Origin of the sequence: Amycolatopsis sp. NPDC049691 (assembly GCF_040675005.1) — a bacterium.
GTDB lineage: Bacteria > Actinomycetota > Actinomycetes > Mycobacteriales > Pseudonocardiaceae > Amycolatopsis.
Genome location: NZ_JBFANX010000009.1, coordinates 9,845 through 65,937, shown reverse-complemented (window position 1 = coordinate 65,937; position 56,093 = coordinate 9,845). Strand labels below are relative to the sequence as shown.

Sequence of the window (56,093 nt, the reverse complement as noted above, 5' to 3'; positions counted from 1 at the left end):
ACCGACCGGCCGCCGTTCTCCACGACGTTCAGCGCGATCTGCTGCCGAATCCCGGCGAGCAGGGTGGACTGGGCAACCATCGGGTTCCCGTCGTCCACAATAGACCATCCGTGACCGGCCACTTTCTCGGCGAAGATGCCCCGCAACTGCTCTGCACTCAGGTTCGTCTCGACCCGGCGCGGCCGGAATCCATGGGTCTTGAAGGCGTTGTACCCGATGTAGAGGCCGATGAGGACGACCAGTGCGATGATCCCCAGTACGACGTTCCCACCCTCGGCTCCTGTGGCGATTTCCATTTTTGCTCCCAAGTTCTCGGACAACCAACCGGAGCAATCGAGACGCTGGCCAGCAACGTTGCAAGCTGATGGTTCTTGTCCAGGAATTGTCCGTTAACCAGAAACCGATCTCTCAACTTATCGGGGTGGCCGGCACCGAACTACTGGTCAAATTCTTGACATTTCTCTGCGCTCCGCGGAAAGCGGTAGCAAAACCGCGTCGCGTGCCGATCCACCGACCGTACTGCGGCCGAGCACCTTGACCCAACCTCTTGATCACCCATTGAACGACGCCACCGGAGTCCCCCGATGACGGATCCAGATCCCGGTCTGCCCGCCAGCCCCGGACGGCGCGGAGGCGGACCCGGAACCGGGCACCTCGCACCAGCCGAACTCGCGGACGCCAAGGCATAGGCCGCGAAGCGGGTCGTGCGGGCACCCAGACCGTTCGCCCATCCCCTATTCATCGTCGAACGGCTGATCTGGCCGGGCCGCAAGAAAGGCGAATGACCATGGACCGTCCGCTGGCCGACCGCTACCACCTCGGTGCTCTCCTCGGCCGAGGACCACTCGGCGAAGTCGTCGCCGGCACCGGCCCAGGCGGCCGCGAATACGCCATCAAACTCCTCGACCCGGGCTTGACCGGAAACCGGGAAACCCTGGACCGCTTCTTGCGGGCGCAGGCACCGCTGGTGGGACTGACACACGAGCACCTGGTCACTCTGCACGACCTCGTAGTCGATGCCGGCGTGGTCGCACTGGTCGTGGACCGGGTGCCGGGCGGTTCGCTGCGCGACCGGCTCGGCGCTTCGGGCACGCTGCTGCCCGCGGAGATCGCGCGGATCGGCGCCGGTGTCGCTGCGGCCCTGCACGTGGTCCACGAACTCGGGGTGGTGCACGGCGACGTCAAGCCGTCCAACGTGCTGATGGACGACACCGCCTCGGTCCGGGTCCCGAAGCTGACCGACACCGGCCTCGCGCTCCTCGCCCCGCAGCAGACGCACACGTCGCTGGCGACCGCGTCGAAGTACGCGGCGCCCGAGGTCGTGCGCGGGGAGGAAGCGGGCCCGGCAAGCGATCTCTACTCACTGGGGGTCGTCCTCTATGAGCTCTACTGCGGGGTCGCCCCGTTCGCCGGCGGGTTCGTCCGCGACGCCGGCGAAGGCCCGGGACGGCCTGGGGAGATCCCGGGCCCGTTGTGGGACTTGATCCGCCTGCTCCTGGCCGTCGAGCCGGCGTTGCGGCCGCCGGCGGACCGGATCGCGGCCGCGCTCACCGCGATGTTGCCGGACCTCGTCGGGACGCCGGTCGGGCAGCGGCTCGACCGGCCTCCGCCCACCGAACCCGCGCAGCGGCAACGTACTTCGACAATCCCACCCGCATTCCCGATCGGAGACGCGATGTTCGGCGAACAGTTGTACAGTCCACCCCCGAAGAAGCGGAAGAAGTGGATTCCGGTCACCATGGCCGCGACGGTCCTCGCCGCCGCCGGCGTCACGACAGTAGCGCTGGTCAGTTCCGGGAGTTCTCCCGCGGCCGCGCCCGCCACACCGGTGACCGTGACGGCCGCGCCGGGCACCGCCACGGTGACGGCGTCCGCGCCGTCCGGCGCCGCCGCCGCAGCGACCACGGCTCCGACCGCGGCGGGCTCGGACGCGACCGTCGAGCAGTACCTGTCCGAGCTGAAGCCAGTGCAAGGCGCGTTCTCCAACAACCACGAGACCGGCAACGTAGCGGGCAAGGCATATCTGCACACCGTCGCCGCATCGGTCTACGAATGCTCCGAAGCGGACTTCGTCGAGTACAACGTCTCGAAGGGCTATCGGAAGTTCGTCGCCTCCGCGGGGCTGGATGACAACTCGTCGGATTCGGCGCTGAAGGTACAGCTGGAAGTCTTCGGTGACGGCAAGAAGCTGATCTCGACGACGCTCGAGATCAACAAGCTGACTCCGATCGACCTCGACGTGACCCAGGTGCTGCGGCTCAAGATCGGCTGGCAGCCGGTCAAGACCGGGCAGACCTGCGGACCATCCGACAACTACTTGAACCTGGGCGAGGCGATGCTGCTCGGCGTGCCGGGCGAGGTGCCGACGTCACCGATCCCGACCAGCTGATTCCCGGCCGCGGACGAATCGCGGAGCCGGCTGCACCGGTGCTGCGGCACGCGGACGTGACGTCCGGCTGTGTAACAGGGATCCGCGACTCACCGACTCTGGTGTCGCCCACGATTGGACGGAGGAAAACCGGTGTCGAGCCGCCCTCGGGTCTTCATTTCGTACTCCCACGACGACGAAGACCACAAGACACTCGTGCGCCGATTCGCCGAGTTCCTCCACAAACACGTCGGCCTCGAAGTGCACCTCGACCAATGGGCCGATGGCGCCCGGATCGACTGGTCGAAATGGGCGCTGCGGCAACTCAAGGCCGCCGACTACACCCTCGCGATCGCGTCGCCGGTGTACCGGCGGCGCACCGACGGCGAAGAACCACCGCACATCGGCCGGGGTTCGCAGTTCGAGGGCGCGGTGTTGCGAGACCAGCTGACCGGGAACGTCGACGAGTACACGGCGCGGATACTGCCGGTCGTACTCCCCGGGCGTTCCATCGAGGAAATCCCGCAGTTCCTCAACCCGCATTCGACGACGCACTACGTGGTCCGCCGATTTTCGGTCACCGACGACGGGGTGCAGAGTCTCGTCCGCGCCATCGCCCAGCGGCCCGAGAACCCCGGCCCCGCCGAGGAACCCGGTGTCTTCATCGGCGGGGCGTTCACGCCCTTCCCGGCCCACCGGAAACTCCTGCTCACCACCGAACTCAAGCCAGTGTCGAAAGGGCCGGACGTCCAGCTCTCGGCGGTCCGGATCGATGGCGTCCACTACGGAAACGGCATCGCCTACCGCTGCTCGATGTTCTGCAGCGAACCTCGAGGCGTCGTCGAATACGACCTCGGGCGGCGGTATCGCGCGTTCGAAACCACGGTGGGCGTGCTCGACGACGCGACGGACGCCGGCCAGACAGGCCACTTCGAGGTGTTCCTCGACAGCGTTGCGCAGCCGGGAGCCGCGGTGAAACTTGGCTCACCGGCCACGCTCACGCTCGACGTCTCCGAAGTGCTCCGGCTCCGGCTCGTCGCCTACCGGACCGACACCACGGCGCACCCGATGCTCGCAGGCGCCCGCATCGCCGGCGGGCTTTCGAATGGTCTGCCCGAACTCGGCTGGGGCAACCCGGCGCTGTACACCTGAGCACTGCGCTGGTGGACGAACGTGACCGGGCTCAGGCGGCGGGTTCGTCCATGACCGTGCGCAGGATGCGCATCGCGGCGTGCAGGCGGGACTTCACGGTGCCGACCGGGACGCCCGGCCGAGACGCTGCCTCCGGGGCGGTACGACCGTGCAGGAACACTTCGGCAATCGCGGCCCGGTACTTCGGGCTCAGGCCGGCGACCGCTTCACGGACCAGGATGGCCGATACCGTCGCATCCGCGTGGTCAGGGACGCCGATGAACTGCAACGGCGTGTCGGGGGTCTCCCGGCGCCGCGCCTGGCGGCTGCGCCAGCGGTCCACAGCGATGCGGCGGGCCACGGCCAACAGCCACGCACGTGGCGAGGTCGCGGACCGGACCGTGTCCGCGCTGTGCCACGCGCGAAGCATGGTCTCCTGCACGATGTCCTCCGCCGCGCACCTGTCGCCGTCGACGAGTGCCATCGCGAACCTCACCAGGGCTGTCTCGTGCTCTTCGTAGAGCGCGTCGAGGAATTCTCGGTTCCGGGGTTGGGGTCGTTTGCCGGTCATGGTCACCACCGCAAGGGCCGGTTGACCCGTTCTCTGTCGGCGTGAACGGTCTGACCTGGGGGTTGTTGTCCGGTTGTTGCGTGGTGCGCAGCCGGTTGACGGGCCGGGCAGACCCGGATTTCAGGGACAGAGCTGCTGTCGGGCCGTGTCGGGGAGGTGGTGCTCCCACTCCTGAGCAGCCATCGGTGCGCTGTCGGTCGCACAGATTAGGTGGGCGACCTGGTCGGGATCCACGTCGCCGACCACGGTGGCGTTGGCCGTGCCGACCGCCACGGTGTGGCCGTCGGGTCCGACGGCCAGGGTCGAGAGCCCGGTGAGCGTGGTGCTGCTGAACATCGCCGCTTGCTGTCGTGCGTAGGGCGGGTCGTGCAGGTCCCACAGCATGAGGCTGCCGTCCTGACCGGCGCTCAGCAGTGTCGAGCCGCCGGTGAACCGGATGGCTTGCACGGTGGCCGAGTGTCCCGTGATCGGCGGCCCGATCGCCGTCGGCTGACCGGTGCGGGTGACTTCCCAGAGCCGGATGGTCTTGTCCGCGCCGGCGGTGGCGAGCAGCCTGCTCTGCTCGGTCGCGAACGGGACACCGGTTCGGAATTGATTCGCAAACGGCGTGGTGACCGAACTCGCCACACTCGCCGTCCGTCGTGAGACGCGGGAGGTGTGCGTTATGGAAAGCCACTGAAACCCGTCTGCGAACAGGAAAGAGACGATGAGACCGCGGCAGCCGATCGGGGCGGGCCGCTACCCCCGGACGATGCTCACGACTGGCGTGACCTACGCCCCTCCTTCACGGTTCGCCCTTGCGCCGCCGCACAGCCGCAGTAAGGTGCACGCCGGGCACGTTCTGTCATATCGACAGGACCTGGAGTAGGGGGAACCATGCTTGACGTCGTGGCTCTGTCATGAGCGCACCACACCGCGACCTGCGGCTCATGCAAGAGCAAGCCGGCGAACTCGACGCACGACTGGCCGCCACCCGGCACACTGCGCGCTCCGGCGACCAGCTGGTCAAAGCGACGGTCACCGGCCAGGAAAAGCTCCTCGAACTGCGGATCGATGACCGAGCCCTGCACGGCGCTCACGTCCAGAATCTCGGGTTGAGCATCGTCGAAGCCGTCCGCAACGCCCGCGGCGCCGCGCGGGCGTCGTCGCTGCCGCACCTCAACGCCCTCTTCGGCAAACAACCGCCGCCGATCGCCGCACCGGAACCGGCCCGGCGCGAAGCCGCGCGAGACGACGAAGAGAACTTCGAGGAACTCGACTTCCTCACCGACGACGAACCGGAAACCGGAGGTGGTCGCTGGTGAACAGCGAAGAACGGCTCTACCACCTCGCGAAAGAGATCGACGCACGCGTGGCTGCCGTCGAGCAGGCCGCGAAGACCGGGGAAAGCCTGCCGCTGGTCCTGGACATCGGTGCCGGCCTCGGCACGGTCACCGTCGACGGACTGGGCGGCCTCGTTTCCGTCGACCTCGCCCGGGACGCCGTCGCCGCACAGACCGGCGCCAGCCTCGCCGGACACGTCCTGCGCGCGATCACCGACGCCGAATCCGCGGCTGCGACACGGCGCACGAGCATGCTCGACGACGCGGCACGGGAGACTCGATGAGCAGCGGCAACTTCAACCCCTACGGCAACGCCGCCGCCGGCTCAGGCTTCGAGGTCTACCCCGAAGCGTTGCGCAAAGCCACCGATGACGTCTACGCCGCCCGCGACAAGGTCGCCACCTTCGGCAGTCAGGACCTGGCCCACATCGTCCTGCGCGACGACGACGTCGGCATGCTCGGTGTCATGGCGAACATCGTGCACACCTTCAACCAGACTGTTGCGCAGATGCGGGACAAAACCGACAAGGGCGCGATGCAGCTCGAGCGCCTCGCGGAAGCTCTCGACAAGGCCGCCGACTACTACGAGACCCAGGACGAAGCGGACTTCAAGCGGCTGCGCGATCAGGAAAAGGGGCTGAACTGACCATGATGGCACCACCTGTCGCCCCGCCCGATCCTCGAGCGCAACCGCAGCCCTACCCCGAGGACGCCGACGCGAAGATCCGGCAGATCGCCCAGCTCTTCGGCCAGGACAACGTCCTGCGGCTGCTGAGCGACGTCCGCAACCGCCTGCTCGGCAACGCGCTGCAAGTCCAGTCCATGGCGATGGACTTCGCGCAGAAGAAAAACCTCGGCGACGCCGGCGACGACATCGCCCAAGCTGTCCTGGCCGTGGCCGGCACGTGGAGCGGACGCGGTGCGGCGCAGTTCACCGGCTACGCCGAGCTGGTCGGCAAGGCGCTCGAGGGCCAGCAGGAAGTCGTGGCGAGCATGTCCGGGATCCTCGCCGAGATCGCCGGCTGCGTCATCGACACCTACGCCAAAGCGATCGAGTTCATCGGCAACTGCGCCGTCGAACTGGGCAAGGTCGGCTACAAGACGATCATCGCGATCGCGACGGCGGAGATCCCCATCCTCGACGTCATCACCTCCAAGGAAGTGGTCGACACCGTCGCCGACGCGCTGTTCGACCTCGTCAAATCGGTCAGCGACCTGTTCGCGGAGGCCCAGAAGACGCTGGGAGGCTTCCAAAAGCAGGCCATCGCCCTGGTGCAGGGCAACACCAACTTCCCGGACATGCCACCGATGCCGGGCAACTCCGGCATCGACGACCAGCGGCAGTGGCGCATCGACCCCTCGGCGGCGCCGGCATGAGGGCATCAGTGATCGCGTGCACGACGCTGCTGGCGGCGAGCCTGCTGGCCGGCTGCGGACCGTCCACACCGGAACGACTGCTCTCCCAGCCGCCGGCGCCGGCGCAGACCGGCGCTCCCCTGCCACTGGACCAGGTCGACGACCCCGTCGACTTGGCTAAGTTCGACTCCGACCCGTGCGGCCTGCTGACCAAGGAACAGGCCGCGGCCGTGGTGTCCGACCCACCGAACGGGATGCAGCCGTCGCGGCGGACCACCCTCCCCGCGTTCGGGTGCGCCTGGCCGAATCCGGCCGGCGCTCTGCTGGTCGCGTTGAAGCCCGTCCAGAGCCCGAAAACGCTCACCGAGCTCTCAACGTCGCCGCTGAAGAAGAACGGCGAACTGGAGCCGTGGACGGAGACGTCGATCAGCGGTCTTCCCGCCGTCGTCTACCACGAACTCAGAGCCCCCGGCGAGTGCTCGGTATCGGTCGAAGTCACCGCGGACCAGATGCTGACCTTCGAGATCGAGGGCAAGGACCTTCGCAACAACTACTGGGACACCGACCGCTGCGGCGGTGTCGCGAAGATGGCCGAGTTCGTGATCGGCAACCTGCGGCAACACTGACCGCGCAGGGGACATCCGCCTGTTTTGGACAGTGGCCTCTGCCGGTCAGACCGGGCCCGGGTGTGCGCGGCTGGGTCAAAATGACCCTTGCCCGTCCGCGGCCGTGCGGGCGGAGACCGTGCGGATTCGGAGGCTCTCATGACGAAGGGGACCTCTCGACGGCTCGCGCCGAGGAGGCCCCCTCCGGGTGGTGGTGCTAGTCGCGGATGTCGTTCCACTGGCCGCCGCAGCCGTACTCGCCGCCCGTGCCCATTACGCAGACCTGGGTTCTGATGCGGTTTATTCCGCCCACCAGGTTCGGGTCGCCGATCGTGAAGCTATCGCCCGGCTCGTACACTATTTCGGAATCCACCTTCGTGGTGCCCGCGAATGCGTCGAAATGCGCCGTCGCGTAGTAGCCGGGCGCCACCAAATTGACGGAAACCACCGCCGTTCGGTTGCCCCACGTGATGTCGCCTTCGGCGTAGACGATGCAAGAACCCCCGTCCCAGCAGACTTTGAAGTGATCGGGCGCCCACGCTGTCGTGGCGCCGGCCGATCCCTGGCCGGCGAACACCGTGCCGGTCAACACCAGCACCATGGCGAGCAGAATTCTTCCCAGAGCGGTCTTCATGAGTTTCTCCCCGAGGACGTCCTGCATTCGGACATTCGGAGAATAACAGAGGATCGCATTTATCGGGACTGTTGATTCCTCGGCTGCCCGAAGCTGTCCGACAGCCAGCTCCTCAGCGTCGAGGCGATCAGCTCCGGCTGCTCCTCCGGCGTGTGGTGACCCGCCGCCACCTGATGGTGGATCACCTCCAAAGACGCGAAGTTCGACGACATCCACTCGATCATCGGTGGCGTCAGCATCGTGTCCGGGCCCGGGTCGAACGTCATCAGCAGCTTCGGGACCTCCGGCGATGACGCCAGCCACGCGTCGAACTCCTCGATGCTCGCCACCACCTCGGGCGGCGAGCCGCCCAGCGGCATCGAACGGGCCCAGCGCAGCAACGGGATCCGGGACTCCGGTGTCGGGTACATGCCTTCGTACTCCGGTGGGAGCGATTTCAGGAACATGTCGATCACCGGGTCGCCCGCTCCGGGGGTCTTGAGCGCGCGGAACACCTCCGCTCCCGCCGGCGGGAACTCCTCCCACGTCATCGGCTTCAGGACCGCCTCCGTGAACGCCAGCCCGCGCACCCTCGAAGGGTGTCGCGACGCCCAGTCCGCCGCCAGCGCCCCTCCCCAGTCGTGGCCCACCAGGACGACGTCGTCGAGGGACAGGGCGTCGAACCACTCGTCCAAGTAGCGCGCGTGGTCGTCGAACGAGTACTCGATCGGCGGCCGCGGTGAGGCGCCCATGCCGATCAGGTCCGGGGCCAGCCTGCGTCCCGGTACCGAGGGAATCACGTTGCGCCACAGCTGCGACGACGTCGGGTTGCCGTGCAGGAACACCACCGGCGCGCCCTCGCCGAGGTCCACATAGGACAATGTGGTCACTTGAACGCCACCACGTTGCGCGCCGCCCACTCCGCGAACGGACGCGGCGGGCGGCCCAGCACCCGTGAGACGTCCGGGCTCACCCGCTGCTCCGCCGGCGTCGGCGTGCCCAGAATGTCCAGCGTTGCCTCCGCCACCTCGGGTGGCATGAACGCCCGGAACGAAGCGAACGCTTCCGCACGCGTCTGCGAGACGAACCGCACCGGCTCCCCCAGCGCCTCGCCGATCGCCGCCGCCTGGTCGCGCGGTGAGATCGGCGCCGGGCCCGTCAGTTCGTACGTGCGGCCTGCGTGGGAGGCGTCCATCAACACCGCCGCTGCCACCGCCGCGATGTCCGACGGGTCGATCACCGGCAGGCCGACGTCGCCGAACGGGGCCGCCAACGAGCGGGAAGCGCGGACGCTTTCCGCCCACTGCAACGCGTTCGACGCGAACCCGCCCGGCCGCAGGATCGTCCACTCCAGACCCGAACCGCGTACCGCCTCCTCGAAGAACGCCGGGTGACGGCCCGTTCCGACGCCCTGCGACGACAACAGCACCACCCGCGCTCCGCCGGCCTGCTCCAGCACCGGCGAAAGGGGTCCCTGGAAACCCGGCGGCAGCAGCAGGAACACCGCCGAAGCCCCCGAGAACGCCGAACGCAACGACGCCGCGTCCGACAAGTCGGCCGAAACCGGCCCACGGCGGGACACCGCCCGCACCTCTTCACCCGCCGCCGTCAGTGCCTCCACCAACGGCCGTCCGACATTGCCCGTAGCTCCTGTAACAACGATCATGCCGACGACGCTACATTCCGGCGTATAGTAGGTACCTAGAGGAAAGTAATGGCTGGAGGCCCGAAAGTGACCGGAACCACACCCGAGCTGGCCTGTCCGATCGCCCCCGTGGTCGACATCGTCTTCAGCCGGTGGACGACGCCGATCCTGTGGACGCTCAACGAATACGGGTGCCAGCGGTTCGTCGAACTCCAGCACCGCATCGGCACGATCACCCCGAAGGTGCTCACCCAGCGGCTGCGGCAGATGGAACGCGACGGACTGATCACCCGGACCTACCACGCCGAGGTGCCGCCGCGCGTGGAGTACGAGATCAGCGAGCTGGGCCGCAGCCTCGGCCCGCTGTTCGCGACCCTGGCCGAGTGGTCACCGAACCTCGACAAGGTCGAGGCGGCCCGGATCGCCTACGACGCCAAGTCCAGGTAGTCCAGGTTCGCCGGGCCGTCGGCCGTCGTCGCCGTCACCCTCACCGTGTGCGAGCCCGCGGTCAGCGCCGAAGACCGAGTCACCGTGCTCCACGTCGTCCACGCGCCCGTCGGCGGGAACTGCACCCCCGTGGCCACCACCGTGCCGTCGATCGTGATGTCCACCGGGCGCGCCGCCGTCGTGCCGTTCGCGTAGCCGAACGTCAGCGCCGACGCCGGCCCCGTCACCTGCCACTCGACGTAGCTGCCGACCGCGTTGGCGCCGTTCGCGAAGCCCGTTCCCGAGAAGCCCGCGTGGTTCGAGTCCACCGTGCCGCCCGCCGACAGCGAAGCCGACTCGGCCTCGTACCGCGTCGAACCACCGGCGCGGGACACGCGGTACAGCACCGTCGCGTGCGAGGGCACCGATGCGCTGATCGTCCCCGACGTCGTGCGGACCGCCTTGCTCCACAAGTCCTTCAGCGTGTACGACGCCGCGCTGCCGATGCCCGTCGCCGAGGCCGAAGTGCTGATCGTCGCCGTCGCCGCCGTCTCGTTGGACAGCGCCACCGCGCGGTCGCCGTTCGCGAGCACCTTGCTGTAGACGACCAGGCCGCCGTTCGCGCTGAGCACCGTCGCCTGCTTGCCCAGCGGGTCCTGGTCGAGCGCGATCACGTCGGTGTTCTTCAGGATCGAAAAGCTGTCGTCGGACACCTTGCGCAGGTCGCTGCCGATCAGCAGCGGCGCGGCCATCATCGCCCAGAGGCTGAAGTGCGTGCGGTACTCGGCCGCGGTCATGCCGCCGTTGCCGACCTCCAGCATGTCCGGGTCGTTCCAGTGGCCGGGGCCGGCGTACTGCGCGAGACCGCGATTCGTCTGAGCTTTGCCGATCATGCTCGACCACTTGTCGGAGATGTCCCCGGTGGTGCGCCACAGGTTCCCCACCGGCGCGGCCCAGGTCCACGGCTTGTTCTGGCCCCATTCGCAGATCGAGTACGCGATCGGGCGGCCGGACTTCGCGAGCGCGTCCCGCATCGCCTTGTACCGCTGCTGCGCGTCGACGCCCTGGTTGTTGCAGTTGTCGTACTTCAGGTAGTCGACCCCCCAGGAGGCGAAGAGGTTCGCGTCCTCCTGCTCGTGCCCGAGCGCGCCGGGGAAGCCCGCCTTGTTGCACGTGTGCGTGCCGGCGCTGGTGTAGATGCCGAACTTCAGGCCCTTCCCGTGCACGTAGTCGGCCAGCGCCTTGATGCCGTGCGGGAAGCGGGCCGGGTCCGGGACGAGGTCGCCCTTCGCGTCGCGGTCCGGCAGCGCCCAGCAGTCGTCGATGTTGACGTAGGTGTAGCCGGCGTCCTTGAGCCCCTTGCTCACGAAGATGTCGGCGATGCCGCGGATCATCGTCTCGTTGAAGTCCGCCTTGCACTGTGTCGAGTTCCAGTTGTTGAACCCCATCGGCGGGGTGCGCAGGAGCCCGTTTTCCAGTGCGGAAGCCGGGGTCTGGCTCAGGACGGTGCCGCTGGCCGCGAGCGCGAACGCGGCCGCCGCGACCGCCGTGCGCCGGAGGAAGGACATGCTTGCTCCCTGGTGGAGACATCGGAGGTCTACACCAGTTAGTAAAGGGTCCTGCCTAACCGAAGGTCAAGAGATCATGTATCAGATATGAAATTCGGGTGCCGCTGGCCGGGACGCTATTCCGCCACCTGCCGGGCGGTCGCCATCGCGCGTTCGGTCTCCCAGAACGCCCGCATCGACGTGATCAGCCCGTCCTCGCCGACGCGGTAGACGAACACCCCGTCGGTGTCGACGCGGTAGCCGCCCGGCAGGTACGTCGTGATCGTGCCGACGTTGGCGCACTCGTCGCCCACCGCGTGCGAGTCGCGGATGGTGAACTGGAAGCGCTCGACGTTGGCGATCGTCTTGTCCCAGAACGCGCTGATCCCGTCGCGGCCGTGGTGCCCCTTGCCCTCTTCGTCGAAGAACGACGGCCCGACGGGGTCCTCGACGACCGCGTCGCCGGCGAAAAGGTCCAGCCAGGCCTCCTTGTCCCCCGCCGTCACCGCGGTCATCGACGCGAACGCCGCGCGCCGCGCCGGCGGCTGTTCCGCCGCCGTGTCCCAGCTGACCTGCACGCCCATGCCCGTCACTCCTCGAACTTCGCGATGATCTCGGCGCCGAACTTGCGGATGGACTCGAGCTTCGGCTCGATCGGGGCGTCGAACCCGACGCCGTCGAACACCCACGGCATCGTGATGACGTCGGTGACGCCCGCCTCGGCCTGCTCGCGGTAGCCGTCGAGGCCGAACTTGTCGATGCAGACGGCCTGGTACTCGAACGGGTCGTCGGCGCGGCCGCGCTCGGCCAGCAGCTCCTTCAGCCGCGCGATGGTGTCGCGCAGCTCTTCCAGCTTCATCATCGCCGAGGACCAGCCGTCGGCGACGCGGGCCGCGCGCTTCAGCGCGACCTCGGTGTGGCCGCCGATGTAGAACGGCACCCGCGACGGCGGCGCCGGGCTCATCTGGATCTTGTCGAAGTCGTAGAACTCGCCGTGGTACTCGACCATCCCGCCGCCGAGGATCAGCCGCAGGACGTCGATGGCCTCGTCGACGCGCTTGCCGCGCCGCTCGAACGGGACGCCGCAGTACTCGAACTCCTGCGGCAGCCAGCCGACGCCGAGCCCGAGGCCGAACCGGCCGCCGGTGAGCACGCTCGCCGAGCCGACCTGGCGCGCCAGCAGCACCGGGTTGCGCGAGCCGAGCTTGAGCACGGACGTGTAGAAGTGGATCCGGCTGGTCACCGCGCCCATCGCCGCCGTCGCGACGAGCGGGTCCACCCAGGGGGTGTCCGCGGTCCAGAACCGGCTGCCGTCCGGGGTGTACGGGTAGTCCGTGTCCACCGTTTCGGCGTAGAAGAGCGAGTCCGGCAGGGCGATGGAGGCGAAGCCGGCCTCTTCGGCGGCCCGGGCGAGCTCGCCCAGCTGATCGAGGGGGTTCATCGCGATCGACAGGGTGAACTTCATGGTGTCGAACTATAACGTGTTCTAGTTTCTTCGGCCAGCTCTCACGGTGTGCCGGGTCACGCGCCGGGAACCCTCCGCGTAGCGTCCGCGTTGTCCGAATCAAAGGTGACTTCCGGTCACCGAGCCCCGAACTTCTGGGAGTGGTCCATGGGCACCGCGATCTTCCTGATCGTGCTCGTCGTCGTGATCGTCGGTGGCGGCCTCTATTTCTCGCGGCAACGCGCCGCCGCCCGGCAGCGGGAGCTCGACGACGCCAAGGCCGACGCCCGGCGCCTGGTCGAGCGGCTCGGCGGCCAGGTCCTCAACCTCAACGGCAACGACACCGCGTCGATGCAGGCGATGGCCGACGCGAGCGAGCGCTACAACGCCGCCGGCTCGCAGCTGGAGCAGGCGCGCACGATCGAGCAGGCCCGGCTGGTCAAGGACACGGCCGTCGAAGGCCTCTACTACGTCCGCGCCGCGCGGGTCGCGATGGGCATGGACCCGGGCCCGCAGCTGCCGGAGGAGGCCGAGCGCGAGCGTGCCGGCAAGGTGACCGAGCGCCGGGACGTCGACGTCGAGGGGCAGCACTACGCCGCCTCGCCGGAGGCCGGGCAGGACACGCCGTACTACTACCCGGGCGGCCGCGTGGCCGGGCGGCCGGTGCCGCAGGGCTGGTACAGCGAGCCGTGGTGGAAGCCCGCGCTCGTCGCCGGTGCCTGGGGTCTCGGGTCGATGTTCCTGTTCAGCGCGATGTTCTCCGGCATGAGCGGCATCGCGAGCGCGTCGGCCTGGGAGTCGGGCTACGACGCGGGCCAGCAGGACGCGCTCGAGTCCGGCGACATGGGCGGCGACGGCGGTGACTTCGGCGGCGACGGCGGAGGCGACTTCGGCGGCGGCGACATGGGCGGCGGCGACTGGGGCGGCGGCGGTTTCGACGGCGGCGGCTTCGATGGTGGCGGCTTCGACGGCGGCGGTTTCGACTTCTGACACCCGGCTTCAAGCGCCCCAATGTGGCCTTCGGTGCGTTGAATCAGCACTGCGGCGCGGAGCGCCTCCGTTGAGGGTGGTGGTGGGGGCATCGGTGGAGCAACCAAGGCCACATTGGGGCGCTTTGGTCGGTCAGGCGGGCTGGCAGGTGGGGCACCAGTACAAGTTGCGGCCCACCAGCTCCGAGTTCGCCACCGGCGTCCCGCACACCAGGCACGGCTCGCCCGCGCGGCGGTAGACGTAGACCTCGCCGCCGTGGCGGTCGACCCGGGCCGCGCGGCCCATCGCCTCCGGCAGGTGCTCGGGCCGGACCGTGTCGATGCGGCCGACGCGGACGCCGTCGCGCATCAGGGCCACCAGGTCGGCCCACATGTCTTCCCACAGCGCCCGGTCCAGCGCGCGGCCCGGCGTCAGCGGGGCGACGCCGTGGCGGAACAGCACCTCGGCGCGGTACACGTTGCCGACGCCGGCCAGCACCGCCTGGTCCATCAGCAGCGCCGCGATCGACGTCTTCGAACGTGAGATGCGCTGCCACGCCAGGTCGGGCTTCGCGTCGCGGCGCAGCGGGTCCGGGCCGAGGCGGGCCTTGATCGCGTCGGCCTGGTCCGGCGAAAGCAGCTCGCACTTCGTGGGCCCGCGCAGGTCCGTCCAGTGCGTCCGGCCGGCCAGCCGCAGCCGGACCTGCCCCACCGGCTCCGGCGCGGGCAGCGGGGACTCGCCGAACGTGCCGTAGAGGCCCAGGTGGATGTGCACGATCCCGGCCGGGCCGTAGTCGTGGAAGAGGTGCTTGCCGTACGCCTCGGCGCCGGCGAACACCCGACCGTCCAAACGGGACGCCTCGGCGGCGAACCGGCCCTGCGGGCTGCTCACCGCGACCGGGGCGCCGGCGTACCGGCGCTTGTGCAGCCGCGCGAGCCGGTGGAGCGTGTGCCCCTCGGGCATCAGGCCTCCGGCAGCGCCGGCGGCGTCCCGGTGCGCTCGTAGTCCAGCAGCTGCTGCACGCGGCGGGCGTGCCGCTCCTCCGGCGAGACCTCGGTCGCCAGGAAGGCTTCGACGATCTCGGTGGCCTCGTCGGCGGTGTGCATCCGGGCGCCGACGCCGATCAGCTGGGCGTGGTTGTGCTCCCGGCACAGCTTCGCCGTCTCGACGCTCCACGCGAGGCCGGCGCGGGCGCCGGGGACCTTGTTGGCGGCGATCTGCTCGCCGTTGCCCGAGCCGCCGACCACGATGCCGCGGCTGCCCTCGTCGGCCACGACGCGCAGCGCCGTCTCGACGCAGAAGGCCGGGTAGTCGTCGGCCGCGTCGTAGACGTGCGGACCGATGTCGGTGACCTCGTGGCCCTGCTTCTCCAGGTGAGCCACCAGGTGGTTCTTCAGCTCGAAGCCGGCATGGTCGGATCCCAAGTAGACACGCACGGCTGGAGTCTGCCATCAGGTCCGGTTTCGGGCATGCTCCGGGGGTGGGGATCTGGGAGCAGACCGGCTACGACGTCCGGCTCGACTGGGGCGGCGAGGGCGTGGCCGCGCTCGGCCGGGAATGCGCCGTGCTGGTCGTCGTCGACGTGCTTTCCTTCAGCACCACCACCGATCTCGTGGTCGGCCGCGGCGGGCGCGTGCTGCCGGTGCGGTGGCGCGACGAACGCGGGGTCGCCCAAGCACGCGCGGCCGGCGCCGTGATCGCCGGCGAGGGCGCGTTCACCCTCCGGCCGACTTCTGTGACGGAAATCCCGCCCGGGACGCTGCTCGCGCTCCCGTCACCCAACGGCGCCACGCTGTGCGACGCCGCCGCCGCGACCGGCGCGCACGTCCTCGCGGGCTGCCTGCGCAACGCGTCCGCCGTCGCCGCGAAGGCCCACGAGCTGGGCGGGCCGGTTGGGCTCGTCGCCGCCGGGGAACGCTGGGGCGTGGACATCTTCGGCGGAGGCGAGACGTTCGGGCCGCTGCGGCCGTGCCTCGAAGACCAGGTGGGCGCCGGCGCGATCGCCGCCGCCCTGGCCCGGCTGGGCTCGAAGCTGTCCCCCGAAGCGGCGCTCGCCGCCCGGTCGGTCGACGTCGAAGCCCTGGCGTCCTGCGTCTCCGGCCGCGAGCTGACCGAGGCGGGCCACGGCGGCGACGTCGCGCTGGCCTCCCGGCTCGACGTGAGCGATGCTGCCCCGATGCGGATCGAAGGAGTACTGGCATGACCGGCCGCTGGATCGAGGTCGCCGACGGCGTGCACGCGCGCCGCTACGAGGAGCTGGACCTGACCGTCGGCCTGGTGATCGGCGCCGAACGCTGCCTGGTCGTCGACACCCGCGGCGACCTGGAGCAGGGCGCCGAGCTGGCGGCGGCGGTCCGCGAGCGGACGCCGCTGCCGTGGTCGGTCGTCTACACGCACGCGCACTTCGACCACACCTGGGGCACCGAAGCGTTCGGCCCGTGTGCCGTCTGGGCCCACGAAGGCTGCCGCGCCGAGCTGACCGAGTACGCCGAGGCCGCCCGCGCCAAGTGGATCGGCTACTACCGCGAACAGGGCAAGGCGGACACCGCCGACGCCATCGCGCGCACCACGTTCGTGGTGCCGGACCACCTGTTCACCGACCGGACCGAGGTCGACCTGGGTGGCCGGACGGCCGTCCTGCTGCACCCCGGACGTGCCCACACCGACCACGACGTCGTCGTGCACGTGCCGGACGTGGACGTGCTCTTCGCCGGCGACGTCGTCGAGAACGCCGAACACGGCTTCAGCGCGTTCTCGTTCAGCGCCGAGTCGGACCTGACGGCGTGGCCGGACACCTTCGACCGGCTCCTCGAGCTGCGGCCGCGGGTGATCGTGCCCGGCCACGGCGACCCGGTCGACGCCGACTTCGTCCGCTACCACCGGCACGGCCTGCACGAGCTGATCGCGCTCAAGGCCGCCATGGGCCGCGGCGAGACGACCGAGGTGGCCGCCGTGGCAGCCTCCCGCTACCCCAGCGACGTCACCTTGGCCGCCCTCGCGACGCCTTAGCCGAAGTTGAGCTCGCCCGTGCGGGTCCGCTTGAGCTCGAAGAAGTCCGGGTAGCTCGACAGCGCGACGGCGCCGTCGAACACCTTCAGGGCGTCTTCGCCGCGTGGGATCGAGGTGAGCACCGGGCCGAAGAACGCGACGCCGTCGATGTGGATCGTCGGGGTGCCGACGTCCATGCCGACCGGGTCCATGCCCTCGTGGTGGCTCTTGCGCAGCGCCTCGTCGTACTCGGTGGAGTTCGCGGCGTCGTACAGCTCGGCCGGCGCGCCGATGGCGGCCAGGGCCTCCTTGATCACGGCGTCGCGGTCCTTGTTGTCCTGGTTGTGGTAGCGGGTGCCGAACTCGGTGTAGTAGTCGCGCAGCACCTCTTCGCCCTTGAGCTGCGAGAGCGCGACGGCCACGCGCACCGGGCCCCAGCCCTGGGCCAGCGACTCCTTGTACTTCTCCGGCAGCTCGTCGCGGCCCTCGTTGAGCACCGACAGGCTCATGATCCGGAAGTGCAGGTCCAGGTTGCGGTGCTTCTCCACCTCCAGGATCCAGCGCGAGGTGATCCAGGCGAAGGGGCAGATCGGGTCGAAGTAGAAGTCGACCTTCGTGGGCTGCTCGGCAGCGGTCATCAGGCACTCCTGTGCGAAGTCAGGTCCGGTCCGGGGGCGCGCGCACCCCCACACAGCGGGCCAACACCGCCGGACCCGGGCTTGTTCCCCGTCGCCCCCCGGCCCGTCCGCATGATTGGATGCGGGGAGTTGAAAACCGATACCAACGACCAGAGGTGCCTGTGCCCGCCCCCAACCTGACCCGCGACCAAGCCAAGCTGCGCGCGGATCTGCTCGACGTCACCGGTTACGACATCGAGCTCGATCTGACCGACGGCCACGGCGGACCCGGGGAGAAGACCTTCGCGTCGACGACGACCGTCCGGTTCTCCAGCGCCCGGGCCGGCGAATCGACGTGGGTCGACATCGTCGCCGATCGCGTGCACTCGGCCACCCTGAACGGCGCGGACGTCGACGTCAGCGCGTACGTCGAGGACAAGGGCATCGCGCTCGCCGGACTGGCCGAGGCGAACGAGCTCACGGTCACCGCCGACTGCCGGTACATGAACACCGGCGAGGGCTTGCACCGCTTCGTCGACCCGGTCGACGACGGCGTCTACCTGTACACGCAGTTCGAGACGGCGGACGCCAAGCGCATGTTCGCCTGCTTCGACCAGCCGGACCTCAAGTCCGTCTACCGGCTCACCGTGATCGCGCCGAAGGACTGGAAGGTCATCTCGAACACGGCGGCCGAGTCGTCGGAGGAAACCCCCGAAGGCGCCGTCCGGACGGTGTTCAAGGAGTCCGAGCGGCTCTCGACGTACCTGGTAGCGCTGATCGCCGGCCCGTACGCCGAGTGGCGCGACGAGTACACCGACGAGCACAAGACCATCCCGCTCGGCCTCTACTGCCGCGCGTCGCTGGCCGAGCACATGGACGCCGAACGGCTCTTCGCCGAAACCAAGCAGGGCTTCGGGTTCTACCACCGGAACTTCGGCACGCCCTACCCGTTCTCCAAGTACGACCAGCTGTTCGTGCCCGAGTTCAACGCGGGCGCGATGGAGAACGCCGGCGCCGTGACCTTCCTGGAGGACTACGTCTTCCGCAGCCGCGTCACCCGCTACGCCTACGAGCGGCGCGCGGAGACGCTGCTGCACGAGATGGCGCACATGTGGTTCGGCGACCTGGTCACCATGCGCTGGTGGGACGACCTGTGGCTGAACGAGTCGTTCGCGACCTTCGCCAGCGTCCTGGCCCAGGCCGAGGCCACCGAGTACAAGAACGCGTGGACCAGCTTCGCGAACATCGAGAAGTCGTGGGCCTACCGCCAGGACCAGCTGCCCTCGACGCACCCGATCGCGGCCGACATCGTCGACCTGCACGCGGTCGAGGTGAACTTCGACGGCATCACCTACGCCAAGGGCGCGAGCGTGCTCAAGCAGCTCGTCGCCTACGTCGGGCTGGAGCACTTCCTCGACGGCCTGAAGGTGTACTTCGGCAAGCACGCCTGGGGCAACGCGACCCTGGCCGACCTGCTGGGCGCGCTGGAAGAGGCGTCCGGGCGCGACCTGTCGTGGTGGAGCGCGCAGTGGCTGGAGACGACCGGGCTCAACTCGCTGAGCCCGCGCTACGAGGTCGGCGCGGACGGGACGTTCACCTCGTTCGCCGTCGTGCAGTCCGGCGCGAAGCCGGGCGCCGGTGAGCTGCGCACGCACCGCGTCGCCGTCGGCATCTACGACGAGGACGGCTCGGGCAAGATCATCCGGACCCAGCGCGTCGAGCTCGACGTCGACGGCGAGCGCACCGAGGTCCCCGCCCTGGTCGGGCGGCCCGCGGGCAAGCTCGTGCTGGTCAACGACGACGACCTGACGTACTGCACGATGCGGCTCGACCCGGCGTCGCTGACGACGCTGATCGACCGCGTCGCCGACATCACCGAGCCGCTGCCGCGGACGCTGTGCTGGTCGGCGGCGTGGGAGATGACCCGCGAGGCCGAGCTGAAGGCCCGCGACTTCGTCACGCTGGTGCAGCGCGGCATCCACACGGAGTCCGAGGTCGGCGTCGTCCAGCGGCTGCTGCTGCAGGCCCAGACGGCGCTGAACTCCTACGCCGAGCAGGAGTGGGCGGCCTCGACCGGCTGGCCGGCGTTCACCGCGCGGCTGCTGGAGCTGGCCCGCGGCGCCGAGCCGGGTTCGGACCACCAGCTGGCGTTCGTCAACTCCCTGGCCGGGTCGGTGCTGGACGACGCCGCGCTGTCGGTGCTGTCCGGCTGGCTCGACGGTTCGGCCCCGCTGCCGGGCCTGTCGGTGGATACGGACCTGCGCTGGCGCCTGCTGCACGCGCTGGTGGCGCACGGCAAGGCGGCGGCTTCCGAGATCGACGCGGAGCTGGCCCGCGACAACACGGCAACGGGCCGCCGCCAGGCCGAGCGCGCGCGGGCGTTGCGCCCGACGGCGGAGGCCAAGGCGGACGCGTGGCAGCGCGCGGTGTACGACGACGAGCTGCCGAACGCGGTCAGCGACTCGCTGATCTCGGGCTTCTCGCACCCGGGCCAGAAGGCGCTGCTGGGCTCGTACGTCGGGCAGTACTTCGAGGTGATCGACGAGGTGTGGCAGCGGCGGTCGAGCGAGCGCGCGCAGCCGATCGCGATCGGGCTGTACCCGTCGTGGGCGGTGGCCCCGGAGACGGTCAAGGCGTCGGACGAGTGGCTGGAGGGCGAGCACTCGCAGGCGCTGCGGCGGTTGGTTTCGGAGGGCCGGGCCGGGATCGTGCGGGCACTGGCCGCGCGGGACTTCGACGCGCAGGTCTGAGTTCGGACGCCCAGACCTGAGTTCGAGGCGCAGGCCTGGCCGCGAGGCGCAGGCTTGAGTTCGAGGCGCAGGCCTGGCCTCGAGGCGCAGGCTTGGGTTCGTGGCGGCGGCGGGTCGTGCTCCGGCGCGGCCCGCCCTCCCTGGAGGCCGGCCGGCGCGGCCCGCCCTCCCTGGGGGCTCCCCCGCTTCCAGCGTATCGGCGGTGGCCGACGAAAAGGCTCGGACGAGCGCGACCGGCGGTCGGTTGTCCACATCACGGCAACGATGTGGACAACCGGCACCAAGACGTGAAAGAGCCCCGCACCTCAGGTGAGGTGCGGGGCTCTCGTCAAGACACGTCAGCGGGGCGCGGGGCCCGCCTGGTCGGACAGCATGCGCAGCGCGTTCACCAGGCCGTTCACCAGCCCGCGGACCAGGTCGCCCTCCTTGAAGGACGCCACCATGCTCGCCACCGCCAGCTTGCAGCCGCGGTCCGGGAGGCGGACGTACGCCGTCCTGCCCGTCACGATCTCGATCAGGCGCTCGCCCGGCGAGACCGCGACCAGGACCGAGTTCGCCGGGTTCGCCGTCGTCGCGTGCAGCTTCTCCGCCGCCGCGCGACTGTCCGAACCCAGTTCGCCGAGGTACAAGCTGAAGTCCAGCCCGGTCTCCCGCGAAGCGAACGTCAGCGCCTCGTCGAGGCGGGCCAGCTGGCGGGTGTTGAACGGGCTCGTCGGCGCCTCGGGCTCGTACATCTTCGCGGCCGACACGCGGCCACTCGACGTCAGAGCCTCGCCGTAGCCCAGTTCGGACTCGTCGACGCGCTTCGTCAGCTCACCAGTTGCCACGAGCGCCTCCCGCCGCGGTCGGGGCGCCCTCGGGCGCGCTGTTCTCGGCGCCGGCGTGCCGGTGCCCCGCGCCGACCCCTTCGGGGTTGGCGCTCCACCACATGGCCGGGTACTCCCAGGCCTGGCCGGACCGGTACCGCGGGGCGCCGGACCTGCGCCGGAGCGTCAGCAGCCCGGCGAGACCGTAGATGGCCAGCGGGATCACGGCGAAGACCACGATCGTCTCGACAACGTTCACGGCGCTGAGCGTATCGGATGACCTCGGCGGCCACCGCGCGTGCCGCACTCGACCGTTCGTCGTAAGCCGAGTGCCGTCCGCCGCTTGGCTCGCGGGCACTGGAACGTTGGGGCGAAGACCGTCGGGCCGAAAGGTTGCAACTCAACGTACAGGCGGCCGCACCCGCCGCTGTCGTCTTGTCGCAGCCTTGAAATCCTCGTAGCTTTTTCACCTGTACGGGCCTTGCGCCCCGCTCCCCAGCCCCAGCAGGTAACGCACCGGTCCCAGGAGGCCTTGCCATGAACAGCGCCCACACCCCCGCACAGGCGATCACCGAGACCTTCTCGTCACCGAGCGACACCGAATTCGTGCCCGGAACGCGTGTGACGGCGGGCACAAGGGTTACCCGGGGTACACGCGTCACTCGCGGTACACGCGTGACGGCGGGAACGCGCGTCACGGCGGGCACCCGGGTGACGGCGGGCACGCGCGTCACCCGCGGTACGCGGGTCACCAGGGGCACCCGGGTCACGATGGGCACGCGCGTCACGGCGGGCACGCGCGTCACCTGCGGCACCCGGGTCACGCGAGGCACCCGCGTGACCCGCGGCACCCGCGTCACCATGGGGACCCGCGTCACCTGCCAGAGCGACTACGCGCTCGCTGCCTGACCCGTACTCCAGGGCCGCACGCACTACCTGAACACGCGCAAGCACCCGGCTCGCCCCGGCCGCCGCACAGGCAGCCGGGGCGCCGGCATGTCAGGGCTCCGTCAGCCGGCCGACCCTGCTTCGTCGGGGCTCCGCCCCGAGCCGGGGGCTCCGCCACCCGGAGCCCCCGCAGGACGAGTCAGGCAGCGGAGCCCAGATACGGACGCCAAAGCGGATCGGCCTCCTTGGAGTGCGCGAGCAGCCGCCAATGCGGGCCGTGGGGCGCCCGCGGGACCACGCGCAGCCGCCAGCCGATCTCCGAGAGCAGCCGGTCCGCCTTGCGGTGGTTGCACTTGGCGCAGCAGGCGACGCAGTTCGTCCAGGCGTGGGGCCCGCCGCGGCTGCGCGGGATGACGTGGTCGATCGTCTCGGCCCGCCCCCCGCAGTAGGCGCAGCGGTACCGGTCGCGGTGCATCAGCCCGGCGCGGGTGAGCGGCACCTGCGCCCGGTAGGGCACGCGCACGTACGTGCTGAGCCGGATCACCGAGGGCACCGGCAGCGACACCTTCGCCGAATGCAGCTCGATGCCGCCGGGATCGCCGTGCACCACCTCGGCCTTGCCGCACATCACCAGCACCACGGCCCGCCGCAGCGGTAGCGCGGTCAGCGGCTCGAAAGTGGCGTTGAGCAGGAGCACCCGGCGTCGGCCCCAGGCCGGAGCCGCCGGATCCCGCCCTCTACTACGCTGTCCGGGCGGGCGGGTAATCCCCCCTGGGCGGTTCCCCGGCCCGGCCGGGACGGCTCCGCCGGATGCGGAACCCCCCGGATAGGCGCGCAGGACCACCTCTGGCGTCTCGTCGGCCATGGCTTGGCCGGAGGCGCCGCGGGGGCTGGGTTGTCGGTCTGGCACTCGACCACCTCCAGGGGCGTAGGCATAGTCGACCACAGAACAGGCCCCCAGCGCACGTGTGTTACAAGACGTGTCACATCCGCGCGACCCAACATCCACTTCAAGTTGGCGTGACCGACCAGATCGGAAGGATGATCGAACCCCCGTGTCCCCCTTGCTCCCCTCAGCCAAGCCGCCGTGCATCGACGACGTGAGCACCTTCTGTCACCAGGTGTATCTGGCGACGAACAACGAGTGGCTGGCGGGTTCGGCGAACTGGCTGCTGACCAAGCCGCTCAAGATCCTGATGATCATCGTGATCGCGTTCGTCGTGCGGTTGCTGATCAGACGGCTGATCAACCGGGTCACCACCCTGCCGCGCGGCAGCGGGAAGCTCCCCGCGATGCTGCGCCCCCTGCGTGAGCGCGCCCCCGAGGTGCTCGGCTCCGCCGTGATCGAACGCCGCCGCCAGCGCGCCCAGACCATCGGCTCGGTGCTCAAGTCGATGGCGACGTTCCTGGTCTACGGCCTCGCGTTCATCCTCGTGCTCGGCGAGCTGGGCCTGGACCTCGGCCCGATCATCGCCTCGGCCGGCATCATCGGCGTCGCGATCGGGTTCGGCGCGCAGAACCTCGTCAAGGACTTCCTGTCCGGCATCTTCATGATGGTCGAGGACCAGTACGGCGTCGGCGACGTCGTGGACATCGGCGAGGCGACCGGCACCGTCGAGGCGGTCGGCCTGCGGATCACCACGCTGCGCGACCTCAAGGGCACGGTCTGGTACGTCCGCAACGGCGAGGTGCTGCGCGTCGGCAACTCGAGCCAGGGCTTCGCGGTCGCGGTCGTCGACGTGCCCCTCGGCTACACCGCCGACGTCGAGCGCGCAACCACCGTGCTCGGCGAAGCGGCCTCGGCGGCCGCGGAGAGCGACCTGCTCAAAGACAACGTCCTCGAACCGCCGGAGATGCTCGGTGTGGAAAGCGTCACGCCGGAGGGCATCCAGCTGCGCCTGACCGTCAAGGTGCGGCCGGGCAAGCAGTGGGCGGTCCAGCGAGCCCTGCGCGCGCAGCTGCTCGCCGCCCTGGAGGAGGCCGGTTTCGAGCCCCCGCTCGGCCGCCTGTTCCCCGGCGTGGCCCCGGCCATCGAGAAGTGACGTCAGGCTGAGAAGTACGCGCGCATCCCGGCGAGCCGGGCGGGCCGCTCGTGCTCGAGGCCGGGGTCGTGCGCGAGGTGGTCGCGCAGGTCGGCGGCCACTTCTTCCCGGTCGGGGTGGTCGCTGCGCTCGACGTACCCGAGCGTCGCGGCCACCCCGCCGGGGAACAGCAGGAAGGCGTCCAGCCCGCACGAGGTGTCGAAGCTCGTGTACTTGGCTTCGCTGAGCTGCCAGACGTCCCCGGCCTCGCCGCACTCGTTCAGCAGCAGCGCCGCCAAGCCGAGGCTGTCGGCGTACCCCTCGTCGTCATCGTGCAGCCGGATCTCCTGGTCCAGCAGGTAGCGGAGGAACCCGGCATCGGTGTCCCGGCGGTCGCGCAGCAGCAGGCGCAGCACCGCCTCCCGGGCCGCGTGGTGGGCGAGCTCGCCCCAGCGTTCCGGGTGGTCGCGCCAGTGGTCCAGGGTGGTCGTCACGATCGGAAACCGTAGCCGGACGCCGTTACGCTGGGAAACGGGTTTGCGACCTACCGGAAGGAACGGGACCGGGCGTCGGGAACCCGTACCGGAAGGGCAAAATGGAAGGCGTGTCTGCAGTGAGCGAACCGGCGAACCTCTACGAAGCGGTGGGCGGCGAACCCACGTTCCGCCGGATCGTCGCGCGGTTCTATGAGGAAGTCGCGCGTGACGAGGTCCTGCGCCCGCTCTACCCCGAGGAGGACCTCGGCCCGGCCGAGGAGCGCTTCCGGCTGTTTCTCATGCAGTACTGGGGCGGCCCGCACACCTACTCCGACCGCCGGGGCCACCCGCGGCTGCGGATGCGGCACGCGCCGTTCAAGATCGGGCCGATCGAACGCGACGCCTGGCTGCGCTGCATCCGGATCGCCGTCGACGAGGAGAACCTGGAAGAGCCGTACCGCGGGCAGCTCTGGGCGTACCTGGAGATGGCCGCGCACAGCATGATGAACAGCTTCGTATGACATCCGGAGCCTGGTGGCGCGATGCCGTCTTCTACCAGGTCTACGTGCGCTCGTTCGCCGATTCGGACGGTGACGGCGTCGGAGACCTGGAAGGCATCCACTCCAGGCTCGGTTACCTTGAGCTGCTGGGCGTGGACGCGCTGTGGCTGACGCCGTTCTACCGCTCCCCGATGGCCGACCACGGCTACGACATCGCCGACCCGCGTGACGTCGACCCGATGTTCGGCACCCTCGGCGACTTCGACGTCCTGCTGACCGAGGCGCACAAGCGGAACATCAAGGTCACCGTCGACGTCGTGCCCAACCACACCAGCAACCAGCACGCCTGGTTCAAGTCCGCGATGGCGGCCAAGCCCGGCAGCCCGGAGCGCGACCGCTACATCTTCCGCGACGGCGTCGGCCCGAAGGGCGAGGACCCGCCCAACAACTGGGTCAGCGCGTTCGGCGGCCCGGCGTGGACGCGCGTGCCCGACGGCCAGTGGTACCTGCACCTGTTCGCGCCGCAGCAGCCGGACCTGAACTGGACCAACCCCGAGGTCGCCGCCGACCTCGAGCGGACGCTGCGGTTCTGGCTCGAACGCGGGGTCGACGGCTTCCGCATCGACGTCGCGCACGGCATGGCCAAGCCGCCGGGCCTGCCGGACATGGACCCGCGCGCCGACGCGCTGGGGCCGAGCCACTACTACGACCCGCGCTGGGACCACGACGGCGTCCACGAGATCCACCAGATGATCCGCAAGGTGCTCGACGAGTTCCCGGACGCGATGGCGGTCGGCGAGATCTGGGTGACCGACGAGGAGCGCCTGTCCCGCTACCTGCGGCCCGACGAGCTGCACCTGGCGTTCAACTTCCGCCTGGTGCTGACGCACTTCGACGCGGACGCGATGCGCACCGCCATCGAGCGGTCCCTGTCGGTCCCGGCCCGCACGGGCGCGCCGGCGACGTGGACGCTGGGCAACCACGACGTCTGGCGGCAGGTCAGCCGCTACGGCGGCGGGGAGGTCGGCGTGCGGCGCGCGCGGGCGATGGCGCTCGTGGAGCTGGCCCTGCCCGGCGCGGTGTACCTGTACAACGGCGAAGAGCTGGGGCTGGCGAACGTCGAGCTGGCGCCGTCCGACATGGCCGACCCGCGCGCGAAGACGAGCGGCGCGGAGTTCGGCCGCGACGTCTCCCGGGTGCCGCTGCCGTGGGAAGGCGACCTGCCGCCGTTCGGGTTCTCGCGCAACCCGCGGACGTGGCTGCCGATGCCGCCCGCGTGGGCCGGGCTGACGGTGGAGAAGCAGATCGAGGACGCGGATTCGACGCTTTCCCTGTACCGGCAGGCGATCGAGCTGCGCAAGACGCACCCGGCGTTCCGCGGTGACGAGCTCGAGTGGTACGGCGCGCCGGCGGGCTGCTTCGCGTTCCGGCGCAAGGGTGGCGGGCTGGTGTGCGCGTTGAACACGTCGGCGTCGCCGATCGCGCTGCCGCCGGGTGAGGTGCTGCTGTCGAGCAGTCCGCTGGTGGAAGGCAAGCTGCCGGCGGATTCGGCCGCCTGGCTGGTCTGAGGCTTCCACAACCGACGCCGGATGTGGACAACTGCCGCGGCAACCCACTTCGCCCGGGAGTTCTGTCGGTCGGCGCCGATACGCTGGAAGCGGGGGCAGCCCCCAGGGAGGGCGGGCCGTGCGCGGCGCGGGACTTCAGCCGGACTGGTTGCCCGAACCCGAACCGTCGTCGAAGGCACCACTGGCCAGCCACGCGACGAGCGCCGCGGCCTGGAGGTAGGGCGCGGCTTGGGCGGCCGCCCGGCCCGCCGCTCGCGTGCGGCCCCACCTCTCAGGACGCTCGGCGCGCTCCGGCGCCTGCTCCCCCGGCGGACGGTCGCGCCGCCACGGCGTCTCCTCGGCGCGGACACCGTCGAGGAACTCCGCGGTCGGGTCGTCATCCGGGGTCATGACTCCAGCGTGCCACCGTTCGAGCGGAACGGTGGCCGCCGTAAGCAATCCGTCAGAACAACAGCGGCAGCAGCGCGTGCCGCCGCCGGACGATCGCGCCGTAGCGCGCGTCCAGCCGCAGCCACGAATCCGTCGCCGACACGCGGACCACGTCCTCGGTCAGGTCCGCGTCCACGAAACCCATCCCGGACATCGCGAACAGGCAGCGCATCTGCACCTTGACCTCGACCGCTTCGCCGGACACGGTCAGCACCGCCTGGTCCATCAGCGACGCCGGCGGGGTGCCGTGCGGGCCGGCGTTCTCCCTGGCCAGCGTCACGCCCCGGTCGGCGAGCTCCGCGACGACCCGCGCCGGCAGCGAGTCGACCAGGGGCCAGCGGCCGGACGGGGGCAGCTCGCCGTGCCACAGCAGGTCCCGGGCCGGGCCCGGGTCCATCCGCGGCCCGCCCGCCACCGTCAGCGCCGCCAGCAGCTCGTTGCCGGACACCGTCACGTCGGCGGGGGTCACGTCGCCCGCCACCGCGCGCGTCGCGAAGCACTCGAACGGTGTCGCCGTCCAGGCCTCGACCACGCCGTCGCCTCGCCGGCGCAGCCGGACCGCGGTGGCGCCGTCCAGCCGGACCGCGCGCGCGACGAACGCGCCCAGGGTCTCCCGGTCGGCCGCGTCCGGCACGAACAACTCAGGCATCCGCGAACCCCTGCTTCAGAAACTCCGACTCGGCCGGGATGAGCCTACGCGGCCGCAACGCGACGGTGTCGTACGGCGCCAGCACCGTCTCCGCCGTCACCGCCACCGGATCCGACTCCGCCGGGCCGGTGTGGACGCGGTAGGCCAGCGTGAAGCTCGCGGCCCGCAGCTCCGTCAGGTCGATGTCCACGCGCAGCCGCTGCCCCGACACCACGATCGGCGCCTTGTAGGCCACCTCCAGCTTGACCACGACGATGCCCTTCGGCAGCTGGTCGAGCCCGGCCTCGACGGCCCCTTCGAACAGCAGCGGGATCCGCGCCTCGTCGAGCAGCGTCACCATCTTCGCGTGGTTGATGTGGCCGTAGACGTCCATGTCCGTCCAGCGCGGGCGGACGTGCGAAACGTAGGTCACCGCACCGTGCTCCGGATCTGCCGGGCCGCCACCGAAAGCGTCGCCAGGTCGAGCCGGCCGGACTTCGTGATCTCGTCCAGCGCGACGCGCGCCCGCTGCAGCCGCGAGGCGTTCGTCTTCTCCCACTGGGCGATCTTCGCGTCGCCCGACGAGCCGGGATCGCTGTGCCGCAACGCGTCCAGCGTGATCGCGCGCAGCGAACCGTAGACGTCGTCGCGCAGCGAAAGCCGGGCGAGCGCGTGCCAGCGGTTGCCGCGTTCGAGCTTGCTGATCTCGGTGAGCATCGAGTCGATGTCCAGGTGCGCCGAAAGCGCGTAGTACAGCTCCGCCGTCTCCGCCGGGCTGTGCGTCGCGTCGACGCCGATCTGCTGCTCGGCGAGCTCGGCGACCTCCGTGACGTCCAGCAGGCCGTAGGTGTGCAGCAGCAGCGAGACCCGGCGGGCCAGGCCCTCCGGCACGTTCGCGGCCATCAGCTCGTCCACGTGCTTCTGCACCGACTCCGCCTCGCGGCCGCGCAGCAGGTCGCCGATCTTCGGGACCAGTTCGCCCAGCACGCGGCCGAAGCGCTTGATCTCCGACAGCGGCGCCAGCGGCTGCGGCCGGTTGGTCAGGAACCAGCGTGCGGCCCGGTCGAGCAGCCGGCGCGTCTCCAGCACCATCGCGTCGGCGACGTCGGTGTGCACGACGTTGTCCAGCGCGTCGATCTCCTTCCACAGCGTGGGCAGGTCGAACACCTGCGTCACCACGGCGTACGCGCGCACCGCGTCCGTCGCCGTCGCGTTCATCTCCTCCATGAGCCGGTAGACGAAGGAGATGCCGCCGCCGTCGACCACCTCGTTGGCGATCAGCGTGGTGATGATCTGGCGGCGCAGCGGGTGTTCGCCGATCGCCGAGCCGAACCGCTCGCGCAGCGGCTTCGGGAAGTACTCGGGCAGCCGGGCCGCAAAGACCTTCGAGTCGGGCAGGTCGCTGGCCAGCAGCTCGTCCTTCAGCTCCAGCTTGACGTGCGCGAGGAGCGTCGCCAGCTCCGGCGAGGTCAAGCCCTTGCCCGCCTTCTCCAGCTCCCGGAACTCCGAGTTGCTCGGCAGCGCTTCGAGCTTGCGGTCGAACGCGCCCGCCGACACCAGCGCCTGCACCTGGCGCGCGTGCACCGACAGCATCGGCGCGGCGTGCGCCCGGCTGACGCCGAGGACGGCGTTCTGCCGGTAGTTGTCCTTGAGCACCAGCGCGCCGACCTCGTCGGTCATCTCTTCCAGCAGCTCGTTGCGCTGTTCGCGCTCGAGCTTGCCCGTCTGCACCAGGTGGTCGAGCAGGATCTTGATGTTGACCTCGTGGTCGGAGCAGTCGACACCGGCCGAGTTGTCCAGCGCGTCGGTGTTGATCTTGCCGCCGTTGCGGGCGAACTCGATCCGCCCCAGCTGCGTGAGGCCGAGGTTGCCGCCCTCGCCGAAGACCTTGACGCGCAGCTGCTTGCCGTCGACGCGGATGGCGTCGTTGGCCTTGTCGCCCGCGGCCGCGTGGCTTTCGGTCTCCGCCTTGACGTACGTGCCGATGCCGCCGTTCCACAACAGCTCGACCGGGGACAGCAGGATGGCCTGGATGAGGTCCATCGGCGCGAGCGCGGTGACGCCGTCGGCGATGCCGAGCGACGCGCGCACCTGCGGGCTGATCGGGATCGACTTCGCCGTGCGCGGGTAGATCCCGCCGCCTTCGCTGATCAGCGAGCGGTCGTAGTCGTCCCAGGAGCTGCGCGGCAGGTCGAACAGGCGGCGGCGCTCGGCGTACGACGTCGCCGCGTCCGGGTGCGGGTCCAGGAAGACGTGCATGTGGTTGAACGCCGCGACGAGCCGGATGTGCTCGCTCAGCAGCATGCCGTTGCCGAAGACGTCGCCCATCATGTCGCCGATGCCGACGACGGTGAAGTCCTCGGTCTGGGTGTCCTTGCCCAGCTCGCGGAAGTGCCGCTTGACGCTCTCCCAGGCACCCTTCGCGGTGATGCCCATGGCCTTGTGGTCGTAGCCGACCGAGCCGCCGGAGGCGAACGCGTCACCCAGCCAGAAGCCGTACTGGGCGGAGACCTCGTTGGCGATGTCGGAGAACTTCGCGGTGCCCTTGTCGGCCGCGACGACCAGGTACGAGTCGTCGCCGTCGTGCCGGACGACGCCCGGCGCGGGCACGGTCTTGCCCTCGATCCGGTTGTCGGTCAGGTCGAGCAGGCCGGAGATGAACATGCGGTAGCAGGCGATGCCCTCGTTCAGCTGGGCGTCGCGGTCGATGCTCGCGTCGCCGGTCGCGGCCGGCGGGCGCTTCACGACGAAGCCGCCCTTCGCGCCGACCGGAACGATCACCGCGTTCTTCACCGCCTGCGCCTTGACCAGGCCGAGGATCTCGGTGCGGAAGTCCTCGCGCCGGTCCGACCAGCGCAGGCCACCGCGCGCGACTTCGCCGAAGCGCAGGTGCACGCCTTCGACGCGCGGCGAGTACACGAAGATCTCGAACCGCGGCCGCGGCTCCGGCAGGTCGGGCACGCCGGCCGGGTCGAGCTTGATCGCCAGGTACTGCCGGGGGTTCCCGTCGTCGTCGCGGACGTGGTAGTTCGTCCGCAGCGTGGCGCGGATGACGGCCATCAGCCGGCGCAGGATGCGGTCCTCGTCGAGGCTGGTGACCTCGTCGATCATCGCGCTCAGCTCGCCGGCGAGCGCTTCGGTGGCCGCCTCGCGGTCGGCGTCCGGCAGCTTCGGGTCGAAGCGGGCCTCGAACAGCCGCAGCAGCTTCGTCGCGACCTGCGTGTGGTTCAGCAGCGTGTTCTGGATGTAGTCCTGGGAGAACGCGCTGCCGGCCTGGCGCAGGTACCGCGAGTACGCGCGCAGCACGGCCACCTGCCGCCAGGTCAGCCCGGCGCGCAGGACCAGGCCGTTGAGCCCGTCCACCTCGGCGTCCCCGCGCCAGGCGGCCTCGAAGGCGTCCTGGAACCGGCCGCGCAGCTGGTCGACCGCGTGCTCGTCGGTCTCGTCGAGCATCTTCTGCGCGACGCGCAGGCCGAAGTCGTAGATCCAGCAGGCGCCGCCGTCTTCGCGGTGCAGCTCGTACGGCCGCTCGTCGACCACCTCGACGCCCATGGCCTGCAGCACCGGCAGCACCTTCGACAGGGTGACGCCTTCGCCGCGCAGGTACAGCTTGAACCGCCGTTCGCCCGGTTCGGCGTCCGACGGCCGGTAGAACGACAGCGCGAGATCGCCTTCGTCGGTCAGCGAGTCGAGCGCGCGGAGATCGGCCAGCGCCTCCCTGGCCGAGAAGTCCTCCTTGTAGCCCTCCGGGAAGACGCTCGCGAACCGCTGGCCCTGCTCGGTCGCCGACTCCTCGCCGAGGACGCCGACGGCCACGCCGCCGTCCGACTGCTCGCGGCGCTCGTCGAGGACCGCCTCGACCATCCGGTCGTCCCAGCTGCGGACGGCGTCGTTCAGCCGCTCCTGGATCCGCTGCGTGTCCGGCTCCAGCCGGCGCGCGGGATCGGTGTGGACCATGAAGTGCACCTGGGCGAGGACGGTCTCGCCGATCCGCGCGCTGTACTCGAGCTGGGTGCCTTCGAGCTCCTCGAGCAGGACCTCCTGCATCGCCAGCCGCGACCGCGTCGTGTAGCGGTCCTGCGGGAGGTAGACGAGGCAGGAGTAGAAGCGGCCGTACGGGTCGCGGCGCAGGAACAGCCGCAGCCGGCGGCGGTCCGACAGCGTGATCGCGCCGGTCGTCGTCGAGTACAGCGAGTCGGTGTCGGCGGAGAACAGGTCCGCGCGCGGCCAGTTCTGCAGCACTTCGAGCATCCGCTGGCCGGAGAAGGACTCCATCGGGAACCCGGCGCGGTGGATGACCTCGCGGACGCGGTTGCACACCACCGGGATGTCGAGGACGTTCTCGTGCAGCGCGGTGGTGGTGAACATGCCGAGGAAGCGGTGTTCGCCGGTGACCTTGCCCTCGGCGTCGAAGGTCTTCACGCCGACGTAGTACGGGTAGACCGGCCGGTGCACGGTCGAGGGCGCGCTCGCCTGGGTCAGCACCAGCAGCGACGGCGCCAGCGCGGACGCGGCGGTGTCCGGGCCCGCGGTGAGGCCGCGGGCGGCGAGGCTGTCCTGGCGCAGCACGCCGAGCCCGGAGGCCAGTACCGCGCGCAAGGCGGGCGCGGTGTGTTCTTGCGTGTCCGCGTGCGGGTTGTCGACCAGCTCGTAGCGGCGGTAGCCGAGGAAGGTGAAGTGGCCGTCGGCCAGCCAGCGCAGCAGCCGGGCGCCTTCGGCGACCTCGGCCTCGGGCAGCTTCGGCGGGTCGGTCTCGAGTTCGCTCGCGAGCTGGCAGGCCGTCTGGGCCATCTTCTCGGCGTCTTCGACGACCTCGCGGACGTCCCCGAGGACGCTGGAGAGGCGGTTGTCGAGCTCGCGGGCGCGGTTCGGGTCGGTGACGAAGTCGATCTCGATGTACATCCACGACTCGGCGGCCGAGTTCGCGGGCGGCTCGGCCGGGTCGGCCTCGGGGTGGACTTCCTGGAGCTCGCCGGTCAGGTCGCGGCTGACGACGACGATCGGGTGGACGATCCGCTGCACCTGCACGCCGTCGCGGGCGAACTCGGCGGCGATCGAGTCGACCAGGTAGGGCATGTCGTCGGTGACGACCTGCACGACCGTGGCTTCGCGCGCCCAGCCGTCCTCGGCGACGGTGGGGTTGAGCAGCCGCACGGCCGGGCGGCCGGGCATCCGGTGCTTGGCGAGCTGCAGGTGCGAGCGCACCGCGCCGACGAGGTTGACGGGCTCGTCGCCGACGATCTCCTCGGCCGGGATGTGCCGGTAGTAGAGCCGGATGAGCTCCCCGATCTCCGGCGCCAGCCCGGCGGCCGCGTCGATCAGGTCGTCCCTGATCTGCTCCGGGCTGGCCGGGGAACGCCGGCCGAATTCCGGTTCGGTTTCGGCTCCGGTTCCGGGTGGGGACGAGACTCCGGTCGAGCTCATTTGAGGCAACTCTCCAGTATGCGTGAGGTGGCACCGTGCCGGTTCGGCGGTGAACCGGACCACCCCACACTAATGCGCCGCGGTCGGGGATCACATGAAGACCCGGGGGTTCCCCAGTTCCGGAAAACCCTTCCCGGCCAGCGGATTTGCGTGATCGGTCAAGCTACTGACGGGTTGCGTTCCGGCGCTCTCCGCGGCGCTGACCAGCCGGGCTCGACGGGCGTTACCTGCTGCGGAGCCAACATGATCGGTTCAGCTGACCCGGGCGGGCACCGCTCGGCGAAGGCTGTCGGCCGGTCGGCGAACCCGGGGTGCGACGGACGCCACTTCGTTCGCGCGGCCGGCGAGTCGGCGACGAATAGGGGTGCTTCGGCGCGGGAGCGCGGGTTCGGCGGAACGGCTCAGTCGCCCGAGCCGTGGCGGCGGGAGTCCGACACCTCGGCTCCGTGGCCGTTGCGGCCGTGCCCGTTGCGGCGGCCGGTGTCCTGCGAACCCAGCTGCTTGACGAGCGCGGCCGCGCTCGCGGTGCCCGCCTGGTGCTCGGCCAGCGCGCGGGCCAGGAGGTCGGCGAGCCCCGCGTCCGGCGGGGGCTCGTCCTCCGAAATCGCGCGCGCGTAGCTCTCCGGGAACGGCGCCGTCGCCGGGGTCCAGTGGCCGAAGTCCTCCATCGGCTCCAGCGACGGTGGCATCCGCAGCCGCGGCAGCCACGGCTCGGCTTCGTCGCGGTAGTCCGGCACCGACGGCGGCTCGTCCTCCGGCCGCGGCGGCGGGGCCAGCTCCGGCTCGGGACGCGGTGGTGGCTCGTCGGCGCGGCTCTCGGCGTCTTCCGCGCGGCGACGTCCGCCGCTCGCTCCGCCCGACGACGAGATCCCCAGCCGGTCCAGCACCGACCGGGCGGCCACGGAACCGTGCTCGGCGTCGTGCCGCGTCGACGGCTGCGGTTCGCGCCGCGGCTCCCGCTCGGCGGCGGGCTCGGGCGCGAGCGGCAGCGCCGGCGTGACGCGCGTGGGCGCCGAGTCGCGTTCGGCGGCGGTCTCCCGCAGCCGCGCTTCGGCGAGGGCGGCCCAGGAGAACTTGGGCTTTTCGCTTTCCACCGGCACCGGCGGCTCGGCGGGAGGTTCCGGCGCGCGCCGGCGTCCGGACGGCTGCGCTTCGGCGGGTTCCGCCGGAACGGGCTGCGCCTTGCCGGGCGACTCACGCCGCCACGGCGGGTCGACGGCGGCCGGCTCACGCCGGCGTCCGGGTTCGCCGGGCTCAGGCCGGCGTTCCGGCTCGACCGGGGCCGACTTCACCTCGATGGGCTCCAGCGCGGGCCGGCGAGCCGGCTCCGAGCGGGCTTCGACGGGCTCCGGCTCGCGCCTGCGTGCCGGCTCGGCCGGTGCCGAGCGGACCTCGATGGGCTCCGGTTCGCGCCTGCGTGCCGGCTCGGCCGGTGCCGAGCGGACTTCGATGGGCTCCGGCTCCCGCCGAACAGGCTCGACCGAAGCCGACCGAGCCTCCATGGGCTCCGGCTCCCGCCGAACGGGCTCGACCGACGCCGAACGGACCTCGATCGGTTCCGGCCGGCGCTCCGGCTCGCGCCGGCGTCCGGCCGGCCGGTCCTCGGCCGGCTCGGGCCGCCGCCGTTCGACGACGACCGGCTCCGGGCGCACGCGCGGCTCCACGGGCTCGTCGCGCACTGCCGGCATCACCGACGTCTCGGCGGCGTCGGCGGTCACCCGCGGCCGCTCGAACGACCACGCGGGCGCCGGCTGCCGCGGTTCGGGCTTCTCTTCGCGGCCGAACGACCAGGCCGGTGCCTTCGCGGCCGGTTCGGCGGCGGGCCGGACGGCCTCGGGCTCGGCGGCCACCACCGGGACCGGCCGCGACGGCACCGCCTTCAGCACCTCGTCGAGGTCGATCGACGCGGGCTCGCCCGTGCCGAACTCGCCGGCCAGCACGCTGCACGCCTGCCGCCGGGACCGCGCGTGCAGCTGCTCGGCGGCCCGCGAGCGGTACAGGCACGCGATGGCCTCCTCGGCCTGCCCGAACCGCTCCTCCAGCTGCGCCAGCTCCAGCCACAACCGCGCGGTGACCGCGGACAGCCCGTGGCGGTCGGTGCTCGCCACGGCTTCGCGGACCAGCTCGGTGGCCGCCTCCCCGGCGCCCGCGGGCAGGTGGATGCGCGTCGCGACGGCCAGCCGCAGCCAGCCCATCGGCGCGACCCCCGCCGCGCGCACCGGCTCCGCCAGCACCGGCTCGGCGATCTCGTACGCCATTTCCGTGTCACCGCGGTCGAGCAGCGTGCTGACCAGCAGCAGCACCAGCCGGATCCGGACGAGGCCGCCGTCGTCGGCCGGGTTGTCCAGCTTCTCCAGGAAGCCCAGCCCGGTGCGGGCGGCGTCGGCCGCCGCCGTCAGGTCGCCGTGGCGCCGCCGGTGCGACGCCGTGCCGACGCGCAGCAAAGCGCGGACCAGCAGCTGGGTGTCGGCACCCAGGGACTCGTCGCCGAGGACGAGCTTGTCCGCCTCGACGAGCACCCGGTCCAGCTCGGCCTTGCGCCCCAGCAAGCCGAGGCAGCCCACCAGGTGCGTCAGCGCGGCGGCGCGGTGCACCGGCGAGACGACCGGGTCGGTGAGCACCGGCCGCAGCGCGGCGAGCCCGGTCAGCGGCACGCCCAGGCTGCGGGCGCACACGGCGAGGTCGATGCGCAGCCGGGCGGCGATGTCGCCGTAGCCGGCGTGCTCGGCCGCGCGCAGGGCCGCGACCGCGCGCCCGACCGTGCCCGGCCGCATGCCCAGCCGGACGCGCGCGGAGACGACCAGGCTCTCGGCCCGGATCCACTGTTCGTCGGCGCCGGCGGCCTCCGAGAGCGCGGCCGCGCGCTCGCCGAGGACCAGCGCGAGCTCGGGCGCGCGCAGGTGCAGCGCGTCCGCGCGTTCGATGAGCCGGCCGACTGCGGAGAGGGTTTCCCCGGCGTGGACGGAACGCCCGCTCCCCTGGGGGAGCGGGCTCGTCCGGTGCTGTTCGCTGGCTTCCACGGGGAAACCCGCCCCCTCAGTCGCGGGTCAGCTTGCGATGGGTGACACGGTGCGGCCGCGCCGCCTCGGCGCCGAGGCGCTCGACCTTGTTCTTCTCGTACCCCTCGAAGTTGCCCTCGAACCAGAACCACTTGGCCGGGTCTTCGTCCGTGCCTTCCCAGGCCAGGATGTGCGTCGCGACCCGGTCGAGGAACCACCGGTCGTGGGAGATCACCACGGCGCAGCCGGGGAACTGCTCCAGCGCGTTCTCCAGCGAGCCCAGCGTCTCGACGTCCAGGTCGTTCGTCGGCTCGTCGAGCAGGATCAGGTTCCCGCCCTGCTTGAGCGTCAGCGCCAGGTTGAGCCGGTTGCGCTCGCCACCGGAGAGCACGCCCGCCGGCTTCTGCTGGTCCGGGCCCTTGAAGCCGAACGCGCTGACGTACGCGCGCGACGGCATTTCGGTCTGCCCGACGTGGATGTAGTCCAGCTCGTCGGAGACGACCTGCCAGACCGTCTTCTTCGGGTCGATCCCGCCGCGGTTCTGGTCCACATAGGACAGTTTGACCGTCTCGCCGATCTTGACTTCGCCGGCGTCCGGCTCCTCGAGCCCGACGATCGTCTTGAACAGCGTGGTCTTGCCGACGCCGTTCGGGCCGATCACGCCGACGATGCCGTTGCGGGGCAGGTTGAACGACAGGCCGTCGATGAGGACGCGGCCGTCGAAGCCCTTCTGCAGCTTCTCGACCTCGACCACGACGTTGCCCAGCCGCGGGCCCGGCGGGATCTGGATCTCTTCGAAGTCGAGCTTGCGGTGCTTGTCCGCCTCCGCCGCCATCTCCTCGTAGCGGTCGAGGCGCGAGCGCGACTTGGTCTGGCGCGCCTTCGCGTTGGACCGGACCCACTCGAGCTCGGTCTTCAGGCGCTTCGCGAGCTTCGCGTCCTTCTTGCCCTGGACCTCGAGGCGCTCGCGCTTCTTCTCCAGGTACGTCGAGTAGTTGCCCTCGTAGCCGACGACGCGGCCGCGGTCCAGCTCCATGATCCACTGGGCCACGTTGTCGAGGAAGTACCGGTCGTGGGTGACGGCGAGGACAGCGCCGGCGTAGCGGGCCAGGAACTGCTCCAGCCACAGGACACTCTCGGCGTCCAGGTGGTTGGTGGGCTCGTCGAGCAGCAGCAGGTCGGGCGCCGACAGCAGCAGCTTGCACAGCGCGACCCGGCGGCGCTCACCACCGGAGAGGTGGGAGACGCCTTCGTCCGGCGGCGGGCAGCGCAGCGCGTCCATGGCCTGCTCGACGGTCGAGTCGAGCTCCCAGGCGTCCGCGTGGTCGAGCTCCTCCTGGAGCTTGCCCATCTCCTCGAGCAGCTCTTCGCTGTAGTCGGTCTCCATCAGCTTGAGGACCTCGTTGTAGCGGTCGAGCTTGACCTTGACCTCGCCCAGGCCCTCTTCGACGTTCTCGCGGACCGTCTTCTCCTCGTTGAGCTCCGGCTCCTGCATGAGGATGCCGACGCTCGCACCGGGCTGGAGGAACGCCTCGCCGTTGCTGGCCTGCTCGATCCCCGCCATGATCTTGAGAACGGTGGACTTACCGGCACCGTTCGGCCCGACCACGCCGATCTTGGCGCCGGGGTAGAACGCGGTGCTGACGTCGTCGAGGATGACCTTGTCCCCGACGGTCTTGCGCACCTTCTTCATGGTGTAGATGAACTCGGCCATACCGACGATCGTAGAGCGCACCTGATCGCGGCTCGACGCCGGTCACCGTCGGACTACCGAAAGTCAGTCCCGGATCACCGGAAGCGCTGTTTTCCGCGCCCTCAACCTCAACTGGAGCCCGAGGGTCGCTTCCCCTCCGCGAGGTTCTTCAGCATGGCGTTGTAGGCGTTCAGCTCTTCGTCGCCGGTGGCCGCTTCGCGCCGGTCACGCCGCTTCGCCTCGCGCTCGTCCTGGCGCGACCACTGCACCAGCAGCGCGATCAGCACGAGCAGCACCGGGAGCTCGCCGGACGCCCACGCGATGCCGCCGCCGAGCCGCTGGTCGGTCAGCAGGTCGGCGACCCACGGCAGGTGCAGCTGGCTGTAGAACGCCTGCCCGATCACCGTCTGCTTGCTCATCAGGATCACGCCGAAGAAGGCGTGGAACGGCATCGCGGCGAACATCATCCCGAGCCGGCCGAGGTACGGGATCCGCCGCGGCGAGGGGTCGACGCCGATCACCGGCCAGTAGAAGACGTACCCGGCGAGCAGGAAGTGCGCGTTCATCGCCAGGTGCGCCCAGTGGTAGTTCAGCGCGGCGTCGAACAGGCCCGAGAAGTACAGCGCGTAGAACGAACCGACGAACAGCAGCAACGCGACGACCGGGTGCGTGAGGAAGCGCGAGACCGGCGAATGCACCGCCGCGACGATCCACTCGCGCGGTCCCGGCGGGGCGTCCTTGCCGGCCGCGGGCAGGGCGCGCAGCGCGAGCGTCACCGGCCCGCCGAGGACGAACAGCACCGGCGCCACCATCGACAGCAGCATGTGGTTGCCCATGTGGACGCTGAACATCGCGGGCGCGTACCGGCCGATGCCCGACGACGTCGCGATCAGCAGCACCACGCAGCCGGCGATCCAGGCGACCGTGCGGCCCACCGGCCAGGTGTCGCCGCGGCGCAGCAGCCGCCGGACCCCGGCCAGGTAGAGGCCGCCGAGGACGAGCGCGAGCGTCCCGTAGACCAGGTCGAAGCGGGTGTCGAGGAGCAGGCGCCACACCGTCGGCGGGCCGTCGAGGTTGTAGCCGATCAGCAGCTCGGTGGTGGACGGCTGGGTGATCGCGTCCGCCGGTGGCGGCGTCCTGGCCAGCCCGGACGCGATCCCGATCGTGACGAACATGATCAGGATCTCGACCGCGGCCAGCCGCAGCAGCTGCGCGCCGCCCCTGCCGTCGACGAGGTCCTTGACGCCCTTCTGCCGCTGCTGGTGGCCGAAGACCCCGAGCAGCAGCAACGCGACCGTCTTGGCGACGACCAGGAGGCCGTAGTCGGTGGTGAAGAGGTCGTTGAGGCCGATCCGGACGAGCGCGTTGACGACACCGGAGACGGCCATCACGATCCAGCACACCAGCGCCAGCCGCGAGAACCGTTGCGCGGCCAGGCTCAGGTGGTTGCCGCGCCGGTACCCGAGCGCCAGCAGGGCGACCAGGCCGCCGACCCAGAAGGACGCGGCGACGAGGTGGAACAGCAGGCTGTTGGTGGCGACGTCGTGCGAGCCGCCGCTGGCCGAGTGGCCGGTGACCGCGACCGGGACCAGCCCGCCCACGGCCAGGAAGAACAGCACCGCCGTCCAGCCCCAGGACAGCGCGAGCCGGCAGCCGAGGGCGACCAGGACGGCGATCAGCGCCGTCCAGAGCCAGGCCTTCGGCTGTTCGATGGCGCCGACGAGGTCGAGCAGCGTCTGCGGGTCCAGGATGTCGCCGAACGGCTTCCCGGCGGTGTCGGCGGCGGTGAACGCGACCGAGAGCAGGGCCGCGGCGAACCACACCCACGCGGCGATCCCCGCCGCGCGCAAGGCGCCGTAGCCCTCCGGGCCGAGCGTGCCGGACTTCTGCGGCGGCACCAGGAACGCGGCCAGCAGCAGCGAGCCGACGCAGATCACCGACGCGGCTTCGCTCAGCACCCGCACGACCGTGATGCCGTACTTGGTGACCAGCCCCGGATCCGGCAGGCCGGCGATGGCGTACCCGGCGCCGCCGGTGAGCGCGATCAGCCCGATCGCGACGACGGCGGCCAGCAGCACGCCGACCGCGAGCAGGGGCAGCACACTGGCCCGGCGCTGCGTGGGGACGTCGGATTTCGTCGCGGACACGCCACTGAGGGTATGCCCAGCCCCGGTCAGGCCCGTGTGACGGGCAGGATGGGAGCGTGAAGATGATCCTGCTGCGGCACGCCGAGTCGCTCGGCAACGTCGACGAGCTCGCCTACACGCGGATCCCCGACCACGCCCTGCCGCTGACGGAGAAGGGCGAGCGGGAGGCGCTCGCCGTGGCGCCCGAGATCACCCGGCTGCTCGACGGCGAGCGGCCCGCCGTCTACGTCAGCCCGTACCTGCGGACGCGGGAGACGTTGCGGCTGCTGGACATCGAGGCCTCGTGCGAGCGGCTCCTGCAGGAGCCCCGGCTGCGCGAACAGGACTGGGGCAATCTCCAGGACCCGGCCGACCAGGAGATCCAGAAGGCGCGGCGCAACGAGTTCGGGCACTTCTTCTACCGGCTGCCGTTCGGCGAGTCGGGCGCGGACGTCGACGACCGCGTCGCGGCGTTCCTGTCGGACCTGCGCCTGCGCGACGAAAGTCACCCCGAGACGGTCCTGATCGTGTCGCACGGGCTCACGCTGCGGCTGCTGTGCCGCCGGCTGTTCGGCTGGAGCATCGAGCTGTTCGAGTCCCTGTCCAACCCGGGGACCTGCGAATACCGCGTCCTTTCCGAGTCCGACGGCAAGTGGTCGCTGGACCGGCCGTTCGCGCAGTGGCGCGCCTCACCCGACGGGGAAACGCAGCTCTAGCGGCGCGGTCAGCACGACGCGGGTGCCCTGGCCGGGCGCCGAGTCGATCCGCGCGGTGCCGCCGATTTCGGCCATCCGGGCGTGGATCGAGTGCTCGATGCCGAAGCCGCCGCGGCGCGCGCCGGCGTCGAACCCCGTTCCGTGGTCGCGCACGGAGACCGTGACGACGCCGTCCTGCTCTTCGAGGCACATGACGGCTTTCGACGTCTTCGCGTGCTTCAACGTGTTTCGCAGCGCTTCGCGAGCGGCGTCGTGCAAGGAGTTGACGACGCTCTCGGGGACGTCGGACGGCTTCGCGAGCGGAACGAGGTCGACGCGCAGGCCTTCCGCCGTCATCTCGACCGCGAGCGCGCCGAGCCGGTGTTCGAGGCCGCCGGGCTCGGCGGGCGCGTCGCCGTCGAGGCTCAGCCGCAGGCGCAGCGCGTGCGCGCGGGCGATGCTGCGGACCTGGTCGAGGCTGCCGACCGGGTCGAGGGCGTCACGGGGCGCCGGCAGCGCGAGCGACTCCATCACCTGCAGGACGGTGTCGTGGACGTCGCGGCGGTGCCGTTCGCGTTCGGCGGCCCGGCCGCGCTGCTCCCCCAGCCGGTGCGCGAACCGCATCGAGCCGGCGACCAGCAGGACGATCGCCAGCGCCGTCGCGGCCGCCGCGACCAGGGCGAGCACGATCCACGTGGCGGGCGCCGAGGTCCCGGACACCACAGCCATCCCGTAGCGCAGGAGCACCGCGCCGGTGATCGCGACGGCCCCGGCGGGTGCGCCGCGCAGCAGCGTCCAGACCATGACCGTGCCCATGATGTTCGGCCAGGTCAGGCCGAGCAGGGCCGGTGCGAACAGCGCCGCGGCGAAGCTCGTGACGAGCGTGTACGCGGTGTCGGCGACGAGCACCGGCCGGATTCCGGTGCGGCGGTGGAAGACCCAGGCCACCTCGGCCAGGTTCGGCACGAGGTACAGCGCGACGGCGAGGCCGAGCACCGGCGCGCCCAGCGGGTCGCCGGCCCAGATCTCCTGCAGGAACAACGCGAGCCGGAACGCGACCGGCACGAGCACGAGCCTCGGCACCGCGCCCTGCACGAGCGGGAGCCCGGCTCCGCCGGCGAGCGCCCCCGCGCCGCCGAGCAGCACAACCCTCACGACGTCCTCCCCGGGTCAAGGCCCCTACCCTGACCAGCCCACCTGAACTCGTAACGTCGGTTCATTCATTTCAGTTTACGACGCGCTCAGCTTGCCCCGCCCGGTTCCGCACTGTCAACGGGCTGCGGCGGCAGGGACCGGCGTCACGATTCGACGGTCACTGCGGCTTCCTCGCGGTTTCGCGCCCGCCGGGCACCGAGGGCGGCCGGCAGGATCAGCGCGGCGACGAGCGCGACGAACCCGAACGCCGTCGCGTAGTCCGTCACCTGCGCGATGCCGCCGACGATCGGCGGGCCGCCGAGGAAGCCGGTGTAGGCGATGGCCGTGACGAAGCCGATCTCGCGTTCGCCGCCGCCTTGTTTCCCGGCGTCGCCCGCCAGGCTCAGCGCCATCGGGAACGAAGCCGCCAGCCCCGCGCCGGCGAGCGCGAAGCCGACGTAGCCGACCGCGGCGACCGGGATCGCGGCCGCGGCGAGCAGGCCGACGGCGGCGAGGACCGACCCCGCGGCCAGGCAGCGGGTCGGGCCGAAGCGGCGTTGGGCGTAGGTTCCGGCGAGCCGGGTCAGGGCCATGACCAGCTGGAAGCCAGCGAACGCGAGTGCCGCGGCACCCTGGCCGACACCGCGTTCGACCGTCATGAGCAGCGCGGACCAGTCCGACGACGCCCCTTCGGCGATCGCGGAGCACAACGCGACGGCGGCGAGCAGCCACAGCACCGGACGGCGGATCGGCGCGCGGCTCGGCGTGGCCGCTTCGTGGTGCTCGGGACGGCTGCCGGGGACCGCGCGGAGGATGGGGAGCAGCACCGCGACGGCGACGACCGCGGCCATGGTCAGGTGCCGCCCCGGCGACCAGCCGTGGCCGGCGGCGAGGCCCGCGGCCAGCGAACCGGCGAGCGCGCCGAAGCTGAACCCCGCGTGGAACTCCGGCATGATCGCGCGGCCGAGCCGGCGTTCGACGGCGACCGCGGCGACGTTCATCGCGACGTCGAGCATCCCGACGCTCGCGCCGATCAGGAGCAGGGCGCCGGCCAGCAGCGGCACGGTGGGCGCGAACCCGACCAGCACCATCGAGCCGGCCGCGCTCACGGTGCTGCCGGCGACGACCACGCGCGCACCGGCCCGTTCGATGATCCGGCCGGACACCGAAGCGGCCGCGAGCATCCCGACGCTGGCGCCGAGCAGCGCCAGCCCGAAGACGCCGGGGGAAGCGTGCACCTGCGTCGCGAGCGCGGGCGTGCGCGACGCCCAGGACCCCAGCGCGAGGCCGTTGAGCGCGAAGACGACGAACACCGCGATCCGATCCCGCATGGTTCCCAGCGTGACTGAAGCGCTTCAGAAAGTCCATGGTTACACTGCGCGGATGACCCGGCGCCGTCGTCCCACGCTCGACGATGTCGCGTCGGCCGTGGGTGTCTCCCGCGCCACGGTCTCCAACGCGTACAACCGGCCTGACCAGCTGTCTTCCCAGCTGCGCGAGCAGGTTCTGCGAGCGGCGGCCGCGCTCGGTTACGCGGGCCCGGACCCGACCGCGCGCAGCCTCGCCACCAGCCGGACCGGGGCGGTCGCGGTGCTGCTGGACACGTCGCTGTCGGCGGCGTTCTCCGACCCCGCGCTGTCGGTGACGCTGGACGCGCTGGCCCGCGTGGTCGATCCGCACGCTTTGCTGCTCCTGCCCGGCGGTGCGTCCGGCGGGCCGCCCGCCGAGCGGGTGCTGACCGCGCAGGCCGACATCGCGGTGGCGTACTCGCTGGCCGACGGCGCCCCGGCGCTGGACTCGGTGCGCGCGCGGGGGTTGCCGCTGGTGGTGATCGACCAGCCGCTGCTGCCCGGGGCGGCGCGGATCGGCTGCGCGGACCGAGAGGGGGCGGCGCTGGCGGCCCGGCACCTGGTGTCGCTGGGCCACCGGCGGTTCGGGATCTTCGCGGCTGGTAGCCGGGTCACGCCGGGCGGGGGCGCTCTGTCGCTCGGGGCCGCTTCTGCTGCTTCGTTCCGCGACACGCGCGAGCGGCTGGCCGGGTACCTGGACGAGGTGGACCCGGCTTCGGTCGTCGTGGAGGAAGCGGCCGGGCTCAGTGTGGAGAGCGCGATGGCGGGGGCGTTCGCGCTGCTCGGGCGGACGCCGCGGCCGACCGCGCTGCTGTGCATGTCCGACCAGCTGGCGTTGGCGGTGCTCGCGGCGGCGGGGCAGCTGGGGCTCCGCGTGCCGGAGGAGCTTTCGGTGGTCGGGTTCGACGACAGCCCGCCGGCGGCGTGGGCGGTCCCGCCGTTGACGACGGTCCGGCAGGACCTGGCGGTGAAGGGCCGGATCGCCGGGGAGCTGGTGCTGCGGCTGCTGGCGGGCGAGCCGGTGCCGCCGCCGGACGAGGTGCCGGTTTCCCTCGTGGTGCGGGCGAGTACCGGCCCGGCTAGCACGTGATCGATGCCCCGGCAAGACCGTTCGCGGATCTGTGGACAACCGGTTCCGGGCCGGGCACCTGTCCACAGATTCGAAATCGCGGGCTGACAAATCTTCCCCCGCCCGCCAATCTGGAATCACCAGTTCACCGCGGCCCGCGAAAGCCGCGATTCCAGAGGGGAATTCCACGATGTCTTCACGCCGTCTCCGCGCTCGCCTGCCGTACCTGCTCGTCCTGGCCACCGTCGGGCTCCTGACCGGCGTCGGGACCGCTCAGGCGGCATCCGGTCCAGGATGCCAGAAGGGGGAATTCTGCCTGTGGTCGACGAACGACTACGGCGGCGAAATCTCGCGAACCGACTTGCGCACGGCGAATCCAGGGGAATGCATTCCCTTGCCCGAGGGATTCGCCGGGGCGTCGTTCGCGAATCTGATGACCCGCGACGTCACGGTGTACCAGGACGACGAATGCTCGACGGAGGGCGATTTCGTCACCTATCCGGGTGGCGGCACGTTCGTCCCGGACGCGCCGTTCCTGGTCCGCGGAATCCAGATCTGGGAGTGACGCCCTGAGCTGGGCTCGTACCCGCCGTCCGCTCCAAGGGGGGAGCCGGCTCGCGGCGGCGGCCGGGCCCGTCCGGGGCCGCTCCCCCGACAGCGGCCCCACCCCGTGGGCGCGCCTCTGCGGCGGGGCGCGCCCACGGGCTTCCCACGGCTGAGACTCGCCGCGCCGAGCGGGGCTGGGCAGCCCTGCGACGGCGTCCAGGCGGCTCGTGGCGCTTGCCGAGGCCCGGCGGCCGCCGAGTGGCGGTGAAGCCGATCAGTGGCCTCTCAGGCCGTCTGGTGGCTGCTTACCCGCAGCCTGGCGGCCCACGACGGGCGGGTCGACCGTTCGCCGGGCATCGGGCAGGCGGTCCAGCCCTCACCGCGGCGGGCCTCCGACCAGCCGGCTCGACCGTCACCAACCACCCCGGCACCCGAGGCCCAGCGGGGCGAACCCCGACCGACCTTCGGGCCTCCGGCCGGCCCGCCCAACTGTCACTGACCACTCGCGCCCGAGCCGACCGGGCGACCTCGCCTGCTCACCCGACGTCACGACACCTGGGCGGTCCGCACCCAACCGACGAGCAGCTCGGCACCTCGCCGAACCACCGGTTCGGCGGTCCGCGGCGCACCCACAACCGACTCGGTCGACCACCAACCAGTGCGAGCGACGCCGGCGCGGCCCTCGTAGCTCGGCTGGACAGAGCAAGAGCCTTCTCATCTCTAGGTCGCAGGTTCGAGTCCTGCTGGGGGCCGGGTCACGCGTACCGGCTTACCGACCAGCCCACCGTCCACGACAGCGGTCAGACCGACTGTCACCACCTCATCGCAAAAGCCGCCGGAGGCACTTCTCCCACCGAACCGCGCCGGCAATTCGGCGATCCCGCCACACCGCGCACTCCGGAGAGGCTCGACCCATCCACCACCATTCGGAGGAGTCCACCGGATCGCCGATACCGCCAGTCCCGGCGGCCATACCCAAACCCACCCGGAACCGCATTCATGCAGGTGAGGAGACCACCGCGCCGCCCGCCGCGGCAGGGAGGCAGCGACGTGCGGACGCTCGCGGCGCTGCCTGCCCGGCCGCAGGGACGTGCGGGCGAGCGTGGTCGGGCTGGACACAGCAAGAGCCTTCTGATCGCCAGGTTACAGGTTCGGGGCCGGTCCGTAAGCCCGTCCGGTCACCCTCAGCACCGCACCCGACACGCAAGGAGGTCTACACCACGCCCTCGACGACGCTTCCCCCGAACTTCCGAATTCCGTCGAACGAGACCTGAAACGATTCGCCGGTGTCGAACGATCGAGAGGATGGCGACGACTAAGCTGCCATTGCCGGGTTGCCGGCAGCAGCCGTCGGCGCGGGCCCTCGTAGCTCAGCTGGATAGAGCAAGAGCCTTCTAATCTCTAGGTCGCAGGTTCGAGTCCTGCCGGGGGCGCCACCAGGGAAGACGTCGTGCGCGGCTGCGCACGGCGCCTCCTGGTCACCGTGCTCGGCCCCACCTCGGAGCCCTTCCCCGACGCCCTCACTGTGGACGGTGGCGGTCACCCTTCCGGTTGCACCCAGGGCCGGACGTCGCACCGCGTGAGCCGCCAGGTGGCGGAACGGTCCCGACCGAGTTCATCCCGAGACAACCTTGTTACCTGATCGGCCGGGCGAGCCAGGACACCGCCAGTACGACTGCGCTCCGACGCCCCCACCCGATCGAGCGAAACAGCACCGACTACCGAGGAGGCGGTCCACCATGGACCACGACCAAGTCCGCGGGCGGCACCGACGGCGCCGGGACAACCGGGTGGCGCGCACGGTCTTCGACGAGGCGCGGCGCGCGGGTCTCGTCCGGCGGCACCTGATCAAGCTGCGGTACCTCGCCGAGCGCGGCGGATCCGCTCCGGCACCGGCGCCGGGCCCGGTGGCCGAACCACCGGCCTCCACATCGGACGCCGCCTGACCCCGCGAACGCGAGACGTACGGACCAAAGCCGCGGCCGGCCCACATGCCCGGGACTCGGTGTCGCGCGGCACGAGATTTCCGGGTGGACGTGGAACGCCGCGGCACCGCCTCGATGACGAGGCGGTGCCGCACCGATCGCCGGCATGCGAAGGATTACCGGTCGCCGCCCTTCAGGTACACCGGGAGGGCCCGGTGGCCGTTCATGATGAAGGTCGAAAGGGGCTCGAGGTCGGCGGGGTCGACGGCCAGGGCCAGGTTGGGGTACCGGTCGAAAAGGGTCGACAGGCCGATGGCCGCCACCAGGCGGGCGATGCCGGCACCGAGGCAGAAGTGCGGGCCGAAACCGAAGGAGAGGTGTTCCTTGTCGGCGCGGGTGATGTCGAATTCGCAGGCCGATTCGCCGTGCAGCGACGGGTCGCGGCCGATGGCGGCGTAGTTGACCAGGATCGGGTCGCCCTGCGGGATCGTGACGCCGTCGCCGAGGTCGATGTCCTCGACCGCGTAGCGCAGCGGGAGCGAGGCGAGCGGAGACTCGACGCGCAGGGTCTCGTCGATCACGTCGTTCCAGGTGGCCGCCCCGGACTTGACGAGCGCCAGCTGGTCGGGGTGGGTGAGCAGCGCGGTGATCGCGTTGTCGAAGAAGTTGATCGTGGTCTCCGAACCGGCGCCGAGGATCGCGAAGATCGTGTCGGCGAGCTCCTGCTCGGTCAGCCGCGAGCCGTCCTCCTCGCGCGCGGCGATCAGGTCGCTGGTGATGTCCTCGGCGGGGTTGGCGCGCTTGTTCGCGATCAACTCGGCCATGGAGGAGCGCCAGCCGGCCAGGACGGACTGGGCCTGCTCGGGGGTGACCGTGGTGTCCACCATCATGTCGATCACCTTGGCGGTGGCCGCGCGGGCCTGCTCGTCCATCCCGATCAGCTCGGCGACCAGCATGGCCGGCAGCGGGTAGGCGAACCGCTCGCGCAGGTCGACCACCTCGTCCGGATCGCCGGCGGCGAGCCCGTCGAGCAGCATGTTGGTCAGCGCCTCGATCTGCGGGCGGACGGCTTCGGTTCGCTTGGGGGTGAAGGCCTTTCCGACCAGGCGGCGCAGCCGGACGTGGTCCTTGCCGTGGGCGGTGACCATGTTGTCCATCGCGACCCAGCTGATCATCTCCCAGTCGGGCGGGATTTCGCCGTTGATGAACTTCGGCCAGTGGTTGCGGGCGCTCTTGGTGACCCTGGCGTCGGTCAGCAGCTTCTTGATCACGTCCGCACGGGTCACCGACCACGCGAGGACCCCACCGGGCAGCTCGACCTGGGTCGCCGGGCCCAGAGCGCGCAGGTGGGCGGCCTCCCCGTGGATGTCATGTCCCGTGGTGTCCAGGATGGGGCAACGGCTTTCCATGGGCTGGCCTTTCGGAGACGGAAGAGAACGGGCGAAGGCTCGGATGTCGTCGATGAGCAGGCGAGGCTGCTCGAGTGCCGGGAAATGGCCGCCGCGGTCGAACTCCGTCCACCGCGCGAGCGTCGGCAGGTCGCGCTCGGCGAAGCTGCGAATCGGCAGGACGAGGTCGCGCGGGAAGACGGCGACCGCGATCGGGACGGCGGGTGCCGGCGGTTTCTCACCGGCGAGGGCACGCATCGCGGCCGCGCCCTCGTAGTAGAAGTTGGCGGACGTGGCGGCCGTGGCGGTCAGCCAGTGGATCGAGACCGCGTCGAGGATCTTGTCGCGGCTGATCGCGTCCTCGGGAACCTCGCCGCAGTCGGTCCATTCCTTGAAGCGCTCCACGATCCAGGCCAGCAGGCCGATCGGCGAGTCCGTGAGCGCGTAGGCCGGTGTCCGCGGGCGGGTCTCCATGAGCTTCACGTAGGGGGAGAGCTCCTGGACGAACTTGCCGAGCAGGTCGAGGCGCTCCCGGTCGCCGTCGTTCAGCGCGGCCACTTCGGCCGGGTCGCCGCTCGGGAAGGTCAGCAGCATGGTGACGTGCGCACCCGCACAGTTCCGCGGGTCGATCGTCGCCACCGCCGTGGAGATCACCGAGCCGATGCCGCCGCCCTGGGCGAGGTAGCCGCGGTAGCCGAGCCGGCGCATCAGCTCGGCCCAGGCCGAGGCGATCCGCGAAACGTCCCACCCGGTCGCGGGCAGCGGTGAGGAGAAGCCGTGGCCGGGCACCGCGGGGATCACGAGGTGGAAGGCGTCGGCCGGGTCGCCGCCGTGCGCGCGCGGGTCGGAGAGCGGGCCGATCAGGTCGAGGAACTCGGCGACGGAGCTGGGCCAGCCGTGGGTGAGCAGCAGCGGCCGGGCGTCGGGCTCCGGCGAGCGCACGTGCACGAAGTGGACGGGTGCGCCGTCGATCTCGGTGACGAACTGCGGGTGACTGTTCAGTGCCGCTTCGGTGGCACGCCAGTCATAGGAGCCGCGCCAGTACTCGGCGAGCTCCTTCAGGTAGGCGGGCGGAACCCCTCGGTCCCAGCCCGCGTCGGGCAGTTCCTCCGGCCAGCGGGTGCGGGCCAGCCGCGCGCGGAGATCGTCGATGGCTGCCTGCGGGATTTCGACTCGGTACGGCTGCATGCTCGCCTCAGATCGGTGCAATCGCGGCTGATACGGAACCGCGACCATCCTCGCGCCACGCCGAATGCGGCACATCTCCCGCATTGCCGCGTCTCGGCCGGCCGGGCCCGGAGTACCGGGGGCGATTCCTAGCGCGTCTCATGGATTGCCGAGCCGGAGCCGGTGCGAACAGACGGTCCACATCGGACCCCAGCCTGCCCAGGCCTGCGGGCTCGCGCATCTTCTCTTTTGCGGGCCGGAAATCCGGCGTCCGAAACCCACCGGCGTCGCTTCGGCGGCCGCCGGAAGCACCGCATTCCCAAGGATGTCAACTCCGGACACCGATGTGATCCTCGAGAGCGGACCACGTTCGCCGAAGGGGATGAGACGACATGACTGCCGCCAGGAGTCTGCCCGCAGACGGCTATCCGCCCCCGCCCGAGCCGGGGCTGACGGCGGAAGAGGTCGTGGCGCGCGCGGAGCGCATCGCGGTCGACCTCGTCGGCCGGCAACAGGAAACGGAAGAGCGCGGCTACTACGGCCTCGACACGCACAACGAGTTCCTCAACGCGGGCTTCTACCGCTTGCTCGTCCCGCGGCGGTACGGCGGCTACGAGTTCGGCCTCGACACCTACCTGCGGGTCGTCGCCGCGCTCGCGCGCGGTTGCGGCTCCACCGCCTGGATGTACACCTTCGGTGCCTCGCACGCCCACGTCGCCGCGACCCTGTTCGGCGAGGCGGCGCAGGACGAGCTGTTCGCCGGCGGCGACTTCATCAGCCCCGGCACCATCGGGCCGGTCGGGTTCGCCGAACGGGCCGAGGACGGCGGCTGGATCGTCGACGGCATCCACCGGTACTGCTCCGGCTCGCCGTACGCCACCCACTTCATCGGCCACACGCTCGTGGCCGGCGCGGAGGGCGAACAGCCGACCCCGATGATGTTCGTCGTGCCCCGCGACCAGTGGACGCGGCTGGAGGATTGGGGCGGGCTGCTGGGCCTGCGGGGCAGCGGTTCGCACAGCATCAAGATCGAGAAGGCGCACATCCCGGGCCACTTCGCGCTGCCCGGCACGCACATCGGCCTGGCCTCCGTCGCGGACGGCACGCCGGGACTGGCGCTGCACGGCAACCCCCTGTACGGCGGTGGCGTCCTGAGCATGATCCAGTTCCAGAACGGCGCACTGGCGACCGGCATGGCCGCCGGCGCCCTCGACGTCTACACCCAGCTGATGCGCGACCGCACGACGATCTACCCGCCGATCACCTCGCGCGCCCAGGACCCCGACTTCCAGTTCCACTTCGGCGAAGCCGCCGGGCGCATCGCCACCGCGCAGGCGGCCCTGGCGGACGGCGCGCGGCAGTGGCACGAAACCGCCGCGCGCGGTTCGGCCGTCTTCACCCGGGAAGTGGACATCAGGCTCTCGTTGATCAGCCGGGAGGCCGTCCGGCTGTCGTGGACCGCGTTGTCCGAACACCTCTTCCCGACCGCCGGGTCGAGCGCCGTGCGGACCGGCGAACGGCTCGAACGCATCTGGCGGGACATGTCCACCCTGCAGAGCCACGCCGGGGTGAGCCTCTTCCTGGCCAAGGTCGCCAATCGGCAGCTGGCCGAGCTGGTCTTCGACCTGGCGGGTGCGCGATGACCGAGCCCACGCGTCCGCTGACCGGCGCGGAATACCTCGAAAGCCTGCGCGACGACCGCGAAATCTACCTCTACGGCGACCGCGTCAAGGACGTCACCACGCATCCCGCGTTCCACAACCCGGCGAGGATGACCGCCCGCCTCTACGACGCGCTCCACGACCCCAAGCACCGCGACGTCCTCACCACCGCCACCGACACCGGCGGGCCCGGCGGCTACACCCATCGCTTCTACACCACGCCGCACAGCGCCGAGGACCTCGTCGCCGACCAGAAAGCCATCGCCGAGTGGGCGCGGATCAGCTACAGCTGGCTGGGCCGCAGCCCGGAGCACAAGGCGGCGTTCCTGGGGACGCTGAACGTGAACGCCGACTTCTACAACCCCTTCGCCGACAACGCCCGGCGCTGGTACCGCGAAGCCCAGGAGAAAGTCCTCTTCTGGAACCACGCGATCGTGCACCCGCCCGTCGACCGCGACCGGCCGCCCCACGAAGTCGCCGACGTCTTCATCCACGTGGAGCGCGAAACCGACGACGGGCTGATCGTCTCCGGTGCCAAGGTCGTCGCCACCGGGTCGGCGCTGACGCACCACAACTTCATCGCCCACACCGGACTGCCCATCAAGGACCGCAAGTTCGCCTTGGTGGCCACCGTCCCGACGGGGGCTCGCGGGCTGAAGCTCATCTGCCGCCAGTCCTACGCGGCGGCGTCCACGCTCACCGGCAGCCCGTTCGACTACCCCCTTTCGTCCCGGTTCGACGAAAACGACACCGTCCTGGTGATGGACAAGGTCCTCGTCCCGTGGGAGAACGTGTTCATCTACGGCGACGTCGTGAAGGTGGGCATGTTCGCCGGGCACTCCGGGTTCAACGCGCGCGCCTGGTTCCACGGCTGCACCCGGCTGGCCGTCAAACTCGAATTCCTCGCCGGCCTGCTCGCCAAAGCCTTGGAGATCACCGGCGTCAGCGACTTCCGCGGTGTGCAGGCCCGGCTCGGCGAAGTTCTCGCCTGGCGCAACCTCTTCTGGGGCCTGTCCGACGCCGCCGCCCGCAACCCGGTGCAGTGGCGCAACGGCGCCGTGCTCCCGAACCCGAACTACGGCATGGCGTTCCGCTGGTTCTCCCAGCTCGGCTACGCCCGGATCCGGGAAATCGTCCTCCAGGACGTCGCCAGCGGGCTGATCTACCTCAACTCCAGCGCGAAAGACTTCCGCAACGAAGAAATCCGCCCCTACCTGGACAAATACCTGCGTGGCTCCCACGGCATCGACGCGATCCAGCGCGTGAAGGTCATGAAACTGCTCTGGGACGCCGTCGGCACCGAATTCGGCGGCCGCCACGAACTCTACGAACGCAACTACACGGGAAACCACGAAAACACCCGGGTGGAACTGCTCCAGAGCCAGCTGGCCGACGGGCAGCTCGACGGATACAAGCACTTCGTCGACCAATGCCTCGCCGAATACGACCTCGACGGCTGGACCGTTCCCGATCTCGCTTCCTTCGACCAGCTCGGCGCGATGGGCCGCGACCTCCTCAGCTGAACACCGGCCGGACCGGTCCCCCGGCGCCAACGGATCCGACGGGCACACGCCCGCCGGATCCGTTGGCGTGCGCGAACATCCGCGCCGGGAGGCACGCATGCTCGGAGTTGCCGCCACGTTCGCCGCGGCACCAAGCTACTCCTCGCGAAACCCTGCCGGAAATCCGACCACATCGTGGACAAGGGAGTTGTAGTGGGCACAATCCATGACCTGAAAGTCGCACGCAGCGAAGAACCGTGGCTGAGGATCGGCGAGGCCGAATTCCGGTCGCGGTTGATCGTGGGAATCGAGCAGTACGATTCGGTGACCGACGTCAAGAACGTGCTCGAGGCGACCGGCGCCGACGTGTTCATCACGACCGTCGACCCGGACAGCCGGCGCTCCAGCCTGCTGCTGTCGGACCTCGACGAGGTGCTGCCGCTGGACCGGTTCGTGTGGATCGGCACGACGTCGTTCTCCCGGTCGAAGGAAAGCGCGCTGCGGACCGCCCAGATCCTGCGCGACTCACTGGGAATCGACATCCTGAAGCTCGACGTGCGCGGCCAGGACAATACTCCCGACAACCGGCAGACGGTCGAGGCGGCGGCCGAACTGCGCGCGGGCGGCACGCACCTGCTGCCGTTCATCCTGCCGGACCTCGGCGTCGCCCGGGAACTGGTGGAACTCGGGTGTTCGGCCCTGCGGGTGATGGCCGCCCCCGTGGCGTCCGGCCGCGGCATCGTCGACCCGGCGCCGATCCGCGCCATCATCGAGCAGTGCGACATCCCCGTCATCGTCGAAGGCGGCCTGGGCAGCGCGAAACACGTCGCGCTCGCGATGGAACTGGGTGCCGCCGCCACGCTGGTGAACACCGCACTGGTGCGGGCGGGTGACCCGCTCAAGATGGCGACGGCCATGCGCCACGCCACCGAGGCCGGCCGGCTGTCCTACGAGTCCGTTCCCATGGCCGGGGACGTGCTGGCGGCGTGATTCGATGAGCACGCGTCAAGCCCAGCCCGGCTCCTCGCTCCGGGGCGAGAGCAGGCAACGGCGCCGGGCGCTCGCCCTGCTGGCGGTGGCCACGGCGATCGGGAGCACCGGACTCGCCGCCGGCGGCACGGCGGGCGCCCTGCTGGCGGTGGACATCACGAAGGCACCGGCGATGGCGGGCGTGCCCTTGGGACTGCTCGTCCTGGGCTCCGCCGCCGGCGCACCGCTGCTCGCCCGGCAGGCGGCGATCGGCCGCCGGGTGCGGGGGCTCGCGCTGGGCTACGCCCTCGGCGTCGCCGGTGCGGTGCTCGTCGTCCTGGCCGCGCAGTGGCAGAGCCTGGCCCTGCTGCTCGCCGGCAGCTTTGTGCTCGGCGTGGCGAACTCGGCCGTGTTCATGTCGCGGTACGCGGCCATGGACACCGCCACCACCGGCAACCGCGGCCGTGCGATCGGCGTGGTGTTCGCCGCGACGGCACTGGGCGCCGTCGTCAGCCCCACCCTGCTCGGCCCGAGCGGATCCGTGGCGCGGGCGCTGGGCCTGCCGCCCCTGGCCGGGCTGTACCTGGCGGCCGTGCTCGCGTTCGGGCTCGCGGCGGTGCTGCTCGCCACCCGGTCCAGGGCGCTCGGGCCGCGGCCCGAGCCGGGGCCCGGCGTCGTGGCCGTCCTCGCCGACACGGTGCGCCGCCGGGAAGCGGTCACGGCCGTCGGCGTCCTGGCGGCGACGAACTTCGTCATGGTCGGCGTCATGACCATCGCGCCGGTCCACCTCACCGAACACGGGCATTCGCTGGACCAGGTCGGTGTCGTCGTCGCGTTGCACGTCATCGGCATGTTCGCGGTGGCCCCGCTGACGGGGCTGCTGGCCGACCGCAAGGGGCCGGCCGCGGTGGCGCGGCTCGGCGGCGTGCTGCTGACCGTCGCCATGGTCATCGGCCTGTTCGTCGGACATTCCGGCACGCTCGTGATGACGGTCCACCTCCTGGTCCTCGGCGTCGGCTGGAACTGCGGTGTCGTCGGCGGCAGCACGCTGCTCGGCGCGGCCGTCCCCGCCGGAACGCGGCCCCACGTGGAGGGCATCGCCGAAGTGATGATGGGGCTCGCCGCGGCCGCCGCGGGCCCGATCTCCGGCCTCGTCGCCGATTTCGGCGGCTACCTGGTCTTCTGCGTCATCGGCACACCGGCCGCCGTTTTCCTTTTCCTGAGGAGGATTCCCTCGTGAAACTGCTGACGCTCAGCAACAGCTGCCCCCGGTGGCACGACGGCGGCCTGCTGCCGCGCTCACCGGGCGGGCTCGTGCCGATGCTCATCGCGCTGCTCGCCGAACACGGCGGGCACTGGGTCTTCACCGCGCCGCCCGGCAGCGCGCCGGCCGGCCCCGTGCAGCTGGCCGACGGCGTCCGGCTGCACCCGCTGGAACTGGCCGAAGAAGCCCGGCGGCAGCACTACGACACCGTGTCCATCGGCTTGCTGCTGGGCTTGCTGCACTACCTGCACGACACGTCCACGCAGCCGGTCGTCGACGGCGACATGGCCGCCGCCTGGACCGGGTACGAGGCGGTCAACCGGACCTACGCGAACCGCTTGGGCGAGCTGGCGGGCAACTCGGCGGACGAACTGGTGCTGATCAACGACCCGCACCTGATGCTGGTGCCGGAGTTCTACGCCGCACAGGGCGAACGCGCGAACCGGCTGGCGTACTTCCTGGGCACGCCGTGGTGCGAGCCGGACTACTTCTCGATCCTGCCGTCCTGGATGCGCACGAAGATCCTGGAGAGCCTGTTGCGGTGCGACGTCGTGGGTTTCCACGCGGGCCGCTGGGTGGACGCCTTCCTCGCCTGCTGCCGCCGGTACCTGCCGGACGCCACGATCGACGGCTGGACCGTGAGCCACCGGGGGCGGACGACGCGGATGGTCGCCGTGCCGTTCCCGCTCGACGTGGACGCGGTGGAGCGGGTGCGCCAGGAGCCCGCGACCGCGGTCTGGCAGGGCCGGCTCGCCGCGCTCGCCGGCGGCAGGCGGATCCTGACCCGGGCCGACCGGCTGGACCTCTGGAAGAACATGACCCGGGGTTTCCTGGCCTACGAGGCCATGCTGGAACGGCGTCCCGAACTCGCGGGCGAATGCTGGTTCGCGTCCATCGCGACCGTCCCCAGCCGGGCGACCGCCCGGCACGACGCCTACCGCGCGGAGAACGAGGCGATCGTGCGGCGGATCAACGAGCGCTTCGGCAGCCCGGACCGGGAGGCGGTCTCGCTGATCTACCCGGGGACGGGCGGCGACTCGCGCAACAGCGTCATCGCGGCGCTCGGCATGTGCGACGCCGCGCTGGTCAACTCCACCTACGACGGGCTCAACCTGTTCGCCAAGGAGGCGGCGCTGGTCCTCCCCGACTCCGCGTCGCTCCTGCTGTCGGAAAACGCCGGTGTTCACGAGCAGCTCGGCCGGTTCGCCGTCCCGATCGACCCGTTCGACATCGGCGGGACGAGCACGGCGATGGAGGCCGCGCTCGACGGGCGGACCGCGCAAGCGGGCGGGGTCGCCGGCCGCCGGGCGCTGCTGCGCGCGGAGAGCGCCGGCCAGTGGCTGGAAGCGGTGTTCGCCCCGGCGGGCTTCCGGGGTGCGGCGGGCCGGCTCGGGATCGCCGTCTGAGGCGCGGCTTGGTCGTTTCGCAGACACCCGGCGCGGGCCCCGCCGCAGGGCGGGACCCCGCCGGCGGGGACAGCGCCGGGGCGGAAACCCCCCCCGCGCATCAACCAG

The 56,093-nt window shown here is 70.9% G+C and carries 51 protein-coding genes, 2 tRNA genes and 1 pseudogene (1 of these 54 cut by a window edge); 27 read left to right on the top strand and 27 right to left on the bottom strand.

The features are described from left to right. Positions 1-296, bottom strand: the 5' portion of a protein-coding gene (locus AB0J40_RS21570; RefSeq protein WP_364455785.1) for a hypothetical protein. It extends 136 nt beyond the left edge of the window; only the first 296 of its 432 coding nucleotides appear in the window; its start codon is at positions 294-296; its stop codon lies off the left edge, out of view. A gap of 485 nt (positions 297-781) precedes the next feature. Here AB0J40_RS21570 and AB0J40_RS21565 point away from each other — a divergent pair, with 485 nt between their 5' ends. Both AB0J40_RS21565 and AB0J40_RS21560 read left to right on the top strand, forming a co-directional pair. After that, positions 782-2,389 carry a protein kinase gene (locus tag AB0J40_RS21565; RefSeq protein WP_364455783.1) on the top strand — a complete coding sequence of 536 codons (1,608 nt, stop codon included), beginning with the start codon at positions 782-784 and terminating at the stop codon, positions 2,387-2,389. A gap of 132 nt (positions 2,390-2,521) precedes the next feature. Then, entirely contained in the window at positions 2,522-3,520 is a 999-nt protein-coding gene (locus AB0J40_RS21560; RefSeq protein WP_364455781.1) for an SEFIR domain-containing protein, read from the top strand. A gap of 31 nt (positions 3,521-3,551) precedes the next feature. Here AB0J40_RS21560 and AB0J40_RS21555 read toward each other — a convergent pair whose 3' ends face one another. Both AB0J40_RS21555 and AB0J40_RS21550 read right to left on the bottom strand, forming a co-directional pair. Beyond that, positions 3,552-4,070, bottom strand: coding sequence for a sigma-70 family RNA polymerase sigma factor (locus AB0J40_RS21555; RefSeq protein WP_364456278.1), 519 nt, complete (start codon positions 4,068-4,070; stop codon positions 3,552-3,554). A 120-nt stretch (positions 4,071-4,190) separates the two neighbouring features. Then, positions 4,191-4,697 carry a hypothetical protein gene (locus AB0J40_RS21550; RefSeq protein ID WP_364455779.1) on the bottom strand — a complete coding sequence of 169 codons (507 nt, stop codon included), beginning with the start codon at positions 4,695-4,697 and terminating at the stop codon, positions 4,191-4,193. 272 nt (positions 4,698-4,969) lie between these two features. Between AB0J40_RS21550 and AB0J40_RS21545 the strand changes: the two genes are divergently transcribed. From AB0J40_RS21545 to AB0J40_RS21525, 5 genes are read left to right on the top strand one after another with little or no spacing between them, the layout of a single operon-like run. Then, on the top strand, positions 4,970-5,374 hold the full coding sequence (locus AB0J40_RS21545) for a YbaB/EbfC family nucleoid-associated protein (RefSeq protein WP_364455777.1): 405 nt from the start codon (positions 4,970-4,972) through the stop codon (positions 5,372-5,374). Next, entirely contained in the window at positions 5,371-5,676 is a 306-nt protein-coding gene (locus AB0J40_RS21540; protein ID WP_364455776.1) for a hypothetical protein, read from the top strand. The genes AB0J40_RS21545 and AB0J40_RS21540 overlap by 4 nt, the downstream gene beginning before the upstream one ends. Beyond that, positions 5,673-6,038 (top strand): hypothetical protein, encoded by a 366-nt coding sequence (locus AB0J40_RS21535; protein WP_364455774.1) that lies wholly within the window; start codon positions 5,673-5,675, stop codon positions 6,036-6,038. The genes AB0J40_RS21540 and AB0J40_RS21535 overlap by 4 nt, the downstream gene beginning before the upstream one ends. 2 nt (positions 6,039-6,040) lie before the next feature. After that, entirely contained in the window at positions 6,041-6,769 is a 729-nt protein-coding gene (locus AB0J40_RS21530; protein ID WP_364455772.1) for a hypothetical protein, read from the top strand. Continuing rightward, positions 6,766-7,374 carry a DUF3558 domain-containing protein gene (locus AB0J40_RS21525; RefSeq protein WP_364455771.1) on the top strand — a complete coding sequence of 203 codons (609 nt, stop codon included), beginning with the start codon at positions 6,766-6,768 and terminating at the stop codon, positions 7,372-7,374. The genes AB0J40_RS21530 and AB0J40_RS21525 overlap by 4 nt, the downstream gene beginning before the upstream one ends. A gap of 196 nt (positions 7,375-7,570) precedes the next feature. Here the strand turns inward: AB0J40_RS21525 and AB0J40_RS21520 are convergent, their stop codons facing one another. The 3 genes from AB0J40_RS21520 to AB0J40_RS21510 are packed head-to-tail and all read right to left on the bottom strand — an operon-like array spanning position 7,571 to position 9,632. Beyond that, a complete protein-coding gene (locus tag AB0J40_RS21520) occupies positions 7,571-7,987 on the bottom strand; it encodes a hypothetical protein (RefSeq protein ID WP_364455769.1) in 417 nt (138 codons plus the stop codon). Between the two features lie 59 nt (positions 7,988-8,046). Then, positions 8,047-8,856 carry a haloalkane dehalogenase gene (locus tag AB0J40_RS21515; RefSeq protein WP_364455768.1) on the bottom strand — a complete coding sequence of 270 codons (810 nt, stop codon included), beginning with the start codon at positions 8,854-8,856 and terminating at the stop codon, positions 8,047-8,049. Then, a complete protein-coding gene (locus AB0J40_RS21510) occupies positions 8,853-9,632 on the bottom strand; it encodes an NAD(P)H-binding protein (RefSeq protein WP_364455766.1) in 780 nt (259 codons plus the stop codon). Before AB0J40_RS21510 ends, AB0J40_RS21515 begins: the two co-directional genes overlap by 4 nt. A gap of 48 nt (positions 9,633-9,680) precedes the next feature. On the opposite strand from AB0J40_RS21510, the gene AB0J40_RS21505 reads away from it, so the two are divergent. Beyond that, entirely contained in the window at positions 9,681-10,058 is a 378-nt protein-coding gene (locus AB0J40_RS21505; RefSeq protein WP_364455764.1) for a helix-turn-helix domain-containing protein, read from the top strand. On the opposite strand, the gene AB0J40_RS21500 is transcribed toward AB0J40_RS21505, so the two are convergent. From AB0J40_RS21500 to AB0J40_RS21490, 3 genes are all read right to left on the bottom strand, one after another. Beyond that, entirely contained in the window at positions 10,037-11,605 is a 1,569-nt protein-coding gene (locus AB0J40_RS21500) for a carbohydrate-binding protein (protein ID WP_364455762.1), read from the bottom strand. The genes AB0J40_RS21505 and AB0J40_RS21500 overlap by 22 nt on opposite strands. Before the next feature lie 116 nt (positions 11,606-11,721). After that, positions 11,722-12,168 carry a nuclear transport factor 2 family protein gene (locus AB0J40_RS21495; protein WP_364455760.1) on the bottom strand — a complete coding sequence of 149 codons (447 nt, stop codon included), beginning with the start codon at positions 12,166-12,168 and terminating at the stop codon, positions 11,722-11,724. A 5-nt stretch (positions 12,169-12,173) separates the two neighbouring features. After that, complete coding sequence (locus AB0J40_RS21490) at positions 12,174-13,049, bottom strand: LLM class F420-dependent oxidoreductase (protein WP_364455759.1); 876 nt, start codon at positions 13,047-13,049, stop codon at positions 12,174-12,176. Positions 13,050-13,196: 147 nt separating this feature from the next. On the opposite strand from AB0J40_RS21490, the gene AB0J40_RS21485 reads away from it, so the two are divergent. After that, positions 13,197-14,018 carry a hypothetical protein gene (locus AB0J40_RS21485; RefSeq protein ID WP_364455756.1) on the top strand — a complete coding sequence of 274 codons (822 nt, stop codon included), beginning with the start codon at positions 13,197-13,199 and terminating at the stop codon, positions 14,016-14,018. A gap of 132 nt (positions 14,019-14,150) precedes the next feature. Here AB0J40_RS21485 and AB0J40_RS21480 read toward each other — a convergent pair whose 3' ends face one another. Both AB0J40_RS21480 and AB0J40_RS21475 read right to left on the bottom strand, forming a co-directional pair. Beyond that, on the bottom strand, positions 14,151-14,960 hold the full coding sequence (locus AB0J40_RS21480) for a DNA-formamidopyrimidine glycosylase family protein (protein WP_364455754.1): 810 nt from the start codon (positions 14,958-14,960) through the stop codon (positions 14,151-14,153). Beyond that, positions 14,960-15,433: a ribose-5-phosphate isomerase gene (locus AB0J40_RS21475; protein ID WP_247020431.1), complete on the bottom strand. Its 474-nt coding sequence runs from the start codon at positions 15,431-15,433 to the stop codon at positions 14,960-14,962. Before AB0J40_RS21475 ends, AB0J40_RS21480 begins: the two co-directional genes overlap by 1 nt. 50 nt (positions 15,434-15,483) lie before the next feature. Here AB0J40_RS21475 and AB0J40_RS21470 point away from each other — a divergent pair, with 50 nt between their 5' ends. Both AB0J40_RS21470 and AB0J40_RS21465 read left to right on the top strand, forming a co-directional pair. Beyond that, on the top strand, positions 15,484-16,200 hold the full coding sequence (locus AB0J40_RS21470; RefSeq protein WP_364456276.1) for a 2-phosphosulfolactate phosphatase: 717 nt from the start codon (positions 15,484-15,486) through the stop codon (positions 16,198-16,200). Continuing rightward, on the top strand, positions 16,197-17,006 hold the full coding sequence (locus AB0J40_RS21465; protein ID WP_364455751.1) for an MBL fold metallo-hydrolase: 810 nt from the start codon (positions 16,197-16,199) through the stop codon (positions 17,004-17,006). The genes AB0J40_RS21470 and AB0J40_RS21465 overlap by 4 nt, the downstream gene beginning before the upstream one ends. Here AB0J40_RS21465 and AB0J40_RS21460 read toward each other — a convergent pair. After that, a complete protein-coding gene (locus AB0J40_RS21460; RefSeq protein WP_364455748.1) occupies positions 17,003-17,623 on the bottom strand; it encodes a DsbA family protein in 621 nt (206 codons plus the stop codon). The genes AB0J40_RS21465 and AB0J40_RS21460 overlap by 4 nt on opposite strands. A gap of 161 nt (positions 17,624-17,784) precedes the next feature. Between AB0J40_RS21460 and pepN the strand changes: the two genes are divergently transcribed. Beyond that, positions 17,785-20,352, top strand: a complete 2,568-nt coding sequence (gene pepN, locus AB0J40_RS21455; RefSeq protein WP_364456275.1) for an aminopeptidase N — start codon at positions 17,785-17,787, stop codon at positions 20,350-20,352. Between the two features lie 338 nt (positions 20,353-20,690). On the opposite strand, the gene AB0J40_RS21450 is transcribed toward pepN, so the two are convergent. Both AB0J40_RS21450 and AB0J40_RS21445 read right to left on the bottom strand, forming a co-directional pair. After that, positions 20,691-21,179, bottom strand: a complete 489-nt coding sequence (locus AB0J40_RS21450) for a DUF5130 family protein (RefSeq protein WP_364455746.1) — start codon at positions 21,177-21,179, stop codon at positions 20,691-20,693. Next, entirely contained in the window at positions 21,166-21,417 is a 252-nt protein-coding gene (locus tag AB0J40_RS21445; RefSeq protein WP_364455743.1) for a hypothetical protein, read from the bottom strand. The genes AB0J40_RS21450 and AB0J40_RS21445 overlap by 14 nt, the downstream gene beginning before the upstream one ends. A 278-nt stretch (positions 21,418-21,695) precedes the next feature. On the opposite strand from AB0J40_RS21445, the gene AB0J40_RS21440 reads away from it, so the two are divergent. Continuing rightward, entirely contained in the window at positions 21,696-22,067 is a 372-nt protein-coding gene (locus tag AB0J40_RS21440) for a hypothetical protein (RefSeq protein ID WP_364455740.1), read from the top strand. A 178-nt stretch (positions 22,068-22,245) separates the two neighbouring features. Here AB0J40_RS21440 and AB0J40_RS21435 read toward each other — a convergent pair whose 3' ends face one another. Beyond that, entirely contained in the window at positions 22,246-22,743 is a 498-nt protein-coding gene (locus tag AB0J40_RS21435) for an HNH endonuclease (protein ID WP_329044121.1), read from the bottom strand. A 394-nt stretch (positions 22,744-23,137) separates the two neighbouring features. Here AB0J40_RS21435 and AB0J40_RS21430 point away from each other — a divergent pair, with 394 nt between their 5' ends. After that, positions 23,138-24,088, top strand: a complete 951-nt coding sequence (locus AB0J40_RS21430) for a mechanosensitive ion channel domain-containing protein (RefSeq protein WP_364456273.1) — start codon at positions 23,138-23,140, stop codon at positions 24,086-24,088. Between the two features lie 2 nt (positions 24,089-24,090). On the opposite strand, the gene AB0J40_RS21425 is transcribed toward AB0J40_RS21430, so the two are convergent. Next, positions 24,091-24,561 carry a hypothetical protein gene (locus AB0J40_RS21425; protein ID WP_364455737.1) on the bottom strand — a complete coding sequence of 157 codons (471 nt, stop codon included), beginning with the start codon at positions 24,559-24,561 and terminating at the stop codon, positions 24,091-24,093. Positions 24,562-24,680: 119 nt separating this feature from the next. On the opposite strand from AB0J40_RS21425, the gene AB0J40_RS21420 reads away from it, so the two are divergent. Next, positions 24,681-25,064: a globin gene (locus AB0J40_RS21420; protein WP_364456271.1), complete on the top strand. Its 384-nt coding sequence runs from the start codon at positions 24,681-24,683 to the stop codon at positions 25,062-25,064. Continuing rightward, complete coding sequence (locus AB0J40_RS21415; RefSeq protein WP_364455735.1) at positions 25,061-26,611, top strand: glycoside hydrolase family 13 protein; 1,551 nt, start codon at positions 25,061-25,063, stop codon at positions 26,609-26,611. Before AB0J40_RS21420 ends, AB0J40_RS21415 begins: the two co-directional genes overlap by 4 nt. 135 nt (positions 26,612-26,746) lie before the next feature. On the opposite strand, the gene AB0J40_RS21410 is transcribed toward AB0J40_RS21415, so the two are convergent. The 7 genes from AB0J40_RS21410 to AB0J40_RS21380 all read right to left on the bottom strand — a co-directional run bounded on the left by AB0J40_RS21410 (position 26,747) and on the right by AB0J40_RS21380 (position 39,931). Beyond that, complete coding sequence (locus tag AB0J40_RS21410; protein ID WP_364455732.1) at positions 26,747-27,001, bottom strand: hypothetical protein; 255 nt, start codon at positions 26,999-27,001, stop codon at positions 26,747-26,749. A 52-nt stretch (positions 27,002-27,053) separates the two neighbouring features. Then, positions 27,054-27,689, bottom strand: a complete 636-nt coding sequence (locus AB0J40_RS21405; RefSeq protein WP_364455729.1) for a hypothetical protein — start codon at positions 27,687-27,689, stop codon at positions 27,054-27,056. Then, positions 27,682-28,101 (bottom strand): thioesterase family protein, encoded by a 420-nt coding sequence (locus tag AB0J40_RS21400; RefSeq protein ID WP_364455726.1) that lies wholly within the window; start codon positions 28,099-28,101, stop codon positions 27,682-27,684. The genes AB0J40_RS21405 and AB0J40_RS21400 overlap by 8 nt, the downstream gene beginning before the upstream one ends. Then, positions 28,098-33,092, bottom strand: a complete 4,995-nt coding sequence (locus AB0J40_RS21395) for an NAD-glutamate dehydrogenase (protein ID WP_364455723.1) — start codon at positions 33,090-33,092, stop codon at positions 28,098-28,100. The genes AB0J40_RS21400 and AB0J40_RS21395 overlap by 4 nt, the downstream gene beginning before the upstream one ends. A gap of 401 nt (positions 33,093-33,493) precedes the next feature. After that, the gene (locus AB0J40_RS21390) at positions 33,494-36,112 is read right to left on the bottom strand and encodes a hypothetical protein (RefSeq protein ID WP_364455722.1); all 2,619 of its coding nucleotides are present in this window, start codon (positions 36,110-36,112) and stop codon (positions 33,494-33,496) included. Positions 36,113-36,128: 16 nt separating this feature from the next. Then, entirely contained in the window at positions 36,129-37,805 is a 1,677-nt protein-coding gene (gene ettA / locus AB0J40_RS21385) for an energy-dependent translational throttle protein EttA (protein ID WP_364455720.1), read from the bottom strand. Positions 37,806-37,912: 107 nt separating this feature from the next. Continuing rightward, positions 37,913-39,931 carry a cytochrome c oxidase assembly protein gene (locus AB0J40_RS21380; protein ID WP_364455717.1) on the bottom strand — a complete coding sequence of 673 codons (2,019 nt, stop codon included), beginning with the start codon at positions 39,929-39,931 and terminating at the stop codon, positions 37,913-37,915. 56 nt (positions 39,932-39,987) lie between these two features. On the opposite strand from AB0J40_RS21380, the gene AB0J40_RS21375 reads away from it, so the two are divergent. Beyond that, a complete protein-coding gene (locus tag AB0J40_RS21375; protein WP_364455715.1) occupies positions 39,988-40,626 on the top strand; it encodes a phosphoglycerate mutase family protein in 639 nt (212 codons plus the stop codon). Here the strand turns inward: AB0J40_RS21375 and AB0J40_RS21370 are convergent. Beyond that, positions 40,600-41,751, bottom strand: a complete 1,152-nt coding sequence (locus tag AB0J40_RS21370) for an ATP-binding protein (RefSeq protein WP_364456269.1) — start codon at positions 41,749-41,751, stop codon at positions 40,600-40,602. The genes AB0J40_RS21375 and AB0J40_RS21370 overlap by 27 nt on opposite strands. A 152-nt stretch (positions 41,752-41,903) precedes the next feature. Beyond that, positions 41,904-43,070 (bottom strand): MFS transporter, encoded by a 1,167-nt coding sequence (locus AB0J40_RS21365; RefSeq protein ID WP_364455712.1) that lies wholly within the window; start codon positions 43,068-43,070, stop codon positions 41,904-41,906. Positions 43,071-43,122: 52 nt separating this feature from the next. Here AB0J40_RS21365 and AB0J40_RS21360 point away from each other — a divergent pair, with 52 nt between their 5' ends. The 5 genes from AB0J40_RS21360 (at position 43,123) to AB0J40_RS21340 (ending at position 46,649) form a co-directional block, all read left to right on the top strand. Then, positions 43,123-44,178, top strand: coding sequence for a LacI family DNA-binding transcriptional regulator (locus AB0J40_RS21360; protein ID WP_364455710.1), 1,056 nt, complete (start codon positions 43,123-43,125; stop codon positions 44,176-44,178). A 169-nt stretch (positions 44,179-44,347) separates the two neighbouring features. Beyond that, a complete protein-coding gene (locus tag AB0J40_RS21355; protein WP_364455707.1) occupies positions 44,348-44,722 on the top strand; it encodes a peptidase inhibitor family I36 protein in 375 nt (124 codons plus the stop codon). A 659-nt stretch (positions 44,723-45,381) separates the two neighbouring features. Next, positions 45,382-45,455, top strand: a tRNA-Arg gene (locus AB0J40_RS21350). Positions 45,456-46,062: 607 nt separating this feature from the next. Then, positions 46,063-46,139: transfer RNA gene (locus tag AB0J40_RS21345), tRNA-Arg, on the top strand. 303 nt (positions 46,140-46,442) lie between these two features. Next, positions 46,443-46,649, top strand: a complete 207-nt coding sequence (locus AB0J40_RS21340; protein ID WP_364455705.1) for a hypothetical protein — start codon at positions 46,443-46,445, stop codon at positions 46,647-46,649. A gap of 155 nt (positions 46,650-46,804) precedes the next feature. On the opposite strand, the gene AB0J40_RS21335 is transcribed toward AB0J40_RS21340, so the two are convergent. After that, positions 46,805-48,037, bottom strand: a complete 1,233-nt coding sequence (locus AB0J40_RS21335) for a cytochrome P450 (RefSeq protein WP_364456267.1) — start codon at positions 48,035-48,037, stop codon at positions 46,805-46,807. Between the two features lie 471 nt (positions 48,038-48,508). Then, positions 48,509-49,204 (bottom strand): annotated as a pseudogene (locus AB0J40_RS21330) (epoxide hydrolase family protein); the annotation flags it as partial. 371 nt (positions 49,205-49,575) lie between these two features. Here AB0J40_RS21330 and AB0J40_RS21325 point away from each other — a divergent pair. The 5 genes from AB0J40_RS21325 to AB0J40_RS21305 all read left to right on the top strand — a co-directional run bounded on the left by AB0J40_RS21325 (position 49,576) and on the right by AB0J40_RS21305 (position 55,985). Then, positions 49,576-50,826, top strand: coding sequence for an acyl-CoA dehydrogenase family protein (locus AB0J40_RS21325; protein ID WP_364455702.1), 1,251 nt, complete (start codon positions 49,576-49,578; stop codon positions 50,824-50,826). Next, on the top strand, positions 50,823-52,367 hold the full coding sequence (locus tag AB0J40_RS21320; RefSeq protein WP_364455699.1) for a 4-hydroxyphenylacetate 3-hydroxylase N-terminal domain-containing protein: 1,545 nt from the start codon (positions 50,823-50,825) through the stop codon (positions 52,365-52,367). Before AB0J40_RS21325 ends, AB0J40_RS21320 begins: the two co-directional genes overlap by 4 nt. A 192-nt stretch (positions 52,368-52,559) precedes the next feature. Continuing rightward, complete coding sequence (locus AB0J40_RS21315) at positions 52,560-53,336, top strand: hypothetical protein (protein WP_364455696.1); 777 nt, start codon at positions 52,560-52,562, stop codon at positions 53,334-53,336. A 4-nt stretch (positions 53,337-53,340) separates the two neighbouring features. After that, positions 53,341-54,555, top strand: a complete 1,215-nt coding sequence (locus tag AB0J40_RS21310; RefSeq protein ID WP_364455693.1) for an MFS transporter — start codon at positions 53,341-53,343, stop codon at positions 54,553-54,555. Then, entirely contained in the window at positions 54,552-55,985 is a 1,434-nt protein-coding gene (locus AB0J40_RS21305) for a trehalose-6-phosphate synthase (RefSeq protein ID WP_364455691.1), read from the top strand. The genes AB0J40_RS21310 and AB0J40_RS21305 overlap by 4 nt, the downstream gene beginning before the upstream one ends. Positions 55,986-56,093 lie beyond the last annotated feature (108 nt).

What these genes read in the sequence shown, in the direction of transcription:
- AB0J40_RS21565 (WP_364455783.1), top strand. Translation starts at nt 782, where the DNA reads ATGACCATGGACCGTCCGCTGGCCGACCGCTACCACCTCGGTGCTCTC.
- AB0J40_RS21555 (WP_364456278.1), bottom strand. Translation starts at nt 4,070, where the DNA reads ATGACCGGCAAACGACCCCAACCCCGGAACCGAGAATTCCTCGACGCG.
- AB0J40_RS21545 (WP_364455777.1), top strand. Translation starts at nt 4,970, where the DNA reads ATGAGCGCACCACACCGCGACCTGCGGCTCATGCAAGAGCAAGCCGGC.
- AB0J40_RS21535 (WP_364455774.1), top strand. Translation starts at nt 5,673, where the DNA reads ATGAGCAGCGGCAACTTCAACCCCTACGGCAACGCCGCCGCCGGCTCA.
- AB0J40_RS21530 (WP_364455772.1), top strand. Translation starts at nt 6,041, where the DNA reads ATGATGGCACCACCTGTCGCCCCGCCCGATCCTCGAGCGCAACCGCAG.
- AB0J40_RS21525 (WP_364455771.1), top strand. Translation starts at nt 6,766, where the DNA reads ATGAGGGCATCAGTGATCGCGTGCACGACGCTGCTGGCGGCGAGCCTG.
- AB0J40_RS21520 (WP_364455769.1), bottom strand. Translation starts at nt 7,987, where the DNA reads ATGAAGACCGCTCTGGGAAGAATTCTGCTCGCCATGGTGCTGGTGTTG.
- AB0J40_RS21510 (WP_364455766.1), bottom strand. Translation starts at nt 9,632, where the DNA reads ATGATCGTTGTTACAGGAGCTACGGGCAATGTCGGACGGCCGTTGGTG.
- AB0J40_RS21505 (WP_364455764.1), top strand. Translation starts at nt 9,681, where the DNA reads ATGGCTGGAGGCCCGAAAGTGACCGGAACCACACCCGAGCTGGCCTGT.
- AB0J40_RS21500 (WP_364455762.1), bottom strand. Translation starts at nt 11,605, where the DNA reads ATGTCCTTCCTCCGGCGCACGGCGGTCGCGGCGGCCGCGTTCGCGCTC.
- AB0J40_RS21495 (WP_364455760.1), bottom strand. Translation starts at nt 12,168, where the DNA reads ATGGGCGTGCAGGTCAGCTGGGACACGGCGGCGGAACAGCCGCCGGCG.
- AB0J40_RS21490 (WP_364455759.1), bottom strand. Translation starts at nt 13,049, where the DNA reads ATGAAGTTCACCCTGTCGATCGCGATGAACCCCCTCGATCAGCTGGGC.
- AB0J40_RS21485 (WP_364455756.1), top strand. Translation starts at nt 13,197, where the DNA reads ATGGGCACCGCGATCTTCCTGATCGTGCTCGTCGTCGTGATCGTCGGT.
- AB0J40_RS21480 (WP_364455754.1), bottom strand. Translation starts at nt 14,960, where the DNA reads ATGCCCGAGGGGCACACGCTCCACCGGCTCGCGCGGCTGCACAAGCGC.
- AB0J40_RS21465 (WP_364455751.1), top strand. Translation starts at nt 16,197, where the DNA reads ATGACCGGCCGCTGGATCGAGGTCGCCGACGGCGTGCACGCGCGCCGC.
- AB0J40_RS21460 (WP_364455748.1), bottom strand. Translation starts at nt 17,623, where the DNA reads ATGACCGCTGCCGAGCAGCCCACGAAGGTCGACTTCTACTTCGACCCG.
- AB0J40_RS21440 (WP_364455740.1), top strand. Translation starts at nt 21,696, where the DNA reads ATGAACAGCGCCCACACCCCCGCACAGGCGATCACCGAGACCTTCTCG.
- AB0J40_RS21415 (WP_364455735.1), top strand. Translation starts at nt 25,061, where the DNA reads ATGACATCCGGAGCCTGGTGGCGCGATGCCGTCTTCTACCAGGTCTAC.
- AB0J40_RS21410 (WP_364455732.1), bottom strand. Translation starts at nt 27,001, where the DNA reads ATGACCCCGGATGACGACCCGACCGCGGAGTTCCTCGACGGTGTCCGC.
- AB0J40_RS21405 (WP_364455729.1), bottom strand. Translation starts at nt 27,689, where the DNA reads ATGCCTGAGTTGTTCGTGCCGGACGCGGCCGACCGGGAGACCCTGGGC.
- AB0J40_RS21395 (WP_364455723.1), bottom strand. Translation starts at nt 33,092, where the DNA reads ATGAGCTCGACCGGAGTCTCGTCCCCACCCGGAACCGGAGCCGAAACC.
- ettA (WP_364455720.1), bottom strand. Translation starts at nt 37,805, where the DNA reads ATGGCCGAGTTCATCTACACCATGAAGAAGGTGCGCAAGACCGTCGGG.
- AB0J40_RS21365 (WP_364455712.1), bottom strand. Translation starts at nt 43,070, where the DNA reads ATGCGGGATCGGATCGCGGTGTTCGTCGTCTTCGCGCTCAACGGCCTC.
- AB0J40_RS21360 (WP_364455710.1), top strand. Translation starts at nt 43,123, where the DNA reads ATGACCCGGCGCCGTCGTCCCACGCTCGACGATGTCGCGTCGGCCGTG.
- AB0J40_RS21355 (WP_364455707.1), top strand. Translation starts at nt 44,348, where the DNA reads ATGTCTTCACGCCGTCTCCGCGCTCGCCTGCCGTACCTGCTCGTCCTG.
- AB0J40_RS21340 (WP_364455705.1), top strand. Translation starts at nt 46,443, where the DNA reads ATGGACCACGACCAAGTCCGCGGGCGGCACCGACGGCGCCGGGACAAC.
- AB0J40_RS21335 (WP_364456267.1), bottom strand. Translation starts at nt 48,037, where the DNA reads ATGGAAAGCCGTTGCCCCATCCTGGACACCACGGGACATGACATCCAC.
- AB0J40_RS21325 (WP_364455702.1), top strand. Translation starts at nt 49,576, where the DNA reads ATGACTGCCGCCAGGAGTCTGCCCGCAGACGGCTATCCGCCCCCGCCC.
- AB0J40_RS21320 (WP_364455699.1), top strand. Translation starts at nt 50,823, where the DNA reads ATGACCGAGCCCACGCGTCCGCTGACCGGCGCGGAATACCTCGAAAGC.
- AB0J40_RS21310 (WP_364455693.1), top strand. Translation starts at nt 53,341, where the DNA reads ATGAGCACGCGTCAAGCCCAGCCCGGCTCCTCGCTCCGGGGCGAGAGC.